The 57671-nt window shown below is 67.4% G+C and carries 48 protein-coding genes and 1 tRNA gene (2 of these 49 running past the window's edge); 34 read left to right on the forward strand and 15 right to left on the reverse strand.

From position 1 onward, the window contains the following. Both QSJ18_RS03845 and QSJ18_RS03850 read right to left on the reverse strand, forming a co-directional pair. Nucleotides 1–3474: the start of a non-ribosomal peptide synthetase gene (locus QSJ18_RS03845; protein WP_286324928.1), read on the reverse strand. It extends 4155 nt beyond the left edge of the window; the window shows 3474 of its 7629 coding nt (coding positions 1–3474); its start codon is at nt 3472–3474; its stop codon lies off the left edge, out of view. Further along, nucleotides 3471–6644 (reverse strand): amino acid adenylation domain-containing protein, encoded by a 3174-nt coding sequence (locus QSJ18_RS03850; protein ID WP_286324929.1) that lies wholly within the window; start codon nt 6642–6644, stop codon nt 3471–3473. Before QSJ18_RS03850 ends, QSJ18_RS03845 begins: the two co-directional genes overlap by 4 nt. Nucleotides 6645–6903: 259 nt before the next feature. Between QSJ18_RS03850 and QSJ18_RS03855 the strand changes: the two genes are divergently transcribed. Further along, complete coding sequence (locus QSJ18_RS03855; protein ID WP_286324930.1) at nt 6904–8205, forward strand: lysine N(6)-hydroxylase/L-ornithine N(5)-oxygenase family protein; 1302 nt, start codon at nt 6904–6906, stop codon at nt 8203–8205. Here the strand turns inward: QSJ18_RS03855 and QSJ18_RS03860 are convergent. Next, the gene (locus tag QSJ18_RS03860; protein ID WP_286324931.1) at nt 8202–9239 is read right to left on the reverse strand and encodes a nucleoside hydrolase; all 1038 of its coding nucleotides are present in this window, start codon (nt 9237–9239) and stop codon (nt 8202–8204) included. The two genes, QSJ18_RS03855 and QSJ18_RS03860, sit on opposite strands and share 4 nt — an antisense overlap. Before the next feature lie 105 nt (nt 9240–9344). Here QSJ18_RS03860 and QSJ18_RS03865 point away from each other — a divergent pair, with 105 nt between their 5' ends. Beyond that, nucleotides 9345–10301, forward strand: a complete 957-nt coding sequence (locus tag QSJ18_RS03865; protein WP_286324932.1) for a mechanosensitive ion channel family protein — start codon at nt 9345–9347, stop codon at nt 10299–10301. 84 nt (nt 10302–10385) lie between these two features. Here QSJ18_RS03865 and QSJ18_RS03870 read toward each other — a convergent pair. Continuing rightward, a tRNA-Leu gene (locus QSJ18_RS03870) sits at nt 10386–10471 on the reverse strand. Between the two features lie 108 nt (nt 10472–10579). Here QSJ18_RS03870 and QSJ18_RS03875 point away from each other — a divergent pair. Together QSJ18_RS03875 and QSJ18_RS03880 are read left to right on the forward strand one after the other, a co-directional pair. Continuing rightward, nucleotides 10580–11926 carry a M20/M25/M40 family metallo-hydrolase gene (locus tag QSJ18_RS03875; protein ID WP_286324933.1) on the forward strand — a complete coding sequence of 449 codons (1347 nt, stop codon included), beginning with the start codon at nt 10580–10582 and terminating at the stop codon, nt 11924–11926. A gap of 91 nt (nt 11927–12017) precedes the next feature. Further along, entirely contained in the window at nt 12018–12563 is a 546-nt protein-coding gene (locus QSJ18_RS03880) for a YbhB/YbcL family Raf kinase inhibitor-like protein (protein ID WP_286324934.1), read from the forward strand. Between the two features lie 53 nt (nt 12564–12616). Here QSJ18_RS03880 and QSJ18_RS03885 read toward each other — a convergent pair whose 3' ends face one another. The 3 genes from QSJ18_RS03885 to QSJ18_RS03895 all read right to left on the reverse strand — a co-directional run bounded on the left by QSJ18_RS03885 (nt 12617) and on the right by QSJ18_RS03895 (nt 15215). After that, nucleotides 12617–13729: a quinone-dependent dihydroorotate dehydrogenase gene (locus QSJ18_RS03885; RefSeq protein WP_286324936.1), complete on the reverse strand. Its 1113-nt coding sequence runs from the start codon at nt 13727–13729 to the stop codon at nt 12617–12619. A gap of 70 nt (nt 13730–13799) precedes the next feature. Next, nucleotides 13800–14108, reverse strand: coding sequence for a DUF5703 family protein (locus tag QSJ18_RS03890; protein ID WP_286324937.1), 309 nt, complete (start codon nt 14106–14108; stop codon nt 13800–13802). A 3-nt stretch (nt 14109–14111) separates the two neighbouring features. After that, nucleotides 14112–15215, reverse strand: a complete 1104-nt coding sequence (locus tag QSJ18_RS03895; RefSeq protein WP_286324938.1) for a YncE family protein — start codon at nt 15213–15215, stop codon at nt 14112–14114. 123 nt (nt 15216–15338) lie between these two features. Here QSJ18_RS03895 and QSJ18_RS03900 point away from each other — a divergent pair, with 123 nt between their 5' ends. The 6 genes from QSJ18_RS03900 to QSJ18_RS03925 all read left to right on the forward strand — a co-directional run bounded on the left by QSJ18_RS03900 (nt 15339) and on the right by QSJ18_RS03925 (nt 20406). Further along, nucleotides 15339–16181: an undecaprenyl-diphosphate phosphatase gene (locus QSJ18_RS03900; protein WP_286324939.1), complete on the forward strand. Its 843-nt coding sequence runs from the start codon at nt 15339–15341 to the stop codon at nt 16179–16181. 46 nt (nt 16182–16227) lie between these two features. Then, complete coding sequence (locus QSJ18_RS03905; protein ID WP_286324940.1) at nt 16228–17013, forward strand: MSMEG_4193 family putative phosphomutase; 786 nt, start codon at nt 16228–16230, stop codon at nt 17011–17013. A 9-nt stretch (nt 17014–17022) separates the two neighbouring features. After that, nucleotides 17023–17790, forward strand: coding sequence for a DUF3090 domain-containing protein (locus tag QSJ18_RS03910; RefSeq protein ID WP_286324941.1), 768 nt, complete (start codon nt 17023–17025; stop codon nt 17788–17790). Nucleotide 17791: 1 nt separating this feature from the next. Next, nucleotides 17792–18694, forward strand: coding sequence for an SCO1664 family protein (locus QSJ18_RS03915; RefSeq protein ID WP_286324942.1), 903 nt, complete (start codon nt 17792–17794; stop codon nt 18692–18694). Between the two features lie 95 nt (nt 18695–18789). After that, the gene (gene mshC / locus QSJ18_RS03920; protein WP_286324943.1) at nt 18790–20031 is read left to right on the forward strand and encodes a cysteine--1-D-myo-inosityl 2-amino-2-deoxy-alpha-D-glucopyranoside ligase; all 1242 of its coding nucleotides are present in this window, start codon (nt 18790–18792) and stop codon (nt 20029–20031) included. Between the two features lie 66 nt (nt 20032–20097). Continuing rightward, a complete protein-coding gene (locus QSJ18_RS03925; protein WP_286324944.1) occupies nt 20098–20406 on the forward strand; it encodes a hypothetical protein in 309 nt (102 codons plus the stop codon). A gap of 82 nt (nt 20407–20488) precedes the next feature. On the opposite strand, the gene QSJ18_RS03930 is transcribed toward QSJ18_RS03925, so the two are convergent. Then, nucleotides 20489–21373 carry a PAC2 family protein gene (locus QSJ18_RS03930; protein WP_286324945.1) on the reverse strand — a complete coding sequence of 295 codons (885 nt, stop codon included), beginning with the start codon at nt 21371–21373 and terminating at the stop codon, nt 20489–20491. 52 nt (nt 21374–21425) lie between these two features. Here QSJ18_RS03930 and metH point away from each other — a divergent pair, with 52 nt between their 5' ends. Beyond that, nucleotides 21426–25025 carry a methionine synthase gene (metH, locus tag QSJ18_RS03935; RefSeq protein WP_286324946.1) on the forward strand — a complete coding sequence of 1200 codons (3600 nt, stop codon included), beginning with the start codon at nt 21426–21428 and terminating at the stop codon, nt 25023–25025. A gap of 63 nt (nt 25026–25088) precedes the next feature. On the opposite strand, the gene QSJ18_RS03940 is transcribed toward metH, so the two are convergent. After that, nucleotides 25089–25340 (reverse strand): hypothetical protein, encoded by a 252-nt coding sequence (locus tag QSJ18_RS03940; protein ID WP_286324947.1) that lies wholly within the window; start codon nt 25338–25340, stop codon nt 25089–25091. A gap of 262 nt (nt 25341–25602) precedes the next feature. Next, nucleotides 25603–26475, reverse strand: coding sequence for a hypothetical protein (locus QSJ18_RS03945; protein WP_286324948.1), 873 nt, complete (start codon nt 26473–26475; stop codon nt 25603–25605). A gap of 77 nt (nt 26476–26552) precedes the next feature. Here QSJ18_RS03945 and QSJ18_RS03950 point away from each other — a divergent pair, with 77 nt between their 5' ends. The 4 genes from QSJ18_RS03950 (at nt 26553) to hisG (ending at nt 29274) form a co-directional block, all read left to right on the forward strand. After that, a complete protein-coding gene (locus QSJ18_RS03950) occupies nt 26553–27359 on the forward strand; it encodes a helix-turn-helix transcriptional regulator (protein WP_286324949.1) in 807 nt (268 codons plus the stop codon). A 62-nt stretch (nt 27360–27421) separates the two neighbouring features. Beyond that, nucleotides 27422–28084 (forward strand): HAD family hydrolase, encoded by a 663-nt coding sequence (locus QSJ18_RS03955; protein ID WP_462475985.1) that lies wholly within the window; start codon nt 27422–27424, stop codon nt 28082–28084. Between the two features lie 6 nt (nt 28085–28090). Next, complete coding sequence (locus QSJ18_RS03960; protein WP_286324951.1) at nt 28091–28354, forward strand: phosphoribosyl-ATP diphosphatase; 264 nt, start codon at nt 28091–28093, stop codon at nt 28352–28354. Between the two features lie 74 nt (nt 28355–28428). Further along, complete coding sequence (gene hisG, locus QSJ18_RS03965) at nt 28429–29274, forward strand: ATP phosphoribosyltransferase (RefSeq protein WP_286324952.1); 846 nt, start codon at nt 28429–28431, stop codon at nt 29272–29274. A gap of 121 nt (nt 29275–29395) precedes the next feature. On the opposite strand, the gene QSJ18_RS03970 is transcribed toward hisG, so the two are convergent. Together QSJ18_RS03970 and QSJ18_RS03975 are read right to left on the reverse strand one after the other, a co-directional pair. Then, entirely contained in the window at nt 29396–30238 is an 843-nt protein-coding gene (locus QSJ18_RS03970) for a thioesterase family protein (RefSeq protein WP_462475978.1), read from the reverse strand. 46 nt (nt 30239–30284) lie between these two features. Beyond that, nucleotides 30285–31175: a RecB family exonuclease gene (locus tag QSJ18_RS03975; protein ID WP_286325060.1), complete on the reverse strand. Its 891-nt coding sequence runs from the start codon at nt 31173–31175 to the stop codon at nt 30285–30287. 137 nt (nt 31176–31312) lie between these two features. On the opposite strand from QSJ18_RS03975, the gene QSJ18_RS03980 reads away from it, so the two are divergent. The 3 genes from QSJ18_RS03980 to QSJ18_RS03990 all read left to right on the forward strand — a co-directional run bounded on the left by QSJ18_RS03980 (nt 31313) and on the right by QSJ18_RS03990 (nt 36773). Beyond that, the gene (locus tag QSJ18_RS03980) at nt 31313–32143 is read left to right on the forward strand and encodes a tRNA (adenine-N1)-methyltransferase (protein ID WP_286324953.1); all 831 of its coding nucleotides are present in this window, start codon (nt 31313–31315) and stop codon (nt 32141–32143) included. Nucleotides 32144–32323: 180 nt separating this feature from the next. Further along, entirely contained in the window at nt 32324–34117 is a 1794-nt protein-coding gene (gene arc, locus QSJ18_RS03985) for a proteasome ATPase (RefSeq protein WP_286324954.1), read from the forward strand. Nucleotides 34118–34214: 97 nt separating this feature from the next. Then, nucleotides 34215–36773 carry an FHA domain-containing protein gene (locus QSJ18_RS03990; RefSeq protein WP_462475979.1) on the forward strand — a complete coding sequence of 853 codons (2559 nt, stop codon included), beginning with the start codon at nt 34215–34217 and terminating at the stop codon, nt 36771–36773. A 116-nt stretch (nt 36774–36889) separates the two neighbouring features. Here the strand turns inward: QSJ18_RS03990 and glgP are convergent, their stop codons facing one another. Continuing rightward, nucleotides 36890–39442, reverse strand: coding sequence for an alpha-glucan family phosphorylase (glgP, locus tag QSJ18_RS03995; RefSeq protein ID WP_286324955.1), 2553 nt, complete (start codon nt 39440–39442; stop codon nt 36890–36892). Nucleotides 39443–39521: 79 nt separating this feature from the next. On the opposite strand from glgP, the gene dop reads away from it, so the two are divergent. From dop to QSJ18_RS04050, 11 genes are all read left to right on the forward strand, one after another. Next, nucleotides 39522–41021, forward strand: coding sequence for a depupylase/deamidase Dop (gene dop / locus QSJ18_RS04000; RefSeq protein ID WP_286324956.1), 1500 nt, complete (start codon nt 39522–39524; stop codon nt 41019–41021). 192 nt (nt 41022–41213) lie between these two features. Further along, nucleotides 41214–41408, forward strand: coding sequence for a ubiquitin-like protein Pup (locus tag QSJ18_RS04005; protein ID WP_286324958.1), 195 nt, complete (start codon nt 41214–41216; stop codon nt 41406–41408). Beyond that, on the forward strand, nt 41405–42271 hold the full coding sequence (gene prcB / locus QSJ18_RS04010) for a proteasome subunit beta (RefSeq protein ID WP_286324959.1): 867 nt from the start codon (nt 41405–41407) through the stop codon (nt 42269–42271). Before QSJ18_RS04005 ends, prcB begins: the two co-directional genes overlap by 4 nt. Beyond that, a complete protein-coding gene (gene prcA / locus QSJ18_RS04015) occupies nt 42272–43081 on the forward strand; it encodes a proteasome subunit alpha (RefSeq protein ID WP_286324961.1) in 810 nt (269 codons plus the stop codon). Between the two features lie 48 nt (nt 43082–43129). After that, nucleotides 43130–44488: a Pup--protein ligase gene (gene pafA / locus QSJ18_RS04020; protein WP_286324962.1), complete on the forward strand. Its 1359-nt coding sequence runs from the start codon at nt 43130–43132 to the stop codon at nt 44486–44488. A 16-nt stretch (nt 44489–44504) separates the two neighbouring features. Next, nucleotides 44505–45497: a helix-turn-helix transcriptional regulator gene (locus QSJ18_RS04025; protein WP_286324963.1), complete on the forward strand. Its 993-nt coding sequence runs from the start codon at nt 44505–44507 to the stop codon at nt 45495–45497. After that, a complete protein-coding gene (locus tag QSJ18_RS04030) occupies nt 45497–46459 on the forward strand; it encodes a WYL domain-containing transcriptional regulator (RefSeq protein WP_286324964.1) in 963 nt (320 codons plus the stop codon). Before QSJ18_RS04025 ends, QSJ18_RS04030 begins: the two co-directional genes overlap by 1 nt. Nucleotides 46460–46550: 91 nt before the next feature. Then, nucleotides 46551–46805, forward strand: coding sequence for a Sec-independent protein translocase subunit TatA (gene tatA / locus QSJ18_RS04035; protein WP_286324966.1), 255 nt, complete (start codon nt 46551–46553; stop codon nt 46803–46805). Nucleotides 46806–46857: 52 nt separating this feature from the next. Then, complete coding sequence (gene tatC, locus QSJ18_RS04040) at nt 46858–47823, forward strand: twin-arginine translocase subunit TatC (protein ID WP_286324967.1); 966 nt, start codon at nt 46858–46860, stop codon at nt 47821–47823. After that, nucleotides 47820–50606 carry a DEAD/DEAH box helicase gene (locus tag QSJ18_RS04045; protein ID WP_286324968.1) on the forward strand — a complete coding sequence of 929 codons (2787 nt, stop codon included), beginning with the start codon at nt 47820–47822 and terminating at the stop codon, nt 50604–50606. Before tatC ends, QSJ18_RS04045 begins: the two co-directional genes overlap by 4 nt. Before the next feature lie 208 nt (nt 50607–50814). Then, nucleotides 50815–51783, forward strand: a complete 969-nt coding sequence (locus QSJ18_RS04050) for a DUF4333 domain-containing protein (RefSeq protein WP_286324969.1) — start codon at nt 50815–50817, stop codon at nt 51781–51783. Nucleotides 51784–51897: 114 nt separating this feature from the next. On the opposite strand, the gene QSJ18_RS04055 is transcribed toward QSJ18_RS04050, so the two are convergent. After that, nucleotides 51898–52866 (reverse strand): 5'-3' exonuclease, encoded by a 969-nt coding sequence (locus tag QSJ18_RS04055; protein ID WP_286325062.1) that lies wholly within the window; start codon nt 52864–52866, stop codon nt 51898–51900. A gap of 104 nt (nt 52867–52970) precedes the next feature. On the opposite strand from QSJ18_RS04055, the gene QSJ18_RS04060 reads away from it, so the two are divergent. Beyond that, on the forward strand, nt 52971–54095 hold the full coding sequence (locus QSJ18_RS04060; RefSeq protein ID WP_286324970.1) for a M24 family metallopeptidase: 1125 nt from the start codon (nt 52971–52973) through the stop codon (nt 54093–54095). 27 nt (nt 54096–54122) lie between these two features. Here the strand turns inward: QSJ18_RS04060 and QSJ18_RS04065 are convergent, their stop codons facing one another. Further along, nucleotides 54123–54536 carry a pyridoxamine 5'-phosphate oxidase family protein gene (locus tag QSJ18_RS04065; RefSeq protein ID WP_286324971.1) on the reverse strand — a complete coding sequence of 138 codons (414 nt, stop codon included), beginning with the start codon at nt 54534–54536 and terminating at the stop codon, nt 54123–54125. Between the two features lie 89 nt (nt 54537–54625). Here QSJ18_RS04065 and QSJ18_RS04070 point away from each other — a divergent pair, with 89 nt between their 5' ends. The 4 genes in view from QSJ18_RS04070 to QSJ18_RS04085 are tightly spaced (at most 16 nt apart) and all read left to right on the forward strand, a layout consistent with a single transcriptional unit that may run on beyond the window. Beyond that, complete coding sequence (locus QSJ18_RS04070) at nt 54626–55393, forward strand: SDR family NAD(P)-dependent oxidoreductase (protein ID WP_286324972.1); 768 nt, start codon at nt 54626–54628, stop codon at nt 55391–55393. Then, the gene (gene cbiE, locus QSJ18_RS04075; protein WP_286324973.1) at nt 55390–56604 is read left to right on the forward strand and encodes a precorrin-6y C5,15-methyltransferase (decarboxylating) subunit CbiE; all 1215 of its coding nucleotides are present in this window, start codon (nt 55390–55392) and stop codon (nt 56602–56604) included. Before QSJ18_RS04070 ends, cbiE begins: the two co-directional genes overlap by 4 nt. Nucleotides 56605–56620: 16 nt before the next feature. Further along, nucleotides 56621–57394: a precorrin-4 C(11)-methyltransferase gene (gene cobM / locus QSJ18_RS04080; RefSeq protein WP_286324974.1), complete on the forward strand. Its 774-nt coding sequence runs from the start codon at nt 56621–56623 to the stop codon at nt 57392–57394. Continuing rightward, on the forward strand, nt 57387–57671 hold the start of the coding sequence (locus tag QSJ18_RS04085) for a cobalt-precorrin-6A reductase (RefSeq protein WP_286324975.1). Its footprint extends 462 nt past the window's final position; only the first 285 of its 747 coding nucleotides appear in the window; the start codon lies at nt 57387–57389; the stop codon falls past the right edge of the window. Before cobM ends, QSJ18_RS04085 begins: the two co-directional genes overlap by 8 nt.

Consider the following 57671-nt stretch of genomic DNA (forward strand, 5'->3'; position numbering starts at 1 on the left):
GTGATGCACCGTGAGCAGCAGTATCGCCTCTCTCGTGCCGACCCTCAGCAGGTCGGCGCGGATCGGCCACTCCGCGCCCAGATCGAAGGGGCGCAGCCGCAGGTCGGCGATGCGTTGGCCGTGATCGATCTGATCCCGGTGTTCGGTGACGGGAACCGTTCGGGAGCCAGGTGCGTCGATCACCTGGGCGGGTGCGTCGGCCTCCGCATCGTCGACGATCCGGGTCCGCAGAACCTCGTGCCGGTCGACAATCCGATTCAGTGCGTCGCCCAGGCGGACGACGTCGATCGGGCCGGGCGAGGATTCCAGTCGCATCGTGAACGCCACGGTGTATGCGCTGCCGTCGATTCCGCTCTCGAAGTAGACACCTCGCTGTGAGGCGGACAGCGGCAACGGGTTCGGGCGGTCGGCGAGTGCGACCGGTTCGTCGGCCGGCGCGGACGGTGACGACGGCGCATCGAGTGCGGCGGCGATATCGCCGATGCTCGGGTTGTCGAAGAAGAAGGTGACCGGAAGGGCGCACCCGGTGCGAAGACGCAGTTGCACACCGATTCTGGTCGCCGACAACGAGTGACCCCCGAGATCGAGGAACCGGTCGTCGAGGTGCGGTGACGAGAGGCCGAGCACGTCGCCGACGACGGCGATCACCAAGTGTTCGACGTCCGTCTCCGGCAACCGGTCCGGATCGCTCGCGACCCGCCGGTGGGGTGGGATGACCAGTGCCCCACGGTCGATCTTGCCGCCGGGTGTGCGCGGGATCGTGTCGACGACGCTGATCGTCGCCGGGACCATGAACCGCGGCACCGCCGTTGTCAGTGCGGCGCGGATCGCGTCCGGATCGAGGGCGGTGACCACGAAGGCATGCAGCCGGACATCATCGGGCGTGGCGTCGGCCCGATCGTCGACGACGACTGCGGCGTCCACCCCGGCGATCGTGCACAGCGCGGCCTCGACGTCGCCGATTTCGACGCGGTGCCCGCGGATCTTGACCTGACCGTCGACGCGGCCCAACAGGATGATCTCACCGTCGGCGGCGAGCTGGGCGCGGTCGCCGGTGCGGTACAGGCGACCGGCTTGGCCGAACGGATTGGCGATGAAGCGTGTTGATGTCCAACCTGCTCGGTTTCGGTAGCCGCGGGCGAGCTGAACCCCGGCGACGTAGAGTTCACCGGCACCGCCAGACGGCACCGGGCGCAGATAGCGGTCCAGGACATACAGGTCGGTACCCGGTACAGCTCGCCCGACGGTGATCTCGGCCGGGCGGGCGTCGACGACGGCGGCGCAGACGTCGCCCGCTACCTCGGAGGACCCGTAGGAGTTGACCAGTTCGGTGCACCCGGCGGTGAGCCGTGCTGCCGTGGGTGCGGAGAGCGGTTCCCCCGACACGATCCACCGGTGCAGGCGATCGCCTTCTCCGGAACCCGCGGCGGCGATCGCCTCGGCGAATCCGGGGATGGCGGTGATCTGGTCCACCCGATGTGTGTTCGCGAGGTCGGCCAGCGCCGCCGCGTCGCGTGCGGTCTCGTCGTCAGCGAGGACGACCCCCGCCCCGGCCGCGAGAGCACCGAGAATTTCGGTGGTTCCGTCGATGAAGGCGAAGGAACTCTTGGCCAAGACCGTGGTGCTGCTCCAGTGCCGGGCCGCCCACGAGATCCGATTCGCCAGAGCACCTGCCGTGCCCAGGACCGCCTTCGGAACGCCGGTCGACCCCGACGTGTAGATCACGTAGGCGGCGCCGGTGGGCGGAACCCAGACCGGTTCGAATGCGACGTCGGCGTGGGCGTCGGCCTCGATGCCCAGCCGATTCAGTTCGTCCGTATCGATCAGCAGGTCGGGGCGAGCGTCGGTGAGCATGTGACGGACATGGTCGTCGGGGTACGCGGGATCGATCGGCAGATAGGCGGCGCCGACGCGCAGCACCGCGAGCATGGCGACCACCGAGTCGGTCACCCGGGGTATGCACAGCGCGACAACCGATTCCGGTCCGATCCCGCGGCAACGAAGGGTCGCCGCGAAGGTCGCGACCCGGTCGTCGAGTTCGCCGAAGGTGAGTCGCCGCGTACCGCAGACCAGGGCGACCCGACTGCGGTTCTGCTGTGCGACGGCCGCGATCTGTTCGGCCACCGGCCGGTAGGGGACACCGACACCGCCGGATGCAGCCGGTTGTGCGGCCGTGGCGCCGAGCGTGACCAGTGGTGCGTGCGGTGTCGCCACCATCCACTCGAGTCGCAGGATCAGGTCGTCCAGCAACGTTGCGTCGACGCCCCGGTGTTCGAGGAGTAGCGAGATCTCCGGATCGTCCTCGACGATCAGAGTGATCGGATAGCTGGTGGAATCGGTGATCCGCGGCCGGATATGTGCGCGCGGAAAGCTTTCGAAGACCAGGAGGGTGTTGAACAGTTCGCCGCGGCCGACCGCCCGCTGGATGTCGCCGAGCGCGGTGTGATGATGATCGAGCAGACTGAGCTGTTCGCGCTGCACGCGGGTGATCAAGTCGTGTACCGCTTCTCGCGGGTCGAGTTGTACGCGCACCGGGATCGTGTTGACGAGCATGCCGACCATCTCGTCGACGCAGGCAACCTCGGGATGCCGCCCGGAGACGACTACCCCGAAGACGACGTCGCGGTCGTCGACCACATCGCCGAGCACCATTGCCCAGGCCGCCTGTATCAGGGCGTTGAGGGTCGCGCCCGCAGCCCTGGCCACCGACCGCAGCCGGGCCGAACGTCCGGCGTCGAAACGGTACGTCGCGACTCCCAGGTCGGCTGCGGCACCGCCGTGCGCGATCGGCACATGTGTGGGCGAGGACAGGTCGGTGAACGCCGCCAGCCAGCGGTCGACGCCCGAATCGCGTGCGGTGCACCAGTGTAGGAAGTCGGTGAGCGGTGCTACCGCGGCCAGCGCTTCTCCGCGATACGCGCGGAGTATCTCGCGCAGCACCCGGTGGATCGACCAGCCGTCGAGGGCGACATGGTGGGCGGTCAGTAGCAGGGTGTGCCACCCCGCCCCGGATACGAGTACGAATCGGACCGGGCCCGCCGTTGTCAGCGAAATGCCCTGGCTGCGTTCCTGTTCCCGGACGTCGGCCAGTGTCGTCGCCTGCTGTCGTGCGGTCTGGCCATGCTCCGCTTCACCCAGGTCCACGCGGTGCAGCGTGACGTCGACCGCGCGGTGCACGAGGGCAACCGGGGCACCGGTCCGGCGCCGGGTGAAGGAGGTACGAAGGATGACGTGCCGATCGACGACGGTGGCGATGGCGGCGCGCAACCGGGCGTCGTCGGGTGTACCGATCAGCGGGTCCAGGTCGAGTTCGGCGAAGAGGAGATACGGATCGCGGACGTCGCCCACGGTGTCGGTGCCCGCACGCGGCACGGTGGAGTGATAGATGATCGCTTCCTGCATCGGCGTCAGCGGCAGGATGTCGGAGATTGCGGCCGGTCCAGGTGCGGTGGGGTCGGCGGACGCGGCGCTCACAGCAGGTTCTCCTTGAGTAGTTCGTCGACTTCGTCGGCCGCGAGGTCGGCGGTGAACATGGTGGTCGTGCCCGTGGCGGCCGTCGGGCCCGGATTGCCGGAGCTGTTGATGGCCGGGCGGTCGATCGGCGTCGCGACCATTGCCAGTGCTGCCGGCGTGCGGTGGTCGAACAACTGGAGTGCGGTCACCTGCCAGCCGACACGAGCCAGTCGGGTGACCACGCGGACCGCGCTGATGGAGTCACCGCCACAAGCGAAGAAGTCGTCGTCGGCGCCGACCATCGGCAGCGCGAGCACGTCGGCGATGGCGTCGGCGACGGCGTGTTCGGCGGCGCCTGCGGGCGGTCGTGAGCGTCCGGCGCGAGCGGCGAAATCCGGTGTGGGTAAGGCGGCCCGATCGAGCTTGCCGTTGGGGGTCAGCGGCAGGGCGGGCAGCACCATGATGGCGGCCGGGAGCATGTAGTCGGGCAACTGTGTTGCCAGCCGAGCGTGCAGATCGATCGGTGTCGGCGGGCGCTCGCGGAGATCGGTCGCCGCCGTGACGTAAGCGACGATCCGTCCGTCGACGGCAGCTGCGGCGGCACTCGCCACTGCGGGATCCGCGGCGAGCGCCCGCTCGATCTCGTCGAGTTCGATGCGGAAGCCGCGGATCTTGACCTGATGATCGGATCGTCCGAGGCATCGCAGCGCTCCGTCGTCGCCGACGCGCACCAGGTCCCCGGTCCGATACATGCGGGTGCCGGGCGCGCCGAAGGGGTCGGGTAGGAAGCGCGACGAGGTGAGTCCAGACCTGTCCCAGTAGCCGCGTGCGAGTCCGGCGCCGCTCAGATACAGCTCACCCACCTGGCCTGGTTCCACCGGCGCGAGCGTCTGATCGAGCACGCGCACACCGGTATTGGCGATCGGCGCGCCGATGGTGACCGGGTCGTCGGACCGCATTGCTGCGGTGGTTGACCAGATGGTCGTCTCGGTCGGACCGTACATGTTGCGGACCGACCGGGTCGTCGACGTGAGTTCGGCGGCCAGTCCCGGCGGCCAGGCTTCCCCGCCGGCCAGGGCATCGACGCCGGCGAGAATGCGTGCGCGGCGGGCACCGTCGGCCGACGCGGTATCCGCGGTCGCGGAGAGGAACATCGTCCACAGCGACGGGGTGGCCTGCACGATGGCCACCCGGTGACGGTCGATCAGTTCGAGGAGGCGAGTGGGGTCGTGGACGTCGTCGTCGGCGGCGAGGACCACGGTCGCGCCCGCGGCAAGGGGGACGAGGGTTTCCAGCACCGCGATGTCGAAGGAGATCGTCGTCACCGCGAGTACCGGACGGCCGGGACCGTACTCGAGGATGTCGATCATCGCGCCGGCGAAGTTCTGCACCGCATGATGTTCGATGACCACCCCTTTGGGGCGACCTGTCGATCCGGAGGTGTAGATCACGTAGGCCGGGGTGCGGGCGACGCTGTCAGGGCGGTTCGGCGTCGGCGTGGACGGTCGGAGTCGGCGGACGACGGTCGACCCCGGTGCGTGACGGTCGGGCTCGATCACGACCACCGGACGGGCATCGTCGAGGATGTGCGCGATCCGGGCGGCGGGAAACTGCGGGTCGACGGGAACGAAGGCGGCACCCGACCGCCACACCGCAAGCAACGCCACGATCAGGTCGACGCCCCGGGGCAGAGCTACCGCCACCAGATCGTCGGCGCCGAGGGGACCGAGCCGGTCGGCCAGGTCGGTGACCTGCCCCAGCAGTGTCCGATAGTCGACCCGTTCGTCTCCGAACACGACCGCGCACGCATCCGGATCCTGCGCGGCGATGCGATCGATGAGAGCGACACTGTCGACCGGACATGCGACGTCGGTGTCGGCGGCAGACAGCCGTGCGCGTTCGTCGAAGTCGTGCTGCCGCCGCAAGCCGATGGCACCGATGGGTCGGGCGGTGTGCAGCGCCTCGCGGAGGAAGTCGGCCAACGCGTCCACCAGATACGTCAGCCGTCCTGTCGAATACAGGGAGGCATCGGCGTCGATGATCAGTTCGAGATCGCCACGACCGGCGCTCGAATCTGTGGTGTCCCCAGGTGTGGAAGCGGTGATCGGCGAAGCGGTGATGGACAGGTCGACCACCGGACCGCGGGCCAGCGACCGGGCCTGGACCTCGGTGTCGGCAAAGGCGATGGCGTCGCCCAGCGGTTTGATGTTGAGGGTTGGGCCGATCACCCCGTCGATGCCCCGCCTGCGCAGGTCGGCGAGCAGGTCCTCGCCGCGGTATCGGGCGTGCGGGGTCAGCTCCCGCAGTCGGGTCCGGGTCTGCTCGGCAATGTCGTCGAGGGTGTGATGGGTGGCCACCCCGATCCGCAGCGGGATGACGTTGACCGCCGTGCACGGCACCTTGGCGGTCGGCGAGCCGAGGCGATTCATCATCGGGAAGCCCAGCGCCACTTCGTCGGTATCGGCCCACCGACAGCAGAAGGCGGCCACCGCCGCCGCCAGCCGGGCCACGTCCCGTGGGGCATCGCCCAGCCCGGGCAGCACGATGCGGATAGTGCGGATCGAGGTGGCGATCCGGTGGTCGCGGGGCTGCTGCGCCAGCGTGACGGAGCCATCGAGGCCGGCGAGTTCCGTGAGCCAGAAATCACGCGATCGAGGAGCCGGGAGGTCGTCGTCGACCCGCAGCGACCGCACCGAGGCCAACTCTCGGGGATCGGTGGGATCTGCGTACCGCTGGGCGATTCGTCTGACGAGCAGGCGTAGCCCGTACGCGTCGGTGACCAGGTGGTGCGCGACGATCAGCAAGGCCACCCGGTGACCGGCGGTGAGGATGCCGATCCGCGCACATGGTCCGGTGGCAGGGTCGATGGTCACCGTGGTCGCGGCTGCTGCATACGTGTCGATCGCGCCGGGGTCGGCGCCGAGGTCGGTCAGCTCGACCGGTGGCGGTGCGTCGAGTACGACCTCGAGACTTCCGTGCTCGAGACCGCCGTCTGGGGCCTGCCGGAATCGTGACCAGAAGCCGTCCGCCTCGGTGATCGTCGCCGCGGTGGCGGCGTGCAGCCGGACCGGATCCGGAGTGTCGTCGGACCCGAAGTCGAACAACTCTCCGACGGTGAACACCGGCAGCGGCCCAAGGAGTGCCTGGGCGACCCAAAGGCCGTGCTGAGCGCGGGAGGCGCGGATGGTCATCGAGGGTCCTTCGTGCTGGGTACCACTGCTAACGGGAGTGGTGGCGAGCCTCATGGCGGGCGGATAGAAAGGTAAGCCTACCCAATGTTTATACTGGGGTCCGAATGTGGGGATGTCGGATATGTCCCGATCTGCACCGACACCGCACCTGCCGTTAGTTAGGCTAGCCAAGCCTTCTGCGTCGGCTGCGGATAGGTACCCACGGCCCTCGGCTCTGCCCCGCAGCACCGTCGAACATCAACGCGTAGAGGAGCGAAACGTGTCGCAGTCGGCACCCGTCGATGTGGTCGGGATCGGGTTCGGACCCGCGAACCTCGGTCTGGCCATCGCGATCGAGGAACACAACCGGACGCCGGGGGTGCAGGCGGCACTGAGCGCGCGCTTCGTCGAACGCAAAACCCGGTTCTCCTGGCATCCCGGGATGTTGCTACCCGGAGCAACCCTGCAGGTCTCGTTCCTCAAAGACTTGGTGACACAACGCAACTCTCGTTCGGAATACTCATTCCTGAACTACCTGTCGGTGCGCGGACGCCTGTCTCACTTCATCAACCGGCAGGACTTCTTCCCGCTGCGTGCGGAGTTCAACGACTACCTGTGCTGGGCCGCCGATCGGGTGTCGGTACCGATCAGTTACGGCACCGAGGTGACCTCGGTCGCCTGGCGGAACGGACATTTCGAGGTCGACGCCGGATACGGCGGTGTGATTGCCGCACGCAACGTGGTGCTGGGCGGTGGCCTGCGCGCGAAACTACCCGCCGGCGTGCAGCCCAGTGCCCGGGTATTCCACAACCACCAGTTCTTGCAACGCTTCGCCGAACTTCCGACCGCCCGGCACGGTCGCTATGTGGTCGTCGGCGCGGGGCAGAGCGCGGCCGAGGTAGCGCTCCATCTGCTTGACAACACGGACGCCGAAATCCACGCGGTCTTCGCAAAATACGGCTATACGCCGGCCGACGATAGCCCCTACGCCAACCGCATCTTCGACGCCGACGCGGTCGACGAACACTTCGGAGCCGAGCCGGTCTGGCGCGACCGGCTGATGAGCTATCACCGCAGCACCAACTACTCGGCCGTCGACGCCGACCTCATCGCACAGTTGTATCGGCGGGAGTACCGGGAACGGGTGGATGGGCGTCGGCGATTGTACGTACACGGAGCCTCCGAGATCGTCTCGCTCGACGACCGTGGCGACGAGGTGGAAGTCGGCGTCGCACATGGCCTTTCCGGCACGTCACGCACGCTGCAGGCCGACGCGGTGGTGATGGCCACCGGCTTCGAGCCCGCTCGAATCGACGAACTGCTCGGCGACGACCTCGCCGGGTCCGCTCACCTCGACGACCATGGCCGCCCCGTCCTGGACCGGCAGTACCGCCTGTCCACCGACGAGCACATCCGGGGCCAGATCTTCGTGCAGGGCAACTCCGAGCACACCCACGGACTGTCTTCGACCCTGTTGTCCAACATCGCGATCCGGTCCGGTGAGATCACCGCGACTCTCGCCGCCACGCGCATGACCGGGGACCCGCGGCCCGACTCGCTGGCGACCGCCTCCGCAGGCTAGCGGGCCGCCCAGGTTCTCGCGAAGGTGCCGATCCGGTCGAGTAGGTCATCGAACACCGCGTCGACGTCGGTCGCGACGGCGATCCGGGCATTGGCTGGACCGGTCATACCGCGTTCGTCGGCGACGGTCATGCCGCGCGTCAGCGTTCCGGTGAGTTCGACACCGATGCGGGCGGGCACCGTGGCGACGATGTCGGGGGATAGCGCGACCATCGCCGCGAACGGGTCGTGGAGATGAGCGATATATCCCTCGTCGTGGTCGGCGTGGAATTCGAAATAGAACCGCAGTGCGTCGACGAGATCCCGGATCAGATCGTTGTCCGACACCGACCGCAGGCCCCGCTCGTCGGCGGGATCCGGACATTCCACCGGGTGGCTCCCCGCGACACCGGCCAGGCGCACAACGTGGTCGGGGGTCAGTGCGATGGCCTCCGTGAGGTCGAGCGGGCAGACGATGGGATCGGGCGCGACGCCGGTGCCGAAGGCCTCGAAAACCTCGGCGGCGGCCTCCGGGTCGACGGCGACATTCCACTCCGCGACCGGTGTCGTGTTCCCGTGAGCGTGGAACGCGCCACCCATCACGACGAGGCGGCGCAGCCGCGTCGGTAGCGTGGCGTCGCGTCGGATTGCCTCGGCCAGCGAGGTCAGCGGTCCGGTGACCAATCCCACGAGTTCACCCTCGTAACGCCGTGATGCCTCGATCCACGCATCGGCAGCGTCGCCGGGGGCTGCGGCAAGTGTGACGGCCGGTAGTTCCGCGTAGCCGATGCCGAGCGGACCGTGGGTGTCCTCGGTGGTCATCAGGTCAGCGACCAAGGGAGTCGGTGAACCCTGATGCACCGGGATGTCGCCGCGGCCGCAGAGACCGAGCCACGCCAGGTTGTTGGCCGTGACGACGTCGACGGGCACATTGCCCGCGGTCGACGCGATCCCGACGATCTCGACGTCGGCCCGGGCCAGGAGGTAGATCAGCGCGACCGAGTCGTCGATACCGGTGTCGCAGTCGAAGAACAGGCGCTGGGTCACGGCGACCATCGTGACCGGAATCGTTCCCGGTACGCAATTCGCAGCCGTCCCCTCCGATGCGCGAAGGAGCGGCGCGGACTCGACAGATCAGCAGAGATCGCTACCGTCGGCACCATGACCTCCCAACAGATCGCATTCGAGTGGACGTCGTCAAACCGCGAGTGGCTGATCGAGAATCCGATCCGGATCGTGGCCTACATCCTGGTCGGTCTGGCCATCCGGTTCGTGGCGCATCGCGCCATCGATCGGGCTACCCGCCGACCTGCCGGATCGTCGAAGGCAACCACCGACTCACCGAGCACGGACCGAAAGCCGTTGCTGATCAGGCACTTACGGGAACGTGTTCCCTCCTCGGCGGGCGGACGTGGCGCGGCGCAGGCCGAACGCCGCGCACAGCGGGCCGCCACCATCGGCTCGGTGCTGAAGTCGACGACGTCGATCGTGCTGCTCATCTGGGTGGTGCTGTCGATGCTGTCCGTCGTCGGGGTGAATATCGCACCCTTCCTCGCGTCGGCCGGGATCGTCGGTCTGGCAATCGGTTTCGGCGCACAGAATCTGGTACGCGACTTCGTCACCGGCATCTTCATGCTGCTGGAAGACCAATACGGGGTCGGCGACGTCGTCGACCTGGGGGAGGCGGTCGGTGAGGTGGAATCGGTCGGTCTGCGCGTCACCACACTGCGTGACGTGGACGGCACGCTCTGGTACGTCCGCAACGGCGAGATCGCCAGGGTGGGCAACATGAGCCAGGAGTTCGCGGTGGCGCGCATCGACGTCCCGGTGTCGCCGTCCACCGATGTGGAGAAGGCCCAGCACGTGGCGGCCGGGGCCGCGCGTGCGGCCGTTCACGACGATCCGTCCGACATCATCGGGGAGGTCACGATGCTTGGCGTACAAGCGGTGGCCGCCGACCAGGTCATGTTGCGCCTGACGGTGACGACCAAACCCAACGCACAATGGGCGGTGGCGCGTCGTCTGCGTGCCCGGATCCTGCGCGCCTTCGTCGCCGAACAGATCTCCCTGCCCTATGTCGGGGCGTATGCCTTCGCGGCCGGTCCGAATCAGGGCTGATACGAGACCAACCCCACCTGACGGTCGCCGCGGGTACGCCAAACGATGCAGGGCCGGTTCGTGTGAACCGGCCCTGCATCGTTGTGTCCGAGGGGGGACTTGAACCCCCACGCCCGTTAATAGGGCACTAGCACCTCAAGCTAGCGCGTCTGCCATTCCGCCACTCGGACTTACTGCCTCAGCGTCGATCTTCTCTGTCTCGATCATCTCGCTCACCTGCGGCGCGCACAACCATAACCGAGGTTGCCCGTCTACCCCAAATCACGTAGGAAACAGGTGTGACTTCCTCAGCAAACGCCCCGCAAGCCGTCGACGAGGTCGTCGATCTGGTCAGCCGTCTGATCCAGTTCGACACGTCAAACACCGGAGAACCCGAGACCACGAAAGGCGAGGAGGACTGCGCCAAATGGGTGGCGCAGATGCTCGAGGAGGTCGGCTACACGACGCAGTACGTCGAATCCGGCCGGCCAGGGCGCGGCAACCTGTTCGCCCGGCTGCCCGGCCCGCCCGACTCCGATCGAGGTGCTCTCCTCATCCACGCCCATCTGGACGTGGTGCCCGCCGAACCCGACGACTGGAGCGTCCACCCGTTCTCCGGGTCGGTCGCCGACGGATACATCTGGGGTCGCGGCGCTGTCGACATGAAGGATATGGCCGGGATGGCACTCGCCCTCGCCAGACAGTTCAAACGCGACGGCACGGTACCGCCCCGCGAGATCGTCTTCGCCTTCCTCGCCGACGAGGAAGCCGGCGGGACCTGGGGATCGCACTGGCTGGTGGAGAATCGCCCCGACCTGTTCGAGGGCATCACCGAGGCGGTCGGCGAGGTCGGCGGCTTCTCGCTGACCGTCGATCGTCCGGATGGCACGCAACGGCGCCTGTACCTCGTGGAGACGGCCGAGAAGGGACTCTCGTGGATGCGACTGACCGCGGACGCCACCGCGGGCCACGGGTCCTTCCTGCACAGCGACAATGCGGTCACCGAGATCGCCGAGGCGGTCGCCCGCATCGGCAGGCACACGTTCCCGCTGGTGATCTCCGACTCGGTCGCCGAGTTCCTGCAGGTGGTCTCGGCGGAGACCGGTCTGGATTTCAATCCGGAGACCCCGGATCTGGAAACCGCTTTGTTCAAGCTGGGCAACCTCGCCCGGATCATCGGCGCCACCTTGCGTGACACCGCGAACCCGACGATGCTGCAGGCCGGCTACAAGGCCAATGTCATCCCGCAGAAGGCGCACGCGGTCATCGACTGCCGGGTCCTGCCCGGACGGCAGCAGGCCTTCGAAGCCGAGATCGACGAACTCATCGGACCCAACGTCACCCGGGAATGGATCACTCATCTCGATTCCTACGAGACCAGCTTCGACGGCGACCTCGTCGACGCGATGAACGAGGCGATCCTCGCCCATGATCCCGACGGCAAGACGGTGCCGTACATGCTGTCAGCTGGGACCGACGCCAAGGCCTTCGCCAAACTGGGTATCCGCTGCTTCGGGTTCGCGCCGCTGCAACTACCCCCCGACCTGGACTTCGCCGCACTCTTCCACGGCGTGGACGAACGTGTCCCGGTCGATGCAGTCCTGTTCGGCACCAAGGTGTTTGAGCACTTCCTTCTACACAGCTGAGACATCCGGAGTGTAGGTTCGCCCCGTGTCGGCCTGGCCACGCCTAAGGTGACAGGTGACCGACGACAAGCCACTACCGAAAGGTGACCCGATGGCGAAGTTCGATCCGTACGAACCGTTGCCCGCCCTGCCTGGATTCACGCTGACCTCGGAGTCCGTCACAGACGGGGCGCCGCTGCGCAGCCAGCAGGTGAGCGGGATCATGGGTGCCGGGGGTGACGACCTGTCGCCGCAACTGAGCTGGTCGGGTTTCCCGTCGGACACCAAGAGTTTCGCCGTCACCGTCTACGACCCGGACGCACCGACGGCCGCCGGATTCTGGCACTGGGCGGTCGCCGATATCCCGGTATCGGTCACGAGTCTGCCCGAGGGCGCGGGCGACGCGAGCGGCGGCGGACTTCCGGCCGGCGCGGTGCAGTTGCTCAACGACGCGTCGTCGAAACGGTTCGTCGGCGCGGCACCACCCCCCGGACACGGTCCGCACCGCTACTTCATCGTGGTGCACGCAGTCGACGTGGAGTCGCTGGAACTGCCGGACAACGCGACGCCGGCCTACCTCGGATTCAACCTGTTCTTCCACTCGATCGCGCGCGCGACGATCGTCGGGACCCACGAGCAGCCCGCCGAGAACGTCTGACCGCGGAGCGTCGGCGGCCACCCATCTAGAGATGGGTGGCCGCCGACGTGCGATCAGCGAGCGGCGCTGCCCACCGCGTCGGAGATCGACGCGAACCCGGCCTCGCGGACCCGCTGCGCCAGGCCCTCGTGGATCTCGGTGACCCACAGCGGGCCGCCGTAGATGAAGTTCGTGTAGCCCTGCAGCAGGTCGGCGCCCGCGCAGATGCGTTCCCACGCCTGATCGACGGTCTCGATCCCGCCCACGCTGACGAGCGCGATCCGGCCGCCGACCCGGTTGTACAGGCGGCGCAGAACCGCCAACGACCGGTCGGCCAGCGGGGCGCCCGACAATCCGCCCGCGCCGATCTCCTCGACCTCGTCGGCCGGCGTCGCCAGCCCCGCACGGCTGATGGTCGTATTGGTCGCGACGATTCCGGCCAACCCCAGTTCGACGGCCAGGTCGGCGACCGCGTCGATGTCGTCGTCGGCGAGATCGGGGGCGATCTTCACCAGCACCGGCACCGTCACCTCCTCCTGCACCGCGGCCAGGATCGGTCGGAGCGAATCGACCGCCTGCAGGTCCCGCAGTCCGGGGGTGTTGGGAGAACTGACGTTCACAACGACGAAATCGGCCAACGGACCGAGGAGCCGGGCGGAGATCCGATAGTCGTCGACGGCGTCGGCAACCGGGACCACCTTGGTCTTGCCGATGTTGGCACCGATGGGCACCGACACCGGGCCGGGACGGACCTGCGCCAGATGGGTCGCAGCGACGTGGGCGCCGGGATTGTTGAAGCCCATCCGGTTGATGAGGGCCCGGTCGGCCGGTAGCCGGAACAGCCGGGGCGTCGGGTTGCCGGGTTGGGCCTGCCCGGTGATCGTCCCGATCTCGGCGTAACCGAAACCGAGTTGGCCCCAGGCGTTGACCGCGGACGCCGACTTGTCGAAGCCCGCCGCCAAGCCCAGTGGCGCGGGGAAGTCGACACCGAACACCCGCTGGCGCAGTACCGGGTCGTGGGTCGCGAACACCTTCGCCGCGGCGAACCGCAGTGGCGCGACCCGACCGATCGCCCGGATCGCGGTCGAGGCGATGCCGTGGATGCGTTCCGGCGACAGCAGGAACATCACTTTGAGCAGCAGCGGGTAGAGGGCGCGATTGAGCGCACCCACGACAGTTCTCAGCACAGTGCCTTCCTTGGGGCGTGAGGTGCGATGGTTTCGGCGGGCCGCATCCATGCACCCATGTATCCGGGGTTCAGCCCGCGGCCGGATTCTCCGGATGGCCGGGGGCCGGGCGGCTGGCAGCCCGCGGCGGCCGTTTGCGTTTGAGCAGCACCTTGCGGGTGCCGTCCGAGTACAACCGGACCCGGGACAGTTCCCACCCGCCGAACTCGGCTTCGAGGGCCAGGCGCATGGATGCGGTCACCCGGGTGACATCTGGTGGCAGGCGCAGCAGCAGGCGTTCGTAGTCGGCGTCGGTGACTTCCCAGCCGACCGGGTGCCGGTTGCCGTGGCGTGCGGCCGCCCGGCCCGCCCGGGGCAGGTGTCGATGACCGGCGCTCAATGCTCACGCCCCGGGGCCGCCTGCGCCGGTACCCAGCGGGGCGCCGGTCGGGATGGTCTGCAGCTGACCGTCGCGGGAGGACAGCACATACAGCGCGCCCGACGTGTCGTCGACGACGAGATGATCGGGCTGCGCGACCGTGGCGAACTCCCGCACACGTCGTGGTTCACCGCTGGCGAGTGCATAGGCCACCACCTTGTTGTTGCCCGTCGTCGACACCCAGAGCAGCTCGTGGGTGTCGTCGTAGTCTACGGCGAACGGACCGCCGGCCACCGGATAGCGGAAGCGCATGATCATCGGGGAACCGAAGAAGCCGAGGATCTCACCGTCACGGGTGTTCGCCACGAGGACACGACCGAAGTGGTCGGCGGTGGCGTTGGTCGCACCGTTTCCGGCGCGGAGCGCGGGGCCCAGATCGCCGTTGTCGAGGTCGATCGGGGTCACCGAGGACTGCGCGCGGTCCAGGACGACGACCTGCTCACCGTCGGTACCGGGCAGCCCGACGGTCAGTTCATCGACGCCGACGAAGCCACCGAAATCGTGGAGTTGTCGGAAGTCCTTGTCGTAGACGACGACCCGACCGCCTGCGGTACCCACGACGACCCGACCGTCGGCGGTGCGGGCGAGTGCAGTCGGCTCGGTGATCGTGGTCGGCGCGCTACGCACCTGACCGTTCGCGTCGATGGCGACCAGAATCGACGGACCGACCCCGACGAACGAGCCGTCTCCGGCCGGGATCAGATCGAGGAGTGCGGGTGTTCTCACCGTGCTGTGGGCACCATCGCCGCGGGCGAGACTCGCGGTCGGCAACCGCAGCACCTCGGTGCCCGCCGTCCCGAGGACGGCGACCGTCGGTCCCGACTGGGCCAGTGCGCGCGCCCCACGGGGGACCGCGACGACCTGGCCGGCCGGGGCCGCCGCCGGACCGGCGGGTGCCGGACTCGCGGTCGCCGGGGTGACCGTCGGGACATCGGGGCGGGAGTCGTCGGAGGAGGAACAGCCCACCACCGCGACGGCCAGGGCCGTCGTCAGCGCCGCCACCCCGACCGTCCGCAGGCCACGCTTGTGGAATCGATGGACGGGTCGCAGGGGACTGAGCGCACGCATGTACTCCATCTTGCGTGAACGTGACCGGGCCTCCGGACCCGGGGCCACCCGATATGAGAAGTCTGTCCGCCGACGCCCCGAGGCGAATCGAGAGCACGGCGCCGCACCGCGTAGCATCGCGCCGTGACCGACACCATGACCTGGACTCAGTCGATCGTTCTCGGAGCCCTGCAGGGCATCACCGAATTCCTCCCCATCTCGTCCTCGGGCCACCTGCGTATCGCCTCGGAGCTCATGTTCGGCGACGATGCCGGCGCATCCTTCACCGCGGTTACCCAGCTGGGGACCGAGGCCGCGGTGCTGGTCTTCTTCGCCCGCGACATCGCGCGGATCGTCGTGGCGTGGTTCCGCGGGTTGTTCCACGCCGACGAGCGCGGGATCGACTACCGGGTGGGCTGGTATGTGATCTTCGCGACCATCCCGATCGGACTGATCGGGTTCATCTTCAAGGACGAGATCCGGACCAGTGGACGAAATCTCTGGCTGGTCGCCACGGTGCTCATCGTGTTCTCCGGTGTGTTCTGGCTCGCCGAGCGATATGGCACCAAACAGCGGTCGATGGAGCAGCTCACCTTGCGCGACGGCCTCGTGATGGGCCTCTCGCAGTGCCTGGCCCTGGTGCCCGGCGTGTCCCGGTCGGGTGCGACGGCCAGCGCCGGTCTGTTCCTTGGCCTCGAACGTGAGGCCGCCTTCCGATTCTCGTTCCTCCTCGCCATCCCGGCGGTGACGGCCTCCGGCCTGTTCAGCCTGCCCGATGCGTTCTCGCCCAGCGGGGACGGGATGGAGGCGACCGGACCGCAGCTGCTGGTGGCGACCGTCATCGCGTTCTTCGTCGGCTATGCGGCGATCGCCTGGCTGCTCAAATTCGTCAGCGGTCACTCGATGAACTGGTTCGGCGCCTACCGCGTGGTGCTCGGGTTGGCGCTGATCGCCTTGCTGGCGACCGGGACCATCAGTGCGACGTAGGCGCGGGTCGGATGCCGCATCGGTGCGCAATGCCTAAGGTTGACCCATGACCGTGATTCTGGTTCGACACGGGCGTTCGGTGGCGAACACGTCGGGGGTGTTGGCCGGCCGCTCACCCGGGGTCGCCCTCGACGACCATGGGCAGACGCAGGCACGAGACCTGGTCGGTCGCCTCGGCGTGTGTCTCGACGACATCACCGCGATCGCCCGCTCGCCGCTGCAGCGCTGTGCCGAGACGATGGCGCCCCTGGTGGGAACGCTCGACGCGCGGGTCCGCGCGGGGGAGTCGAAGTTCACCGGCGAAGTGGTCGTCGACGATCTCGCGGAGGTCGACTACGGCACCTGGACCAGCCGGCCCATCCGCGAGCTCCTCAACGAGCCGCTGTGGAAGGTGGTCCAACAGCAACCGTCCGCGGCGGTGTTTCCGGAGGGTGAGGGACTGGCCGATGTGCAGGCCCGGGCGGTGCGCGCGATCCGCGAACTCGATCGCATCCACGGCGGGCCGGACGGGTCGGGTGTGTGGGTCGCCTGTTCGCACGGTGATGTCATCAAGTCGGTGATCGCGGACGCGATGGGCGTACACCTGGACGGATTCCAGCGGATCGTGGTCGATCCGGCGTCGATCAGCGTGATCCGCTACGGACAGACCCGGCCCTACGTCCACACCGTCAACAGCACCGAGGTGCTCTCGGTACCGGTGTCGCGGCCCGCGCACGACGATGCGGTGGTCGGGGGTGGTGCCGGTACCGACGGTCGGCGACCCGATGGCCCGGTATCCGATGGCCCGGTATCCGACGCCGCACGCGCGGCGATAATGGCAGAGACGAACTGAGGAGGTGTGATGGCTCGCGCGATACATGTGTTCCGGAGTCCGGACCGCTTCGTCGCCGGAACGGTCGGGCAGCCCGGTGATCGGACGTTCTACCTCCAGGCGGTGCACGAGACCCGCATCATCAGCGTGATGCTGGAGAAACAGCAGGTGGAGATCCTGGCCGATCGCATCGGCGCGTTGTTGGAGGAGATTCATCGACGTTTCGGGACGCCGATCCCGCCGCAGACCGATCGGGTCGGGGACATCAGCCCGCTGGTGATGCCGGTCGACGCCGAGTTCCGGGTCGGCACGATGGGGCTGGGCTGGGACGCCGAAGCCGAGGCCGTGGTCGTCGAACTACTGGCGCTGACCGACGGCGAATTCGACGAGAGTGTCGTCCTCGATGACACCGATGAGGGTCCGGACGCGGTCCGGGTGTTCCTCAGTACCCAGGCTGCCCGGGAGTTCGCGGCCCGATCCTCGAAGGTGCTGTCGGCAGGCCGCAGGCCCTGCCCGCTGTGTGCGGAACCGCTGGATCCGACCGGGCATCTGTGTGTGCGGACCAACGGCTACAAACGTGACGCACAGCTGAGCAAGTCGCTCGACTTCATCGATCCAGAGGTCCTCAACAGCCTTGCCGCGCAGGGTGATCCACGATTCCTGGAAGCTGACGACGAATTCGGTGAGCAAGGGACCGATCCGGCCGATCCGGATGTGGACGACCCCGACAGCGACAACCCCGACAGCGACGACCCGGGCTCCGCGTCCGGCGGCACCCGGCCCGACACCTCGTTCTGAGATGCCCTCAGCCGATCCCCTCGAGGTCCCGGACGACGGCCCGTCGCCGTCGGAGATCCTGCGCACCGGTGAACTAGTGGTCGTCGGGCGGATACCGTCGGCCAGCAACGTGACCCTGGTCTGTGACGCCGTTCTCGGTGACCGCGAATTGCGCTGCGTCTATAAGCCGGTGCGCGGAGAGGTGCCGCTGTGGGACTTCCCCGACGGCACCCTCGCCGGGCGTGAGGTCGCCTCGTATCTGATCTCGCAGGCACTCGGTTGGGACGTCATCCCGGAGACGGTGTTGCGTGACGGCCCGGTCGGCCCGGGGATGCTACAGCGCTGGATCTCGACCCCCGACAACACCGAGCGGTCTCATTCGTCGACGACGGTCTCCGCGACCGATCCGTTCATCGGTGCGAGCGAACTACCCGCAACCCGGGTGGACCTGGTCGATCTGTGCCCGCCGGATGCCATGCCGACCGGCTTCCGGGCGGTACTCGAGGCACTCGACGGACTCGGTGAACCGGTCCTGCTGGTCCATGCCGACGATCCGCGGCTACAGCGGATCGCCGTACTCGACGTCATCCTCAACAACGCGGACCGCAAGGGCGGACACGTCCTGGAGGCGTTGGACGGCGGCGTCTACGGCATCGACCACGGCATCTGTCTGCACACCGACGACAAGCTGCGAACCGTGCTGTGGGGTTGGGCCGGTGAACCGGTGCCTGCGCATCTGGTCTCCGATCTCCGAGCACTCGAACAGCAGTTGGCGGATGGGTCCACCGACCTGCGGACCGCACTCGCCGAACACATCACCGCCGACGAGCTGGATGCGCTCAGCCTGCGTATAACCATCCTCGCCGCGTCCGCGGCCATGCCCGAACCCCCGCCGCACCGACCGATTCCCTGGCCGCCGTTCTGATCGGCGCCGTCCCGCTGGGCGCCTGGTGCGGATCGGCCGGGCGTGCTCGCATCCCGGGCACGCGTCGGTGAACACGAGCCAATACAGTGGGGATCATGCAGTCGTGGCCTGATCCAGCAGTGCCGGTCGTCCCCGGGAGCGGGCCGGCCCTCCGTCTCTTCGACACCGCCGATCGCGCGGTCCGGCCGGTCACCCCGGGCCCGACGGCGACCATGTACGTCTGCGGCATCACGCCCTATGACGCCACGCACCTCGGGCATGCCGCCACCTACGTCACCTTCGACCAGGTCAATCGCGTGCTCCGCGATCTCGGACACGAGGTCAACTACGTCCAGAACGTGACCGACGTCGACGACCCGTTGTTCGAGCGGGCCGACCGCGACGGCGTGGACTGGCGTGACCTCGGCCGGCGCGAGACACAGCTGTTCCGCGACGATATGACCGCACTGCGGGTGCTGCCGCCGCGTGACTACATCGGGGCGATCGAGTCGATCGGCGAGGTCATCGAGGTAGTGGAGAAGCTACTGGCCTCGGGTGCCGCCTATGTCGTCGACGATGCCGAATACCCCGACGTGTACTTCCGCGCCGATGCGACCGAACAGTTCGGCTACGAGTCGGGCTACGACGCGCAGACGATGGCCACATTTTTCGCCGAGCGCGGCGGCGACCCCGATCGGCCGGGTAAACGCGATCCCCTCGACGCCCTGCTGTGGCGCGCGGTGCGCCCCGGCGAACCGTCCTGGGAGTCGCCCTTCGGGCCGGGGCGTCCGGGATGGCACATCGAATGTTCGGCGATCGCACTCAACCGGCTGGGAGTCGAATTCGACATCCAGGGCGGCGGCAACGATCTGATCTTCCCGCATCACGAGTTCTCCGCCGCCCATGGTGAGGCGCTGACCAACACCCGTCGGTTCGCACGCCACTATGTGCACACCGGCATGGTCGGGCTCGACGGCGAGAAGATGTCCAAGAGCCGCGGCAATCTGGTGTTCGTCTCGGTGCTGCGCCGCGACAAGGTGGACCCGGCTGCGATTCGCCTGGCATTGCTCGCCGAGCACTACCGTGCCGATCGGATGTGGACGGACGAGACCCTGCAGACCGCGTTGACCCGACTCGGCCGCTGGCGTTCGGCGGCTGCATCGTCGAACGGACCCGACGCCGCGCCGGTGATCGCACGTATCCGCCAGCATCTGGCCGACGACCTCGATACCCCGAAAGCCCTTGCCGCGGTCGATGCCTGGGCCGACGACGTCCGGCAGGGGATCGGCACCGACCCCGACGCCCCGGCCCAACTGTCCGCCGCCGTCGACGCGCTGCTGGGGATCGAACTGCACTGACCCGGCACGCCGACGCGGCTCGACCTCCGTCGGGCTCACCGCGCCGCGACTGGGTACAGTGCTCGGGTGGCACGCGCGCAGGAGATCTCACCGAATACCGAGTCGGGTGTATGGACGGTCGTCACCCGCACGTCGACCTATCTGCTCGATCTCGAGGAGATGACGCTGCTGCGGGCGCCCGGGGTGGGCGGAACCGACGACGAATCCTGGACGGTCAGCGCGCTGCGTCGGGACTCCGAGGACATCCCGCTGCTCGGTGTGAAGTCGTGCCGCGTCGGTGAGTCGGCCCAGTTCTGGGTACGGGCCGCCGATGATCCGGACGTGCGCACCTGGCGAATCACCACACCGGTGGTGTCGATCGAACGGATCGGCTGAGCGGCTCGCCGCGCATCCTCCGTCGAACTGGTGGCGAGGTCGTCACCACAAACCGATCGGGGTACCGGAGGCCACCGGAAGATCAGCCACCGAACTGACCCGTGCCGGGTCCCCGTCGCTTCAGATAGCGCTCGAACTCCGCCGCGAGGGCGTCGCCGTCGATCTTGGACAGCATCTCGTCGGCGTCCACCTCGGCGTCTCCGCGTTCTTCGAGAGTGCGGACGTACTCGGCGATCTCCTCGTCGTCCTCGGTCATCTCGGTGACCGCGGCCTCCCAGTCCTCGGCCTGTTCGGGCAGGTTGCCCAGCGGGACCTCGATGTCGAGCACCTCTTCGACGCGGGTCAGGAGCGCGACCGTGGCCTTCGGGTTCGGCGGCGCGGACACGTAGTGGGGGACGGCGGCCCAGAACGACACCGACGGCATGCCGACCTGCACCAGCCGATCCTGCAAGACACCGGTGATCCCGGTGGGACCCTCGTAGCGGCTCTCGGTGAGGTTGTAGCTCGCCGCGGTCTCGCTGCTGAACGCACTGCCGGTCACCGGCACCGGTCGGGTGTGCGGGGTGTCGGCGAGCAATGCGCCGAGCATCACCGTGGTCTCCACATCCAGGGCTTCGGCGATCGCGACGATCTCGTCGCAGAACGACCGCCACCGCATATTCGGCTCAATCCCGTGGACCAAGACGATGTCGCGGTCGGCCGCGTCGAGCCGGCAATAGGAGATCGACGTGGTGGGCCAGTCGATGCGCCTCGTGACACCGTCGATCTGCTTGATAGTGGGTCGGTTGACCTGGAAGTCGTAGTATTCATCTGAGTCGATGTCGGCCAAGGGCTGGGCATCCCACACCAAGGCCAGATGTTCGATGGCTCCACTGGCGGCATCAGCCGCGTCGTTCCATCCCTCGAAGGCAGCCAACATGATGGGCCTGCGCAGGTGGGGAAGATTCGACAACTGCTCTGCGTTCACTCATACCAGCCTACGGCCGAACCCCGAGAGAGGGCGAACTACGCTGACTAGCATGTCCACCAACCGCGCCAGTGATCTCCAGCCGCACCAGCCCGCCTTCGACACGACCTTCATGTCGGCGATGGCGCGTCGGGTCCTGATCGGCGATGGCGCGATGGGCACGATGTTGCAGGCCGCGGACCTGACCCTTGACGACTTCAACGGCCTCGAGGGCTGCAACGAGATCCTCAACGACACACGTCCCGACGTTCTCGCGCAGATTCACCGCGCCTACTTCGAGGCAGGCGCCGACGCCGTCGAGACGAATACTTTCGGTTGCAACCTGTCCAACCTCGGCGACTACGACATCGCCGACCGAATCCGCGAGCTGGCCTACAAGGGCACCTCGATTGCACGCGGTGTCGCCGACGAGGTCGGCCCGTCGGCCGACGGCACCGACCGGTTCGTCCTCGGGTCGATCGGTCCCGGCACCAAACTGCCCAGCCTGGGCCACACCACCTTCGCCACCATTCGCGACGCCTACTACGAGTGTGTGGCCGGCATGCTCGATGGCGGCGCCGACGCGATACTCATCGAGACCTCGCAGGATCTGCTCCAGGTGAAGGCTGCGGTGATCGCCGCGCGTCGTGCGATGGCCGATCTCGGGCGCCGTATCCCGATCATCTCCCACGTCACCGTCGAGACCACCGGCACGATGCTGCTCGGATCGGAGATCGGGGCAGCGCTGGCCGCGATCGAACCGCTCGGCGTCGACATGATCGGCCTCAACTGTGCGACCGGTCCCGCCGAGATGAGTGAGCATCTGCGATATCTGTCGAAGCATTCGCGGATCCCGGTGTCGGTGATGCCGAATGCCGGTCTGCCCGTCCTGGGCCCCAACGGGGCCGAGTACCCGCTGGCCCCCGACGAACTCGCCGCCGCCCTGGCCGGGTTCGTGTCCGAGTTCGGACTCGACTTCGTCGGCGGCTGCTGCGGTACCACGCCCGAACACATCCGCCAGGTCGCGGCTGCGGTCGCGGCCACGACCAAAGCGGCCCGCGACCCGCAACATGAGCCGGAGACCTCCTCGCTGTACTCGGCGGTCCCATTCGACCAGGACGCCAGCTTCCTGGTCATCGGTGAGCGGACGAACACCAACGGCTCCAAGGCATTCCGCGAGGCGATGATCGCCGGTGACTTCCAGAAGTGCCTGGACACCGCCAAGGATCAAACCCGTGACGGCGCGCACATGCTCGACCTGAACGTCGACTACGTCGGCCGCGACGGCGCCGTGGACATGACCGCGCTCGCCACCCGCTTCGCCACCGCGTCGACGCTGCCCATCATGCTCGACTCGACCGAACCGGACGTCATCCGCGCCGGGCTGGAGGCGCTCGGCGGCCGGTGCGCGGTCAACTCGGTGAACTACGAGGACGGCGACGGCCCGAACTCGCGCTACACCCGGATCATGCAGCTCGTCGTCGAGCACGGCGCCGCCGTCGTGGCGCTGACCATCGACGAGGAAGGGCAGGCCCGGACCGCCGACCACAAGGTGGCCATCGCCGAACGCCTGATCGCCGACATCACCGGGAATTGGGGTCTGGCCGAAGAGGACATCATTATCGATGCCCTGACCTTCCCCATCTCAACCGGTCAGGAGGAGGTGCGGCGCGATGGCATCGAAACCATCGAGGCGATCCGCCGGATCGCGCAGGCCCATCCCGACGTGCATTTCACGTTGGGCATATCCAACATCTCGTTCGGCCTGAATCCTGCGGCACGTCAGGTCCTCAACTCGGTGTTCCTGCACGAATGTGTGCAGGCCGGGCTCGACACCGCGATCGTGCACGCCTCGAAGATCCTGCCGATGGCGCGGATCCCCGACGAGCATCGCGAGGTCGCGCTCGATCTCGTCTACGACCGCAGGCGTGCGGGTTACGACCCGCTGCAGCGGCTGATGGAGCTGTTCGAAGGTGTTTCCGCGGCATCCGCACGTGAGTCGCGCGCCCAGGAGCTGGCGAAGCTGCCGTTGTTCGAACGCCTGGAACGGCGGATCGTCGACGGCGAGCGGGACGGACTGGAGTCCGACCTCGACGAGGCGATGACCCAGGTGCCGCCGCTGTCGATCATCAACGACACCCTGCTGTCGGGGATGAAGACGGTCGGTGAGCTGTTCGGCTCCGGCCAGATGCAGCTGCCGTTCGTGCTGCAGTCCGCCGAGGTGATGAAAACGGCTGTCGCCCATCTCGAACCGCATATGGAGTCGACCGGCGAGGACGGCAAGGGCCGCATCGTGCTGGCTACCGTCAAGGGCGACGTCCACGACATCGGCAAGAACCTCGTCGACATCATCCTCAGCAACAACGGCTACGAGGTCGTCAACATCGGTATCAAGCAGCCGATCAACACCATCCTCGAGGTCGCCGCCGACAAGCGTGCCGACGTGATCGGCATGTCGGGGCTACTGGTGAAGTCGACCGTGGTGATGAAGGAGAACCTGGAGGAGATCAACTCCCGCGGGCTGGCCGACGCCTATCCGGTGTTGCTGGGTGGGGCGGCGCTGACCCGCGCCTACGTCGAGAACGACCTCTCCGAGACGTATGAGGGCGACGTGCACTATGCGCGCGACGCGTTCGAGGGTCTTCGCCTGATGGACGACATCATGGCCGTCAAACGCGGCGAGGCGCCCGATCCCGACAGCCCGGAGGCCAAGGCCGCCGCGGAGAAGGCGGCCGAACGCAAGGCGCGTCACGAACGCTCCAAGCGGATCGCCGAGAAGCGCAAGGCCGCCGAGGTGCCGGTCGAGGTGCCCGCCCGGTCGGATGTGGCCGCCGACAACGAGATCCCCGATCCACCGTTCTGGGGTACCCGGATCGTCAAGGGGGTGCCGATCGCCGACTACATGCAGATGCTCGACGAACGTGCGCTGTTCCTCGGCCAGTGGGGTCTGCGGGGCGCCCGCGGTGGCGAGGGTCCGTCGTATGAGGACCTCGTCGAGACCGAGGGACGCCCACGTCTGCGCGAGTGGATCGACCGGCTTTCGGTCGAGGGCATCCTGCAGCACGCCGCCGTCGTCTACGGCTATTTCCCGGCCGTCAGCCACGGCGACACGGTGCATGTGCTTACCGAACCGCGCCCGGACGCCGACATCCGGTTCAGCTTCGAGTTCCCGCGCCAGCAGCGGTCACGATTCCTGTGTATCGCCGACTTCATCGCCTCCCGCGAAGCCGCGACGGCTGCCGGTAAGGTCGATGTGCTGCCGTTCCAGCTGGTGACGATGGGGCAGCCGATCGCCGACTTCGCGAACACTCTGTTCGCCGCCGACGCCTACCGCGACTACCTCGAGGTGCACGGCATCGGCGTGCAGCTGACCGAGGCCCTCGCGGAGTACTGGCATCAGCGGGTGCGTGGCGAACTCAAGTTCGGCGACCGCACCATGGCCAGCGAGGACCCCGCGAATGCGCAGGGCTTCTTCGACCTCGAATACCGCGGTGCGCGTTACTCCTTCGGCTATGGTGCCTGCCCGGACCTCGAGGATCGTGCGAAGATGATCGAATTGCTGGAACCCGAGCGCATCGGCGTTGTGCTGTCGGAGGAACTGCAGCTTCATCCCGAGCAGTCCACCGACGCCTTCGTGCTCCATCATCCGGAGGCCAAGTACTTCAACACCTGAGTACTTCAACACCTGAGTACTTCAACACCTGAGTACTTCAACACCTGAGTGCCGGCACCGAACTCAGGTGGCGGCGAACAGTGCCGGCACCAACACGATCGAGGCCAGCGACCCCAGGATCGCGATCGTGGCGAGGGTCAGCATCGTCGGCACCCGCCGTGTACCGGCGGTCCCGAAAGAGGTCACCAGCAGTGCGCCCCACACGACGAGGCCGAGGAGCCAGACCATCTCGTAGTTCGGACAGTCCGAGTCGTCGAAGTCGTCGGTACACATCGCGCTCAAGCCGGTCATGACGAGGGTTGCCCAGACGCTCACGGCGCAGAACAACAGCGTCAGCAGCGGTGTGAAGACTCGGACCAGGATGACCCATAGCGGCGTCTTCGATGAAAGTGGGGCGGGGACCGGCGGATTCGAGTACGGAGACGGGCCCGGCGGAACTGCGAACGCCGGGTACGAGATGTACGGCGACGTCACAGGCGGCAGTGGTGGGGATTTCACGGACGGGTCGGGAGGACCACCCCGTGCGGTCCAGTCTGGCTCATCCTGCCTACTCATCGTCCCCCGATCGGCGCTGGTGTCAGGGCCGAGTGTAAGCGGGTTCCGGCATATCGCCATCCCGTTCTCCACACGGTCCCACCGTGTGAATATCCGCTGATCGCAGGGCGTGCTCGGACCACCAGCCTGCTATGCGATCGACGATCGAGTCGGGGGTCCTGACCCAGCCGAGGTGGTCGAGAGAGTCCTCGGGCGCCGCGGCGTCGGGCCCATGGGTGATCACGGTGCGGTCATCGGCGCGGAAGTGGCGTTCGAGGTGGGCGGCTGCGGCCGGCGGTACCAGACGGTCGTGGTGGAGGCGGACAGCGAAGGTGGGCAGGGATATCGGCCCCGGTGCGTCCGATCCGGGCAGGCGACCGGTGGCCACCATCCGCGCCCACTCACGCATCAGGGTCCGTGGCGTCGGGCCGCCGAATCCCCGACGCGGCCAATAGCCCAGCACCGAGGTGATCAGCGGGACGCCGACCCGCGCCGCGATCCCCATCCGTCTCTGCTGTGCGTAATACCGTGCCCAGGGCACCGAACCTGCGACCAGCACAATACCGTCGGGGATTCCGGCCGACGTTGTTCCCGGAGGTGTACCAGCCGGGTCGAGCAGTGCGCAGAGCTGCGCTCCCAAACTGTGTCCGAGGATGAGTACCGGCCGCCCAGGGCAGGCGATACGCGCCTCGGACACCGCCACCGCGAGTGCGGCGGCCTCGTCGGCATAAGACCAGTTCGATCGCCACGACGGACCGCGGTCGCCACTTTCCAGACCGCGTCGCGCCACCACCGTCGCCGACCACCCGTGACGTTCGAACGAGGTGCACAGCGGGCGGTAGAAACTCGCCCGAACGCCCATGGCGGGGGAGATGAGGATCTGCGGCGAGGGTGAACTGGGCTGCATACCGATCATCGTGACCCACCGCTGGACGCACATCCACTACCTGTCAGGTAGTCGATTCCACTACCTCGGCGTCCTACGATGATCCGATGGCAGCACAGGTGGGTTCGTTGTTGCGTCAGTGGCGGGCCACCCGGTCGATCAGCCAGCTCGACCTCGCGTACGCAGTAGGTGTGTCGCCGCGGCACCTGAGTTTCGTCGAGACCGGCAAGTCGCGCCCGAGCGCGACCCTCATCGACGCGTTGTCGCGTCGGCTGGACATCCCGCTGCGTGAACGCAATGTCCTGCTGCTCGCCGCCGGTCACGCGCCTCGCTACAGCGAACAGTCGCTCGATGACGCGGCGATGACTCGGGTGCGAAAGTCCGTGCAACGAATCCTGGACGCGCACAATCCCAACCCCGGAGTCGCACTCGATCGCGTCTGGAATGTGGTGCTGGCCAACGATACCGCCGCCGCTCTCACCGCCCTGCTGCCGCCATCGCTGACCGACGGCGGTATCAACATGTTCCGGGCGTCCCTACACCCCGATGGTTTCGCCTCCTACACAGTCGACTTCGAGGTATGGGCAGGCTATCTGCTGGACACCCTGCGTCGGCTCGCACGGATCACCGGCGACCGTCGACTCGCCGACCTCGACCGCGAGGTCAGCGCGTACCCCAATGTCGCCGAGTTGGATTCCCGCAAGACGGACTTCGGGACGGGTGCGGGCAGGCCGGGGGAGCCGACGCTACTGGTGCCCTTCGGATTGCGTCTCGGTGAGGACGTGCTGCGTTTCTTCACCACTCACACCACCTTCGGCACCCCACGCGACATCACCCTCGAAGAGCTGACCATCGAGCTGTTCTACCCCGCGGACGATGCGAGTGAGGCTCGGCTTGCGATGATGCTGGGGTGAACCAAGCAGGGGTGAACCAAGCAGGGGTGAACCAAGCCGGTCCCGCCGCCGTCTTCTGGGATATGGACGGCACCCTGCTGGACTCCGAACCCATCTGGGATATCGCGATGTCCGATTTCGCGGTGCGCCACGGCATCGTGATGAGTCCAGCGCTACGCGAACAGACCCTGGGCAGTGCACTGCTCGACGCGATGGACGTCGTCTATCACGCCGCCGAGATCGCCCTACCCGATCGAGATGTGTCCGGCGATGCACGTTGGCTCCTCGACCATGTCGGCGAGCTGTTCGACGTTGGCCTGCCCTGGCGCCCGGGTGCGCCCGAGGCGCTGGATCTCCTCGCGACGGCGTCGATCCCATTGGTGCTCGTCACCAACACGGTGCGCGAACTCACCGAGGTCGCCCTGCAGACGATCGGCGCCGACCGCTTCGTCGCCACGGTGTGCGGTGACGAGGTCAGCGCGGGTAAACCGGCGCCCGATCCGTATCTGCGAGCGGCGGCCATCGTCGGGCAGCACCCGGCGGCCTGTCTGGCCGTCGAGGATTCGCCGACGGGTGCGGCGGCGGCCACCGCGGCGGGCTGTCCGACGCTGGTCGTGCCCTCCGCGGCGCCGGTCGCGCCCGGTGCGTTGCGGCGGTTCCGGCCGACCCTGGCCGGACTCGGGCTCGCCGACTTCGCCGATGCGTGGACCGGGCAGACGACCGGCCACCCCGACGTGCAAAGATGAGAGACCGTGAAGACATTCGAGGAACTGTTCGCGGAGCTCAGCGAGAAGGCGCAGACCCGGCCGGCCGGTAGCGGTACGGTGGCCGCCCTGGATTCCGGTGTGCACACCCTCGGCAAGAAGATCATCGAGGAAGCCGGCGAGGTCTGGCTGGCCGCCGAACATGAATCCGACGAGTCGCTGGGTGAGGAGATCTCCCAACTCCTGTACTGGCTGCAGGTGATGATGGTCAAGCGTGGTCTGTCGTTGGCGGACGTCTACCGCCATCTGTAGGGCCGGAGGTCCGCGGCCCCGGTCCCGTTCTCGCAACGATTCTCTTCAGGCAACCAGTTAGGACATCACAGATCATGTTGCGTGTAGCCGTTCCCAACAAGGGTGCGCTCTCCGAATCGGCGGCCACCGTGCTCGCCGAGGCCGGATATCGCAAACGCTCCGACAGCAAGGACCTCACGGTCCTGGACAACAACAACGACGTCGAGTTCTTCTTCTTGCGGCCCAAGGACATCGCGATCTACGTCGGTGCAGGCACGCTGGATCTCGGCATCACCGGCCGCGACCTGGCCCGCGACTCGGGCGCGGCCGTCGACGAGGAACTCTCGATGGGGTTCGGCTCATCGACCTTCCGCTACGCGGCCCCGGCCGGGCAGGACTGGACGGTCGCCGACCTGGCCGGTAAACGCATCGCCACCTCGTACCCGAATCTCGTCCGCACAGACCTGGCCGGCCGCGGCGTCGAAGCCGAGATCATCCGCCTCGACGGCGCCGTGGAGATCTCCATCCAGCTCGGTGTGGCCGACGCCATCGCTGACGTCGTCGGCTCTGGCCGTACCTTGCGTCAGCACGGCCTGGTCGCCTTCGGCGAGTCGCTCTGCGACTCCGAGGGCGTGCTCATCTCCCGCACCGGCGTCGAGAACGACAAGCGGGCCCGCCAGTTCATCGCACGTGTACAGGGCGTCGTGTTCGGCCAGCAGTACGTGATGATCGACTACGACTGCCCGCGCAGTCTGCTGGATCAGGCCAGCGCCATCACCCCCGGCCTCGAGTCGCCGACGGTCGCACCGATGGCCGACCCCGACTGGGTCGCGGTCCGCGCGATGGTGCCGCGCAAGAACCACCAGAACCTGATGGACGAGCTGTCCGAACTCGGGGCCAAGGCCATCCTCGCGACCGATATCCGGTCCTGCCGTTTCTGATCGGGCTATCTACGACGAGAGCCGGGTGCCGCATCGAGGTCGATGCCGCACCCGGCTCTGTCGTCGTGCGACGTGACTCGGCGGGGACAGGAGTTCGGGACTGGACGGTCGCGACCCGAACTCAGCCGCGCCGGTCGAGCAGTACGGTCTGTGCCGAACGCCCGATGAATCCGTCGGCATCGTAGAGATCGGCGAAAGTAGCCCCGAAACCGTGTGCACCGGTGGCCATGTCGGCGTCGACGCCGAGCCAAGGTCCACGCGGCACCGCGGTGAGGTGCACGGTCGTGTCGGTGTTCATCCAGCTCCACTCGTCCGGACGCATGCGCGTGCCGAGACCATTGGCGACGTCGAGAACGGTGAAGATCGACTCGAGATCACTGATCTGCTCACCCTCGACCAGCGGGATGTTCGGACGCAACCACGCGGCCGGGGTGTCACCGGTGCGGCCCTCGGCACGTGCAGAAGTCACGGTACCGATGAAACCGTGGTCGCCCCAGGAGAATTCGGATTCCTCGGCGACCAGACCGGCCTGGACCTTGGCGTCGTGCGGGCCGGTGGGCAGCGCGGGCACCGGATTGCGCACGATGTCGGCGGAATCGGCGGTACGCATTCGCCAGCCGACCGACTGGGCGGCGATCCGGAAGGTGCCGTCCGGCTGTTCGACTTCGAGGTCGGCACCGATCAGGGCGATCTGACGTCCGGGCCGCAACACCTGAGTACGCACCCGATTGCGGCCCAGACCGATCGGCCCCCAGATCTCCGTCGTGACCCGGGTGAAGTGCTGAGCCGGATTGGGGGCACAGCGCAACAGCGCACGCATCAGAAGACCAGCCGGCGGACCGCCGTGCTGGATGTCGTGGGACCACACGCTGACCGTGGCCTCGGTCGGCTGGAAATACTCGAGTCCGGCGGTGTCGTCGGCGGCCGTCGGAGTCAGAGGCAGGTAATACGCGGAATGCTGCACGTCGCCGAGTCTATGGGGGTCGACATAGTCCGGCCGGGTCGGGGTATCAGGCAGCGCCCGGGTCGGTCGCCGGAGACGGGGCGGGCGGCGAGCCGGCAGGCGGACCGGGATAGGGCGGGATGACACCGCCGAACTCGGGGCACCGTGCCTTGTGTTCACACATCGAGCACAGCCGCGAGCGCTGTGGCCGGAAATCGCCGGTGGCGACCGCGGCCTGAATCGCCGACCAGATAGCGGTCAGCGTCCGCTCGAATCGTTCGAGTTCGTCACGGTCGGGGGTGTACACCAGTTGCTGGCCGTCCGACAGGTACATCAATTGCAGCCGGTGGGGGACCACACCCCGGGTGCGCAGGATCGCCAGCGCATAGAACTTCATCTGGAACAGGGCCTTGGCCTCGAAGGCCGCACCGGGGGCGCGACCGGTCTTGTAGTCGACGACCCGCACCTCGCCGGTCGGTGCGACGTCCACCCGATCGATGAAGCCGCGCATCCGGATGCCGCCCGAGGTGATCTCGATGTGTTCCTCGACGGCGTCGGCCTCGAAGGCCGTCGGATTCTCCATCGTGTAGTAGGTGGCGATCAGCTTGTGCGCGTCGGCGATGAATTTCGTGTCATCGGCGGCGCCGATGATCTCGGCGAGTTCGGGACGCTCCTCGCACATCGCCGCCCAGGCACCCTCGACGAGCAGTTCCGCCGATTCGCGCGTACGCAGACTCGCAGGCATACCGAACAGATGCTCGAGTGCCGCGTGCACGACCGTACCCCGGGTCTGCGCGGTGGTCGGGGTCTCGGCGAAGCGGTCGATCGCCCGGTAGCGGTAGAGCAGCGGACACTGTTTGAAGTCGGCGGCCCGCGATGGCGAGAGCGCCAACGGCCGCCCGGCCAGTCCACGCCCGTCCGATGCCGGCGTGGCACCCGACACATCGACCGTCGTCATCGGTGACCCGGCGTTCGCGGAGGTACTCACATTTGGCAGGGTAGGGCGCGGTACAGACAGTTTCGGCGGAGTGACACCCGCCGCCCGGTATCCGGGACATATCCGTACCCCCATGATCCCGCCCGAAAGGACCTCAGTTGCCCACCACCGGCCCGTTCGTCATCGGCGACCGCGTTCAGTTGACCGATGCGAAAGGCCGGAAGTTCACGGTCGTCCTGGAAGAGGGAAAGAACTTCCACACCCACCGCGGCGCGATCGCCCACGACGACCTGATCGGGGCGCCGGAGGGTAGCGTCGTCTCGGCCACCAGCGGGACCGAATACCTCGCGTTGCGGCCGCTGCTCGTCGACTACGTGCTGTCGATGCCCCGCGGCGCGCAGGTGATCTATCCCAAGGACTCCGCGCAGATCGTCATGGAGGGCGACATCTTCCCCGGTGCCCGCGTGCTGGAGGCCGGGGCCGGGTCGGGTGCGCTGACCTGCTCGTTGCTGCGTGCGGTCGGCACCGCCGGACAGGTGGTGTCCTACGAGGTCCGCGACGACCACGCCGAATACGCCGTCCGCAACGTGGAGACCTTCTTCGGCGGACGCCCCGACAACTGGTCCCTGACCGTCGACGACCTCGTCAACATCGACCAGGACGAACGCTTCGACCGCATCGTGCTGGACATGCTGGCGCCGTGGGAATGCCTGGACACAGTCCGTACCGTGTTGAAACCAGGTGGAGTGCTAACGGTGTACGTGGCGACCGTCACCCAGCTCTCCCGCGTCATCGAGGCCCTGCGCGAGCAGACCTGCTGGAACGAGCCCCGCGCCTGGGAGTCCCTGGTGCGCGATTGGAGCGCCGTGGGTCTTGCCGTCCGGCCCGAACACAAAATGCAAGGCCACACCGCGTTTCTGATCACCGCTCGGCGGCTGGCCGACGGCACCACGACGCTTCGGCCGCAGCGTCGCCCCACCCGCGGCTGACAAAATCCGTTTACCGCGTGAAACATCGCGAATACGTTGAGAAGTCGCATATTTAACACACCGTCAACACCGGCATCAGCGAGGTGGAGCGCGATCGGGCGACTCTCCCGGTAGCGTGGTGTTACGGCGCAACCATGCCGGTCGAAGAACCGGGTGTTTGCCTGGGGAGAGGAGTCAGCAATGACCGAATCTGACCGTCACGACGCAATTACCGGCGATGCCGGGGATACCACGTCCGGACGCACGGCGAGCCCCCCTGATCAGGGCTCGATCCCGGGATTTCCCCCGGCCGCCGGTGCCACGGAGCGTTCGGGAATCTCCCGCCCGACCGACGTCAAGGATCTCCAGGATCGCGTGGACAGCCTGACCACGCGCAACGCCAAGCTTCTCGACACCCTCAAGGACGCGCGTCAGCAGCTCGTCGCCCTGCGTGAAGAGGTCGACCGGCTCGGCCAGCCGCCCAGTGGCTACGGCGTCCTGCTGGAGATCTATCCGGATGCGACCGTCGACGTGTTCACCTCCGGTCGCAAGATGCGGTTGACCTGCTCACCCAATATTGACACCGATACCCTGCACAAGGGGCAGACGCTTCGCCTGAACGAGGCCCTGACCATTGTCGAGGCCTGCGATTTCGACACCGTCGGCGAGATCTCCACACTGCGTGAGATCCTCGGGGACGGGCAGCGCGCCCTGGTCGTCGGGCATGCCGACGAAGAGCGCGTCGTCTGGCTGGCCGAACCACTGCTCGGCGAACTCGAAGCCGAGGACGGTAAACGCCGAAAGCTGCGTCCCGGCGACTCCCTGCTCATCGACACCAAAGCCGGGTTCGCCTTCGAGCGTGTGCCCAAGGCCGAGGTCGAGGACCTCGTGCTGGAGGAGGTGCCCGACGTCGGATACGAGGACATCGGCGGTCTGGGGCGCCAGATCGAGCAGATCCGCGACGCCGTCGAGCTGCCGTTCCTGCACAAGGACCTGTTCCGCGACTACGCGTTGCGCCCGCCGAAGGGCGTCCTGCTCTACGGTCCGCCCGGATGCGGCAAGACGCTCATCGCCAAGGCCGTCGCCAACTCCCTGGCCAAGAAGATCGCCCAGGTCCGCGGCGACGATGCCAACGAGGCCAAGTCCTACTTCCTCAACATCAAGGGCCCCGAACTCCTCAACAAGTTCGTCGGCGAGACCGAGCGGCACATCCGGCTGATCTTCCAGCGGGCCCGGGAGAAGGCGTCCGAAGGCACCCCGGTGATCGTGTTCTTCGATGAGATGGACTCGATCTTCCGCACCCGCGGTTCAGGCGTGTCCTCCGACGTCGAGACGACCGTCGTCCCGCAGTTGCTCAGCGAGATCGACGGTGTCGAAGGGCTGGAGAACGTCATCGTCATCGGTGCCTCCAACCGCGAGGACATGATCGACCCGGCCATCCTGCGTCCAGGCCGACTCGACGTGAAGATCAAGATCGAACGGCCCGATGCCGAGTCGGCGATGGACATCTTCTCCAAGTACCTCGTCGAGGGCCTGCCGGTCCACGTCGATGATCTCAACGAGTTCGGCGGCGACCGCACCGCATGCCTCAATGCGATGATCGAGCGGGTCGTGGAACGGATGTACGCCGAGAGCGACGACAACCGCTTCCTGGAGGTCACCTACGCCAACGGCGACAAAGAAGTCATGTACTTCAAGGACTTCAACTCCGGTGCGATGATTCAGAACGTCGTCGACCGGGCCAAGAAGTACGCGATCAAGTCGCAGTTGGACACCGGCGCACCAGGTCTGCGGGTCCAGCATCTGTTCGACTCGATCCTCGACGAATTCGCCGAGAACGAGGATCTGCCCAACACCACCAATCCCGATGACTGGGCCCGGATCTCGGGTAAGAAGGGCGAGCGGATCGTCTACATCCGCACCCTCGTCACCGGCAAGAGTGCGGGCGCCAGCCGAGCTATCGACACCGAGACGAACACCGGCCAGTACCTCTGACCGAAAGTCCGTCCCACCTCCGACACGTCGACCGCGTCCACCGACCGGTCGACGTGTCGGATGTGCGAGCGGTCGTCACCGATTAAAGTCAGCGGTGATGAACAGTATCTCGATGACGCGGGGGAGCGTCACGGTCGACGGAACGACGCACCCACTGGGTGAGCGTCCACGTATCACGCTGGGCCGGACGCCCGACAACGACATCGTGGTGAACCACCCCACCGTGTCGCGTCACCATCTCGCCATCGAGTGGCGTGCCAACCGCTGGTGGGTGGTCGACACCGGCAGCACCAACGGCTTCTTCGTCAACGGCCGCCGCGTTCCCGAGTTCGCGCTGCCGGGATCCGTACAGATCCGGGTCGGCGACGTCGCGACCGGACCGTGGCTGAACTTCGCCCTGGCCCCCGGAACCGATTCGAACGGTGGCGGCCGGCCCGCCCCGTCGTCGCGCGGTTTCGGCGCCACTCCGGCGACGCCACCGTCTTCCGGACCGACACCACCGCAGGCCACGCCCGGTTCGGCCCGGATGCCGCTGCGCGTACCCGCGCCGGGCAGCTATTCCCGCGAGCACGGGCTGGAACCGATGCCGCGTGAACTGCGCAACGCCCCGCATCTACAGGCGTTGCAGCAGAACGTTTCTGCCGTCTATCAGATTCCGGGCGGTACCGGCCGTGCCGCTGGAGTAAGCCCAGGCCGCGAGACCATCTCGCTGACCGGGGTGCAGTCGATCGGCCGGACCCCGGACAACGACATCGTCGTCAACGACGTGCTGGCATCGCGCCATCATGCACGGGTCAGCACCGTGTCCGGCGCCTTGACCATCGAGGATCTGAACAGCGTCAACGGCACCTTCGTCAACGGTCGTCGCGTCGGCCGGACCACGCTGACCGACGGTGACGTCGTCACCATCGGTAACAGCGACTTCGTGGTGTCGGCGGGCAAGCTCATCCGCGGGCAGGGCCGCGAAGCCGTGGCCGGCGGTCTGCACGTGCATGGGATCAGCTTGGTCGTCGATGGCGGTAAGCGACTGCTCGCCGACATCGAGTTCTCCGCCAGCCCGGGCACCTTGACCGCGGTGATCGGTCCCTCGGGTGCCGGTAAGTCGACGGTGTCGAAGATCGCCGCCGGACTGAACGCGCCGACCAGTGGTGTCGTCACCTTCGAGAACCGCAGTGTGCACGCCGAATACGATGCGCTGCGCACCCGCATCGGCATGGTCCCGCAGAAGGATGTGCTGCACCACAAACTGACACTGCGGCAGGCGCTGCGCTACGCCGCCGAACTTCGTCTGCCCCCGGATCTGTCGAAAGCCGACCGGGACAACGTGATCAACGGCGTGCTGAGCGAACTCCAGCTGACCGAACATGTCGACACCCGCGTCGACAAACTCTCCGGTGGTCAGCAGAAGCGCGCGTCGGTGGCCATGGAACTGCTCACCGGTCCGTCGCTGCTGATCCTCGACGAACCGACCTCCGGCCTCGACCCCGCCCTGGACCGTCAGGTCATGGCGACGCTGCGCCGCCTGGCCGATGCCGGCCGCGTGGTGCTGGTGGTCACCCACTCGCTGACCTACCTGTCGATGTGCGATCAGGTGCTGCTGCTCGCCCCGGGCGGCAAGACCGCCTTCTGCGGGCCGCCCGATCAGGTCAAGGCCGCGATGGGTACCGACGACTGGGCCGAGATCTTCGCCTATGTCGCCGATCAGCCCGACACGGCACATATGCGCTTCCTCGACCGCAATCGGCGCCGGCCACAGCCGCCACCGCCCAGGCCTGCACCCGGACCGCCGATCCCGGTGCCGCACACCAGCTTCGCGCGACAGTCCAGCACCATCGGCCGACGTCAGATCCGGCTGATCTTCGCAGATGTCGGCTACCTGGCATTCCTGGTGTTGCTGCCCGTGGTACTCGGTCTGCTGACCTTGGTCATCCCGGGCAAGAACGGTTTCGGCATCGCCGGTCCGGATCCGGCCAATCCGAATCAACCACCGAAGGATGCCGGGGAGGCGGTCCAGATCCTGGTCGTCCTGGTCGTCGGCGCCGCATTCATGGGCGCCGCGCTCACCGTCCGGGATCTCGTCGGCGAACGCGACATCTTCGAGCGGGAACGCGCGGTGGGACTCCGCCCGGGTGCCTACCTCTGGGCCAAGATCGTCGTCTTCTTCATCGCTGCCGTGCTACAGAGCGTCGTGATGGTCTCCATCACCTTTGCCCTCCGGAAGAACGGTGTCCCCGACTTCGGCGGACCGCTGACGAGCCCACCGATCGATCTGATGGTCGCGGTTGCCGCGTTGGCATGTGTGTCGACGCTGGTCGGCCTGGCCATCTCGTCGATGGTGAAGTCCAACGAGCAGGTCATGCCGCCCTTGGTGATCGTCATCATGGTGCAACTGGTGTTCTGTGGTGGCCTGTTCAAACTCGATGCCCCCGGGTTGGAACAGTTCAGCTGGATCTTCCCGTCGTTCTGGGGTTATGCGGCGGCCGCCGGTGCGGTCGACCTGCCGAAGATCAACGCCTTCGCACCGCAGGCAAAGGACAACACCCTGTGGGAACCGACGGTGGCTCATTCACTGCTCGCGCTGACGGTGCTGGCTGTGATCGGTGGTCTGCTGGCCCTGCTCACCTATTCGCGCCTACGCCTCAAGAAGACGGCCTGATCCGGGCTTGAACCATCGCCGATGCTCGCCTGCGATCGGCGAGCATCGGCGTCGGGTGGTCGGCCCGGGCGGGGGCGAGCGGAGTTGGGGCTAACCGGAATTTGGGCTAACGGCGGTCAGGCGGACTGTTCGGGGTAGCGCACCAGGCCGGCCTCGGCGACGTCGCTGAGACCGGGGTGGGTGGGCAGTACCCGCACCGTGTAGCCCAGCAGCCCCGACGAGCGCGGGCCGAGCACCGCGCTGAACACCGTGCGCCCCGCGGCGTCCGGCTCGGTGGCCGCGGTCATTGACGCGAACGTGGGGTCGATGAGGTCGCCTTCGTCGCCGACTCGACCGAGCACGGTCTGCACCAGCACATCCGCCGGTGTCAGCTCACCGAGCGCGACGTGGGCGGTGACGCGCAGTCCGTCGGCGGTCTTCTCGTCCTCGACCCCGGCGATCAGCACCGCCGACCAGCCCGTATCGAGCTTGTTCCGGTAGTCGGCCAAATCGGCGGCCAGGGCGTAGTCGTCCGCGCACGCCGCGGCATAGGACTGTGCGGCCGGAGCGTACAGCGAGGTCGTGTAGTCGCGGACCATTCGTGACGCCAGCACCTTAGGGCCGAGTTCGGCCAGCGTGTGCCGCACCATCTCCACCCATCGGGCCGGGATGCCGTCGGCGCCACGGTCGTAGAACAGCGGGATCACCGACTCCTCGAGGAGCGAATACAGCGCCTGCGCCTCCAGGTCGTCGCGGCGGTTCTCGTCGGGGACGCCTTCGGCCGACGGGATGGCCCAGCCGTTCTCACCGTCGGCCATCTCGTCCCACCAGCCGTCGAGGATCGACAGATTCAGGCCACCGTTGAGGGCGGACTTCATCCCCGACGTGCCGCACGCCTCCATCGGACGCACCGGATTGTTCAGCCACACATCGCATCCGGCGTAGATGTCGCGCGCCATCGAGATGTCGTAGTCGGGCAGGAACACGATCGAATTGCGCAGCTCGTGGTCCTCGGTGAACCGGACCATCTCCTGGATCAGTGCCTTGCCGCCGTTGTCCGCGGGGTGGGCCTTACCGGCGATCACCAGCTGCACCGGCCGATCCGGATCGGTCAGCAGTCGACGCAGCCGCTCCGGATCACGCAGCATCAGCGTCAGCCGCTTGTAGGTCGCGGCCCGGCGGGCGAACCCGATCGTCAGTGTCCCCGGGTCGAAGATGTCTGCGGTCCAGCCCAACTCGGCGTCAATGTACCCGCGTTCCAGGGCACTGGCGTGAGCTCGCCTGCGCACCTCGTCGACCAGCTGGGCGCGCAGATCGTTGCGGATGCCCCACAGCTGCGGCGCCGCCAGCTTCGCGTACACATCGCCCGCCGAGTCCTCGTCGGGCGCCAGTTCGCGCCACGGCCGCGCGACCCACGTGAAGCCGTGTACACCGTTGGTCACCGAACCGATCGGCACCTCCGCGGCGTCGAAACCCGGCCACATGTCGGCGAACATCTGGCGGCTGACCGCCCCGTGCAGCATCGATACCCCGTTGCTGCGCTGACCGAGGCGGAATCCCATATGCGCCATGTTGAACACGTCGGGGTCGGCCTCATCGCCCAACTCGAGCACGGTGGTGGCGTCGAGTCCGCCCAGCAGCCGGGAGCGACCCTGGTCGTCGGGGTCGAGGTAGTAGCGGACGAGATCGGTGGGGAAGCGGTCGATACCCGCGGGTACCGGGGTGTGGGTGGTGAACACATTCGAGGCGCGCACGACGTTCTCGGCGCTGTCGAAGTCCAGGCGGGCCGAACCGCTGACCAGTTCGCGGATCCGTTCGACACCCAGGAATCCCGCGTGCCCCTCGTTCATGTGGAACACGGTCGGCTCCGGGCGTGCGGTGATGCGCACGAATTCACGTAGCGCGCGGACACCGCCGATGCCGAGCAGGATCTCCTGTTTGATCCGATGGTCCTGGTCGCCGCCGTACAGGCGATCGGTGACCGTGCGCAGTTCCTCGTGATTGAGTGCGATGTCGGAGTCGAGGAGCAACAGCGGTATCCGCCCGACCGTGGCCACCCACACCTGGGCGTGCAGCATGCGCTGCCCCGGCATGGCGACCGAGATGATGACCGGGGAGTCGTCGGCGTCGGTCAGCAGCGTCAGCGGCAGCGCGCCGGGGTCGTTGACCGGATAGCGCTCGATCTGCCAACCGTCCCGCGACAGGCTCTGCCGGAAGTATCCGGAGCGGTAGAACAGACCGACACCGGTCAGCGGAAGTCCCAGGTCCGACGCCGCTTTCAGATGATCGCCGGCCAGGATGCCGAGGCCGCCGGAATAGATCGGCAGCACCTCGGTGATGCCGAACTCCATCGAGAAGTAGGCGATACCCGCAGGTAACGCGTGACCGTCGTCGCGGAAGGTGCCGAACCACTGCGGCGCATCGAGGTATTCGTCGAGTTCGGTCCGCAGCGCACCCAGTCGCGCGCAGAACCCGGCGTCGGTGGCCAGCTGTGTCATCCGCGCCGGGTCGACTTCGGCGAGCAACCGCAGCGGATCACCGCCGACGGCCCAGCGTTCGGGATCGATCTGCGCGAACAGGTCCTGCGTGGGCGTATGCCACACCCAGCGGAGGTTGTTCGCGAGGATGGAGAGGTCGGTCAGTTGCGGTGGCAGAGGGACGCGAACGTTGAACCGCCGGAATGCTTTCACAGGTCCAGACGGTACCCAGTCGGACGCCGCTCGGCGACCGCTGCGCGCCGTCGGACGGTCCGCCCTCTAGGCTCGTGGCATGCAGCGAATCATCGGGACCGAAGTCGAGTACGGCATCTCCGCACCGGGCGACCCGACCGCGAATCCGATCATGACCTCCACCCAGGCCGTGCTGGCGTATGCGGCGGCTGCTGGTGTTCCCCGCGCCAAGCGCACACGCTGGGACTATGAGGTCGAATCACCGCTGCGTGACGCCCGCGGGTTCGATCTCGGCCGCGGATCGGGGCCGGCCCCGATCATCGATGCCGACGAGATCGGCGCCGCCAACATGATCCTGACCAACGGTGCGCGCCTCTACGTCGACCATGCGCACCCGGAGTATTCCGCGCCGGAGGTGACCGATCCGCTGGATGCGGTCATCTGGGACAAGGCAGGCGAACGGGTCATGGAGGCCGCGGCCCGGCACGTCGCCAGCGTGCCCGGCGCACCCCGCCTGCAGCTCTACAAGAACAACATCGACGGTAAGGGCGCCTCCTACGGCACCCACGAGAACTACCTGATGAACCGGGACACGCCGTTCACCGCGGTGATCAGCGGACTCACCACCTTCTTCGCCTCCCGCCAGGTTATCTGCGGGTCCGGACGTGTCGGTATCGGCCAGTCCGGCGACGAGGCGGGCTATCAGCTGTCGCAGCGCGCCGACTACATCGAGGTCGAGGTCGGCTTGGAGACCACGCTCAAGCGCGGAATCATCAACACCCGCGACGAACCGCACGCCGATCCGGAGCGGTATCGCCGCCTGCACGTCATCATCGGCGACGCCAACCTCGCCGAGACCGCCACCTATCTGAAGGTCGGCACGACCGCCCTGGTCCTGGACCTGATCGAGGCGGGTGAGGACTTCTCCGACATCGAACTGGCCCGGCCGGTGCAGGCCGTACACGCCATCTCCCACGACCCGACACTCACCGCGACGGTCGCACTCACCGACGGCCGCGAGCTGACCGGTCTGGCCTTGCAGCGCGAATACCTCGACCGGTGCAGGCGGTTCCACGATCGAGAACATTCCGACGACCTGCGCGCCGCGCATGTCCTGGACACCTGGGCCGACGTCCTCGACCGCCTGGAACGCGATCCGATGGAATGCGCCGACATCCTCGACTGGCCGGCCAAGCTGCGCATTCTGGAGGGTTTCCGCCAACGCGAGGGTCTGGGGTGGTCGGCGCCGCGTCTGCAGCTGATCGACCTGCAGTACTCCGACGTCCGCCTGGACAAGGGTCTGTACAACCGGCTCGTCGCCCGCGGGTCGATGAAACGCCTGGTCGATGAGAATCAGGTGCTCGCCGCGATCTCGGAGCCCCCGTTGAACACACGTGCGTACTTCCGCGGGGAATGTCTGCGCCGATTCGGGGCCGACGTCGCCGCCGCGAGCTGGGATTCGGTGATCTTCGATCTCGGTGGGGACTCCCTGGTACGCATCCCCACCCTGGAGCCGCTGCGCGGCACTCAGGCCCACGTCGGCAGACTGCTCGACTCGGTCGATTCGGCAGCCGAACTCGTCGCACAGCTCACCAACTAGCGTGGCGGTCGGCGGACGCCGTTTCGTCCGCTTCGTTTCGTTCCCCACCGGCGGGCGCCTCCACCGGTAGTGTGGGATTACACGATTCCCTGGGGATTCGTCCGAAGCGTCACCGGCCCGAGTTGTCGTCGGCGACAGGCGAAGAACCCGCGGGTGGCCCGCGAGGGGCCGATCGGTCAAAGGAGGCAGCAGATGGCGCAGGAACAGACCAAGCGCGGCGGCGGCAGCGGCGACGACGAGGGCCTCGGCCCCGACGGTTCGGCCGGACAGGAACGCCGCGAGAAGCTTGCCGACGACACCGACGACCTGCTCGACGAGATCGATGACGTGCTCGAGGAGAATGCCGAGGACTTCGTCCGCGCCTACGTGCAGAAGGGTGGCCAGTGAGCGACGGTTTCGCCTCGTCCTCGAACTCGTCCCGACGATCCGGATTGTCACTCGGAGCTGACATCTCGTCGTTCACCGATTACCTACGGCAGCATGCGCCGGAGCAGTTGCCGCAGGCGCGTGCCGAAGCGCTCGGCGGCTTCGCCGGCACGACGCCGGACATCCCGCACGGCACCACCATCGTCGCGGTGTCCTATCCGGGCGGCGTGGTGTTGGCCGGTGACCGGCGGGCGACCATGGGCAATCTGATCGCGACCCGCGACGTCAAGAAGGTCTACGTCACCGACGACTACTCCGCGGCGGGTATCGCCGGAACCGCGGGTATCGCGATCGAGATGGTGCGCCTGTTCGCGGTCGAACTCGAGCATTACGAGAAGATCGAGGGTGTCCCGCTGACCCTGGACGGCAAGGTGTCGCGCCTGGCGTCGATGGTCCGCGGCAACCTGGGTGCCGCGATGCAGGGTCTGGCGGCCGTCCCGCTGCTCGTCGGCTACGACATCGACCACGACGACCCCACCGAACGCGGTCGGATCTTCTCCTTCGACATCGCCGGGGACCGGCATGAGGAGTTCGGCGGCTACCAGGCGATCGGATCCGGGTCGGTGTTCGCGAAATCCTCGCTGAAGAAGCTCTACCGCGATGACCTCGATGCCGAGCAGGCACTCGCGATCGCGGTGGAGGCGCTCTACGACGCGGCCGACGACGATTCGGCGACCGGCGGTCCCGACATCGTGCGCAAGATCTTCCCGCTCGCGGTGACCGTCGACGCCACAGGTGCCCAGGAGGTGGAACGCGACGCCATCGAACGTGCGGCAGTTGCCGTCATCGAACGTCGCGGAGCCGAGCACGGGGGAGATGAATAGATGACGTTCCCGTATTACGCCAGCGCCGAACAGATCATGCGCGATCGTTCGGAACTGGCCCGCAAGGGCATCGCGCGCGGACGCAGCGTGGTCATCCTGACTTACGCCGATGGTGTGCTGTTCGTGGCCGAGAACCCGTCGAACACGCTGCGTAAGACCAGTGAGATCTATGACCGCATCGGTTTCGCCGCGGTCGGCAAATACAACGAGTTCGAGAGTCTGCGCAAGGCCGGGATCCAGCTGGCCGACATGCGTGGGTACAGCTACGACCGCGCGGATGTGTCCGGGCTGTCGCTGGCCAACACCTACGCCAATGCGCTCGGCAGCGTGTTCACCGAACAGGCAAAGCCCTTCGAGGTCGAACTGTGCGTGGCCGAGGTCGCCCGGCCGGGAAAGCCGCGGCCGTCACAGCTGTACCGGATCAGCTATGACGGGTCGATCACCGACGAGACCCGTTTTCTGGTTATGGGTGGCACCACCGAGCCGATCGTCGCGGCCCTGCGTGAGAGCTATGAGCCGGATCTGGATCTGGCCCGGGCGGTCGGCATCGCGGTCGACGCGCTGACGACACCGGCCGAGGGCGCCAACGGGGCCACCGCCGAACGTCGGGCGCTGGCCGCGAGTGATCTCGAGGTGGCGACCCTCGACCGCACCCGGCCGCGGCGGGCGTTCAAACGGCTCGCCACCGCGGCCGTGGAGGCGCTGCTACCCGCTCCGCCCGCCGAAGATGCCCCCGAAGATGCCGCCGCAGACGCGGATTCGGACGAGAACGCCTCGGCGGGTGGCGGTCCCGACGCGAGCGACTCGTAATGTCTCGGCACCGTCCCCACGGACACACTCGCGGGTAGGGTTGGACGGATGCAGCGTCGAATCATGGGCATCGAGACCGAGTTCGGTGTCACGTGCACCTTCCACGGTCATCGTCGGCTGAGTCCGGACGAGGTCGCACGCTACCTGTTCCGGCGGGTGGTCTCGTGGGGCCGGTCGTCGAACGTGTTCCTGCAGAACGGCGCTCGCCTCTATCTCGACGTGGGTTCGCATCCGGAGTACGCCACCGCCGAATGCGACAGTCTCATCCAGCTGATCAACCACGATCGGGCCGGTGAACTCGTTCTGGAGGATCTGCTCGTCGACGCCGAACAGCGGCTCGCCGACGAGGGGATCGGCGGCGACATCTATCTGTTCAAGAACAACACCGACTCGGCGGGCAACTCCTACGGCTGCCATGAGAACTATCTGGTGGTGCGTGCGGGTGAGTTCTCCCGGATCTCCGATGTTCTGCTGCCCTTCCTGGTCACCCGCCAGCTGATCTGCGGCGCGGGCAAGGTCCTCGCCACCCCGAAGGCGGCGACGTTCTGTCTGTCCCAGCGCGCCGAACACATCTGGGAGGGGGTGTCCTCGGCGACCACACGGTCTCGGCCGATCATCAACACCCGCGACGAACCGCACGCCGACGCCGAGAAGTACCGGCGCCTGCACGTCATCGTCGGCGACTCGAACATGTCCGAGATGACCACACTGCTCAAGGTCGGCTCGGCGACGCTCGTCCTGGAGATGATCGAGTCCGGGGTGGCCTTCCGGGATTTCGCTCTGGACAACCCGATTCGGGCGATCCGTGAGGTGAGCCACGACCCGACCGGCAGCCGTCCGGTCCGGTTGGCCGGGGGACGCCAGGCCAGCGCCCTCGACATTCAGCGCGAATATCACGCCCGGGCCGTCGAACATCTGGTCAACCGCCGACCAGACCCGGAGATGGATATGGTCGTCGACCTGTGGGGCCGGATGCTCGACGCCGTCGAACGCGACGACTTCAGCAAGGTCGACACCGAGATCGACTGGGTGATCAAGCGCAAGCTGTTCCAGCGCTATCAGGACCGGTACTCGATGGAGCTGTCGGACCCGAAGATCGCCCAGCTCGACCTCGCCTACCACGACATCAAGCGTGGCCGCGGCGTCTTCGATCTGCTGACCCGCAAAGGTCTGGTCACCCGAGCGACCACCGACGAGGCGATCGCCACCGCGGTGGACGAGCCGCCCCAGACGACGCGCGCCAAACTGCGCGGTGACTTCATCTCGGCGGCGCAGAAGGCCGGACGGGACTTCACCGTCGACTGGGTGCATCTCAAACTCAACGATCAGGCCCAGCGGACCGTGCTGTGCAAGGACCCGTTCCGCAGCGTCGATGAGCGCGTCGATCGCCTGATCGCATCCATGTGACAACTAGGCTGGCCGGGTGGCTACCGCGAAAGTCGAGCGACTCCTCAACCTGGTGATCTGCCTGCTGTCCACCCGCCAGTTCGTGACCGCCGACTACATCCGGCGCAATGTCGCCGGATACGCCGACGACGGGCAGTCGGACGAGGCGTTCAACCGGATGTTCGAGCGCGACAAAACCGAGCTGCGCGAGCTGGGCATCCCGCTGGTGACCGGGCGATCATCGATGGCGGCCGGTGCCGACGGTTACCGGATCAACCGCGACACCTACGAGTTGCCCGACATCAGCCTCGACCGCGAGGAGGCCGCCGCGATCGCGATGGCGGCAGCGCTGTGGGACACGCCGGAGGTGTCGACGATCTCCAAGACCGCCGTACTGAAGCTGCGCGCGGCAGGGGTGGACGTGCGCGCCGACGACGAACTCGAGATCACCGCGGCGTCGGCGGCGCGATCGATGGGTTCCGAAGTGGTCATCGGTGGCCTGCTCAACGCGATCGACGCCGGGCAGGCGGTCGAATTCACGCATCGCCCGGGATCGGCGGTGGCCTCGTCGACGCGCACCCTCGAACCCTGGGGCGTGGTCACCCACCGCGGACGCTGGTATGTCGTCGGACATGATCGCGACCGGGCAGCCACGCGGACCTTCCGGCTGTCCCGCATCTCCGATATCCGGCCGATCGGGGAGCCCGGTTCGGTCGTCGTGCCGGCCGGCACGGACCTGCAGTCGGTCGTCTCCGCCGCCGTCGACACCGCGGCGGGTGCCGACGGGCGGATCGCCCGGGTCTGGGTCGCGGCGGGGCGGGCCGCCGGTCTGCGCAGGCTGGCCACCGACAGCGAACCCGGTGACGCCGACGGCGATCCCGGCGACGTACTCACCATCGAGATCCGGTCGCTGTCGACGCTGGCCCGGATGGTGCTCGGTGCCGGGCGCGATGCGGTCGTCCTGGATCCGCCGGAACTGAGGTCAACGGTGATCGACGCGCTCGACACTCTCGTCGGGGTGGATATCTGATGGCCGGCGCGCAGCCCACCAGACTCAGCCGCCTCCTCGCGATGGTGCCGTATTTCCAGGCACATCGGGGGATCTCGATATCCCAGGCCGCGCAAGACCTGGGGGTCACCCCCAAACAGCTCACCAAGGACCTCGAGCAGCTGTTCGTCTGCGGATTGCCCGGTTATTACCCGGACGACCTGATCGAGTTGGAGTTCAGCGAGGGGCATGTCGACGTCGGGTTCACCGCGGGGATGGACCGGCCGCTGCGTCTGACGACCACCGAGGCCAGCACACTACTGGTCGCTTTGCGCGCACTGGTGGACACCGCCGGTCTGATCGATCGCGATCCGGCGCAACGAGCGATTGCGAAGATCGAGGCCGCCGTCGGGTCGGCGCTACCCGCGCTGGCCTCCGCCGACGGTCCGTCGGCGGCCGCCGAGGTGCCCACCTATACGACGATCCGCGACGCGGTGCGGCGTCGGCGGGCGATCCGGCTGCGGTACTACTCGGCCGGGCGGGACAGCGTGGCCGAACGTGTGGTCGATCCGATCCGGCTGCAGGTGATGGACCAGCACACCTACCTCGAGGCGTGGTGCCGGTTGTCCGACGGGGTCCGGCTGTTCCGATTCGACCGCGTGGACGAGGCCGTCGAACTCGACGAGCCCAGCGCGCCGCCCGCCGACGCCGTCGACCGGGTGGCGCCGACACTGCCTGCCGACAATCCGGATCTGCCGACCGTGGAGATCGAGGTCGACGCCGATCACCTGTGGGTGCTCGATTACTACCCGGCCGATCCGATCGCCGACCCGACACTTCGAGCGACCGGCGACCCGGTGCGTGCACGGCTTGCGTACGGGTCCCCGGAGTGGCTGCACCGCTTCCTCCTCGGGTTCGGTGGCGGTGTGCGGGTCGTCGGGCAGCCGACGACGACCGCTACGGTTCGTGATGCGGCGATGGCCGCCCGGACCCGATATCGGTGACAGCTGATCCGGGTCCGATGGCCCGCATCCGGTCCCCGCGCGCGACCGCGAGCGGGGTACGATCGACTACAAGACCTATCGGGAGGTAGACATGGGCGCGTTGTCCTGGTGGCACTGGCTGATCGTGGCGCTGGTCGTGGTGGTGATCTTCGGTTCCAAGCGGTTGCCGGACGCCGCTCGCGGGCTGGGTCAGTCACTGCGCATCCTCAAGAGCGAGGTCAAGGAGATGCAGAAGGACGACTCCCCCCAGCCGGAGTCTCCTCAACCGACCTCCCGCGAACTTCCGCCGTCGGCGCCGAACGGCACGACCGGCACCACCGAAGAGAACGTCAAGAAATCTGCCTAGCAGTTTCGACGTTCCGATCCCTCACCGACAACCGTCAGCGCAGGGCAGCTGAGTGCGCATCCCGTTTGATCCCCGATACCGCAAACGCAAGCTGAACCCCGACGGCACTATGCCGCTCGTGGAGCATCTGCAGGAATTGCGGACGCGCATCCTCATCTCCACGGCCGCGATCGTGGTCACCACGATCATCGGATTCGTCTGGTATTCCCACGGGTTCCTCGGCATCCCGTCGCTCGGCGATCTGTTGCGCGAACCGTATTGCGATCTACCAGCTTCGTCGCGGGCGACGCTCACCGCCGACGATTCGTGTCGCCTGCTGGCCACCGGGCCGTTCGACCAGTTCATGCTGCGCCTGAAGGTGGCGCTGACCGCCGGTGTGGTGTTGGCCTGTCCGGTCTGGCTGTATCAGCTCTGGCAGTTCATCACTCCAGGTCTACACAAGAACGAGCGACGCTATGCGAGCAGTTTCGTCACCAGCGCCGCCGTGCTCTTCGTCGGCGGCGCGGTCCTCGCATATCTGATTGTCTCCAAGGCCTTCCACTTCCTGCTGACCGTCGGCAACGACGTCCAGGTGACCGCGCTGGCCGGTGACCAGTACTTCAACTTCATGCTGCACCTCCTGATCATCTTCGGGGTCAGCTTCGAGTTGCCGCTGATCATCGTGGCGCTCAACCTCATCGGTGTCCTCAGTTATGCGAAGCTCAAGGCGTGGCGGCGTGGCCTGATCGTGGCGGTGTTCGTCTTCGCCGCCATCGCCACGCCGGGTCAGGATCCGTTCACGATGATCGCCCTTGCCGGAGCACTCACGGTGCTCATGGAGGTAGCGATGCAGTTCGCCCGGTTCACCGACAAGCGCCGGGCACGCAGGCAGAGCGAGTGGGCTTCGGTCCCCGACGATCAGGCGAGTCCGCTGCCCCCGGTCTCCCCACGACCGACCGCGTCACCCATCGACGGCGTCGGCGCGAGCACTGCGCGGTCATCGACCCGTGCACCCGAGACCTTCGACGACGTCCTGTGAGCGAACTCGATCGATTCGCCGAGCGGCTGGATTTTCGGCTCGACGACTTCCAGTCCCGCGCCTGTCTCGCGTTGCAGGCGGGCCACGGCGTGCTGGTCTGCGCACCGACTGGCGCAGGGAAGACGATCGTCGGCGAGTTCGCCGTCCACCTCGCGCTCGCCTCGGGCGGCAAGTGTTTCTATACGACGCCGATCAAGGCGCTCAGCAATCAGAAGTACGCCGATCTCGTCGCGGTGCACGGCCGCGAATCGGTCGGGCTACTCACCGGCGACAGCTCCATCAACGCCGACGCACCGATCGTGGTGATGACCACGGAGGTCGTGCGCAACATGATCTACGCCGAGTCACCCACGCTCGCCGGGTTGTCCTATGTGGTGATGGACGAGGTGCATTTCCTGGCCGACCGGTTCCGCGGTGCGGTGTGGGAGGAGGTGATCCTCCATCTCGAGCCGACGGTGCGGGTGGTGAGTCTGTCGGCGACGGTGAGCAACGCCGAGGAGTTCGGCGACTGGATTCAGACCGTTCGCGGGGATACCGCGGTGATCGTCGACGAACACCGGCCGGTGCCGCTCAGTCAGCACATGCTCGTGGGCTCGCGAATGTTCGACCTGTTCGAGAGTGGTCCGACTCCCGAACCCGGGCGCACGCGACCCCAGGTGAACGACGAGCTGAAGCGTTTCATCCGGCATCGGATCCTACTCACCGAGGACAGCGGCGGGGGACGTCGATCCGGTCGCGGCCGCGCCGCCCCGCGCCGCCGGGGTCCCGCGTTGTCCCGCCCGAATCTGGTTGCCCGGCTCGACAGCGAGGGACTGCTACCCGCGATCGGGTTCATCTTCTCCCGCGCCGGATGCGACGGGGCGTTGGCCCAGTGCCTGCGTTCGGGCCTGAGCCTCCTGACTCCACCCGAGGTGGTGGCCGTCGACGAGATAGTCGATCGTCATTTCGCCGAACTCGCGCCGGGCGATGCCGAGGTGCTGGGTGTCGACGAATGGCGTGAGGGTCTGCGACGTGGGTTCGCCGCCCACCATGCCGGGCTGCTGCCCACTTTCCGCCACACCGTCGAGGAACTCTTCGTAGCCGGACTCGTCCGCATGGTCTTCGCCACCGAGACGCTCGCCCTGGGCATCAACATGCCGGCCAGGTCGGTCGTTCTCGAACGCCTCGTGAAGTACAACGGTGAATCCCATGTCGAACTCACGCCTGGCGAGTACACGCAGCTGACCGGACGTGCCGGCCGACGCGGTATCGACGTCGAAGGTCATGCGGTGGTCGTATGGACCCCCGAGGTCAACCCCGATGTCGTGGCCGGGCTGGCCGGCGCTCGAACTTTCCCGCTGCGCAGTTCCTTCGCACCGGAATACAACATGGCCGTCAACCTCATCGGTCGTCTCGGGATGACCGGTTCCCGGGAGTTGCTGCATCGCTCGTTCGCACAGTTCCAGGCGGACCGATCGGTCGTCGGCCAGGCCCGCAAGGTCGATGACGCGTACCGGGCGCTGCGCAAACTCGACGTCGAACTGGCCGGGGCGGCACAGCGGCGCGGTCTGGAACCCGGCGAACCCATCCCGGTCGACCAGGCGCGGGAGGCGGATGACTTCGCCGGCTTCCTCGGCTACGTCTCCCTGCGGGAGGCGATCCGCCGGCGGGAACGCGACTTGAAATTCGCCCGCCGGATCAACACGCATGACGCGATCGTCGCGGACCTGGCCGCACTCAAACGCGGACATGTCATCGGCATACCGAGCGGCAGGCATCGGGGCATCGCGGTGGTGCTCGAACCCGCCTCGCAGGCGCTCGATCCCAAACCGCTGGTACTCGCCGAGGATGCGTGGTGCGGCCGGATCGGGGTGCGCGACTTCGTGAATCCGCCAGAGATGCTCGGCAACATGCGGGTGCCGAAACATGCCGACCGCCGCACCGGCCGGGGTCGGCGTGACCTGGCGTCGGCGCTGAGGTCGACGGGCCTGGAGATATCGCGCGGACGCACCAAGAAGCGCGCCGATGCCGCCGATGATGCCGAGCTCAACGGCATGCGTGCGCAGTTGCGCGCCCACCCGGCCCATCAGTTGCCCCCGGCCGACGAGCTGTTCCGGCTGTCTGAACGTCGTAACCGGCTGGTGCGCGACATCGTCAACGCCGAGCGGGTCATCGGTGACCGCACCTCGACCCTCGGCAACACCTTTGACCGGGTCGTCGGTGTGTTGGCCGAACTGAACTACCTCGAGCCGGATCCGGCTCGGTCCGGCGATATGCGGGTGACCGAGGCGGGAGCGCTGTTGGGCCGCATCTACAGCGAGAGCGACCTGGTCGTCACCGAATGTATGCGGGCGGGTGTCTGGGAAGGCCTCGCACCACACGAATTGGCCGCGGTGGTCGCCGCCCTCGTCTTCGAGAGCCGACGCGACAGCTATGCCGGGGCCGACACCCTGCCGGGCAGCGCAGCGCTGCGTACCGCGATGACGAAGACGATCTCGGTGGCGGCGGCCGTCGCCGCGCTCGAACGCCGGCACCAGGTGGATCCGACCCGGGATCCGGACACGGGGTTCAGCGTGGCCGTCTCCCTGTGGGCCGCGGGCCGATCGCTGACCGAGGCGCTGGCCGCGGCCGGTGAGCGAGGTCAGCTGCTGTCGCCGGGCGACTTCGTCCGCTGGAACCGTCAAGTGATCGACCTGCTCGAACAGATCCGGCAGGTGGTCGGTGCCGATACCGGGCTGGGTGCTACCGCCCGTGCAGCGGTGAACTCGATCCGGCGTGGCGTGGTGGCGGTCGAACTCGGCTGATCCGCTCAGTCATCCGAGTGCCCGAAACCGGCGATCGGCTACGGGTCCTCGTCGGGTCACTGAGGTAACCTTCAGCAGAAGAACGGTGCGCCGAGCCGGTGAGCCTCGCCGTGCCGAGCAGCGGTACTTTCAGACGACAGACGCAGCACAGGTCAACGACCATCCGCGAACGGCTTCACAGCGGATGCAGAGGGCAGGGGAGACGCTCATGAGCGAGCCGCAACAACCATCGTCGCCGGGTGGGGCGGAGCATGGTTCCGACGCATCGGCTCCAGCCGGTGCGGACGGCAAGACCGAGATCGTGAACGTCAGCGGTCAACCAACGGCCGCCCCCCAAACCGAGATCGGACCGGTGAGCGGCCAGCCGGTGAACCCGGAAGGCGTCGCCTATCCCGGTGCACCCCCGGCCGACGCAACGCAGTACGGTCAGCCGCCGGTAAACCCCGGCCAGTACGGCCAGCCGCCGGTCGGCCCCGGTTACGGGCAGCCCGCCGGTTATGGTCAGCAACCCGCCTACGGCGATCCACAGTACGGGCAGCCCGCACCGGGCAGCGGTCCTGGCCAGTTCAACGCAACCCAGCTCTCGCCGACCGGAAGTACGCCCGGCGCCCAGCCGGGCGACGCCGGTCCCACCCAGCAGTTGTCCGGTGGCTTCGGTGCCCAGAACCCCTATGGTCAGCCCGATCCTTACGGTCAGCCCGCCGGTTATGGCCAACACCCCGGCCCGGAGCAGTTCGGGCAGCCTGGCTACGGACCGCAGGGCGCATTCGGTCAGCCCGACCAGTACGGACAGCAGTACGGCGGTGACCAGTTTTCCGCGATGGCAGCCGGTTCCGGCTCGGGCAACGGACTGTCCAAGGTGCTCTACGGGGTCGGTGCGGCGTTGCTGATCGCCGCGGTGGTCGTCGTCGTCACCGCCTTCTGGCTGCCCGGTTGGGCACCGAAGAAGCTCGACCAGTCGGCCGCCGAGAGCGGCGTACAGACGGTGCTGACCGAGAACTACGGCATCGCCAAGGATCAGGTGTCTGACGTCAGCTGCCCGTCGGGCCAGAAGATCAAGTCAGGTGACAGCTTCACCTGCACGGTCACCGTCGGCGGACAGAAGCAGCAGGTCAAGCTCACCTTCCTCGACGACGACGGCAAGTACGAGGTCGCCCGCCCGACGACGGCCGGCTGAGTCCGACTCGCGCACAACGCAGATCGGTCGGCGTACCCACTACGGGTACGCCGGCCGATCTGCGTTGCCGACGGCTCGGCGCGGTCTGCCGATGCCGACCTCCGGTCGGTGAATCTACCCGGCGATCTCCCAGGAAAGTGCCTTGGCGAGACGACCGACCGACGCACCGATGCCGAGTTCCTCAATGAGAGCGGCCAATGCGACCGGGTCCGCGGGCTGTGTCGGCAGCACGTCCTGGCCGCTGTCGATGGTTTCGGCATCGGTGCGGACGAACACCACCGTCCGGGCTGCCGAGAGGTAGTCGACGGACGCGGCCAACGATTTGCGGGCACGGGTGGGAACACCGGATGCGGGATCGGCCGCGGCGGACTGCAACGCATCAAGGCTGCCGTATTCGGAGATCAGCGTGGCTGCCGTCTTCTCGCCGATACCGGGCACACCCGGTAGTCCGTCGGAGGGATCACCGCGCAGCATCGACATCTCGGCGTAGGCCAGGCCGGCCCGTTCGACGGGTACCGCGTACTTGGCGGCGACCTCGGCCGGACCCATCATCTCGGCCTTGGCCAGCCCGCGTCCGACGTAGAGGACACGCACCGCAACCGGGTCGTCGGCGACCACCTGAAGTAGGTCCCGGTCGCCGGAGACCACCACGACCGGGTCGTCGGCCTCGGCGAAGGCCAGCGTGCCGATGACGTCATCGGCCTCGCAGCCGAGGGCACCTGAGGTCGCGATGCCCGCTGCTGCCAGCACCGCCAGGATCATGTCGACCTGCGGTGTCAACGTGTCGGGCACCTCCTCGACATCGACGGCCGGACCGCCGATCCCGGTGGTATCCGCCCCGAGTTCGGCCGCCTCAGCCACGCGGTGAGCCTTGTAGGACGGGATCAGATCGGTGCGGAAGGCTGGACGCCAGTCGAGATCGAGACAGACAACCAGCCGGCTCGGGTTCTCCCGGGTGACGAGATTGGCGATGGTATCGATGAATCCGCGCAGTGCGTTGACGGGGCGGCCATCCGGGGCGGTCATCTTCTCCGGCAACGCATAGAAGGATCGGAACCACAGGCTCGCGCCGTCGAGCAGCATCAGTGAATCGGCCATCCCCACACTGTGGCATCCGGGCCGCCGCCGCGTCACGCCGGTAGGCGGATCCGCGTCTGGGTGCGGTTGCTCGCGTAGGGTTGTCGACCATGAGCGCAACCGGGCAGGAACGCTTTCCCACCGAGGTCTACCGCCACCGGATCGGCCGTGCGGCCGAGCTCGCCGGCGAGGCGGGTCTCGACGCACTCATCGTGAGTCCGGGTCCGGATCTGCGGTATCTCGTCGGGTCCCGCGCCGATACCTTCGAACGTCTGACGGCTCTGGTGATTCCGGCGGCCGGGACGCCGAGTCTCACCGTCGCACGCCTGGAACTCGCCTCGCTCACGACGTCGGCGGTCGGCGATCTGGACATCGAGGTGCGTGACTGGGTCGACGGTGAAGACGCCCACGCGCTGGCGCTGGCCGGGCTGGGTTCCCGTCCGCGCGTGGCGGTCTCCGATGCGATGCCCGCACTGCATCTGGTACCGATCGCCGAGCGGGTCGGTACGACGCCGGATTTGGCGACGCCGGTGCTGCGGGAGCTGCGAATGGTCAAGGACGATGCGGAGATCGAGGTCCTGCGGGCCGCGGGCGCAGCGATCGACCGGGTGCACGCGCGAATGGGGGACTGGCTCCGGCCCGGTCGCACCGAGGCCGCGGTCGCCGATGACATCGCCGCCGCCATTGTCGCCGAGGGGCATTCGGCGGCGGCCTTCGTCATCGTCGGATCGGGACCCAACGGTGCCGACCCACATCACGAGCACTCCGACCGTGTCATCACCGACTCCGACATCGTGGTGATCGACATCGGTGGCCCGGTCGAACCCGGCTACAACTCCGACTCCACCCGCACCTACTGTTTCGGCACCCCGGCCACCGACGTCGTCGATGCCTACGCGGCGCTGCAGGCGGCCCAGCGTACGGCGGTCGACGCGGTTCGCCCCGGGGTGACTGCGGAGTCCATCGACGCCGCCGCCCGCGAGGTGCTGGTCGCCGCAGGTCTGGGGGAGCAGTTCATCCATCGCACCGGCCACGGCATCGGGCTGTCCGTACATGAGGAGCCCTATATCGTCGCAGGCAACGAGATCGTGCTCCGCTCCAGAATGGCGTTCAGCGTCGAGCCTGGTGTCTACTTCCGCGGGCAGTGGGGAGCACGGATCGAGGACATCGTGGTGGTCACCGACGACGGCGGCGAATCACTCAACAACCGCCCGCACGATCTGGTCGCACTCTGACCGGTCGGCCCCCGATCGATCCGGAGGTCAGGACGCCCGATCGCCGAGCAGAGATGCCGAGCCCATCACCCGGGCGACGCTGATCTCGATGACCACCCGTCGCGGGTTGGGTTTGGGTTCGCGGTAGCGCGCCGCATACCGTCGTTCGGCCTCGGCGACCCGGTCCGGCTCCCGACGAACCGTAGCCGGGCCCTCGAGGGTCAGCCACCGTGGCCCGTCGACGTTGGTCACCACCGCATAGCCGCCACGTTCGGCATTGCGCACCTTCTGGCTGCCGTCGAAGGTGATCACCCTCGCCAGCGCGGCGTCGGGATCCCAGGTGAACCCGACCGCGACGACGTGCGGGGTGCCGTCGGCGCGCAGCGTGGTCAGCGTCGCCAGATGTCGTTCGGTGAGGAACTCGGCGGCGGTGGCGGACAGGTCGGCGGCGGTGCGGGACATGTCACTCACCGTAATACGGTCGCCGCAGCGCGGTCGGCCCGGCCGCATGGGGTCGCATCGGTCTCGGGTCTCGATGCGATACTGGCCAGATGCCCCATCACCCGCCCCCCGGCACGATCGTCCTGTTCGGTGGACGTAGCGAAATCGGCGTCGAGGTCGTCCGTCGTATCGCCGTGGGACGTGACGTGGTCCTGGCTGCCCGACGACCTGAAGATCTGCAGGCGCAGACCGATGCACTGCTGGCGGCCGGGGCCGACAACGTGCACGCGATCGCCTTCGACGCCGAGGACACCGCCGCTCATCCCGCTCTTATCGACGCGATCACCTCCACCTATGGCCCGATCGCGGTCGCCGTGGTCGCCTTCGGCATCCTCGGTGACGGCACGCGCGCCGAGACCGACACCGCACATGCCCTGCAGATCGCGCATGTCGACTATGTGGCACAGATCAGTGTTCTGACCCCACTGGCGACGGCGATGCGGGCGCAGGGGTCGGGAACGATCATCGTCTTCTCCTCGGTGGCCGGGGTCCGGGTGCGCCGTGCCAACTACGTCTATGGATCGACCAAGGCCGGCCTGGACGGATTCGCCTCCGGTCTGGCCGATGCCCTGCACGGCAGCGGCGTCCGGTTGCTGCTTGCCAGACCCGGTTTCGTGGTCGGCAACATGACCCGCGAACTGATGGCGGCGGGTACCAAACCGGCTCCCTTCTCCCGGGATGCCGAACAGGTCGCCGATGCGGTCGTCCGCGCATATCGCCGCGACCGGGGCGAGGTGTGGATTCCGGGAATCCTGCGGCCGATGTTCTTCGGAATGCGGTTGTTGCCGCGTGCCATCTGGCGGCGACTGCCCCGATGACCAATTCACGATTCGTGGTCGTCGGCATCGGCGCCGATGGCTGGCCGGGGCTGTCGCAGCGGGCGCGCGACGAATTGCGTTCCGCGCGCGTGATATACGGAGCCCGCCGACAACTGGATCTCCTCGAGGATGTCGACGCCGAGCTCCGGCCCTGGCAGTCACCGATGTCGGTCCACCTGGCGCAGGTCCTCGAACAGGCAGCCGCACCCGCACCGGTCGTGCACATCCTGGCCAGTGGCGATCCGATGTTCCACGGTGTGGGTACCACCATCGCGCGGTCCGTCGGCGCCCAGCGGACCACGGTGATCCCGGCCGTCTCCAGTGCCAGCCTGGCGTGCGCACGGCTTGGTTGGGACCTGACGTCGACGCGGATCGTCAGTCTCGTCACCCGGGACGAATCGGCGATCCGTGCCGAGATCACCGGCGGTGCACAGCTTCTCGTCCTGAGCCGTGACGAGAACAGCGCCCGGGTCGTCGCCGGCCTGCTGACCGCCGAGGGCTTCGGGGCATCGACCATGACCGTTCTCGCCCAGCTCGGTGGTCCCGCCGAAGCGGTGACGTCGGGTCGTGCGGAGACCTGGGATGCCCCGGCCGGTGACCGACTCAATATCGTCGCGATCGACTGTGTCGGCCCGTCCCGCAGCGCATTACCCGGGCGACCCGATGCCGACTACGCCCATGACGGCCAGATCACCAAGTCGGCCTATCGATCGATTACCGTGTGTGCGTTGGAACCAGCTGGGCCACAACTTCTCTGGGATATCGGCGCCGGTTCGGGCAGTATCGCGATCGAATGGCTACGGGCGGATGAGCGGGGCACCGCGATCACGTTCGAAAGAGATGCGGCCCGCGCCGAACGCGCCCTCGGCAACGCCGGCCGGTACGGAGTCGCCGATCGTCTGATCCAGCGCGGCGGGGCACCGGGCGCGCTGCCCGACGCGCCCGCACCCGACGCGATCTTCATCGGCGGCGGCCTGTCCCCGGCGGTGCTGACCCACTGTGTGGCCGCCTTGCGGCCGGGCGGCCGGCTGGTCGCGAACGCGGTGGCCACCGAGAGTCAGCAGTTGCTGGGTCAATGGCATCGCGACCACGGCGGAGTGTTGCGCCGCATCATGATCGAAACCGTCGAGCCACTCGGCACGTTGACCACTTGGCGACCCGCTCTGCCCATCGTGCAGTGGGTATGGCGTCGAGAGCTGGAGGTTTCCTAGTTATGGGAGGACTGCGTTGACCGTCTATTTCATCGGCGCCGGGCCGGGTGCACCGGACCTGATCACGTTGCGGGGCAGCCGGATTATCGGTGAATGTCAGACCTGCCTGTATGCCGGTTCGCTGGTGCCGCACGAGATTCTGGCGATGTGCCCACCCGACGCCACGTTGATCGACACCGCACGGATGCCGTTGACGGAGATCGTCGGGCATATCGAGGCCGCACATGCGGCCGGACACCACGTGGCTCGCCTACATTCCGGGGATCTGTCGCTGTATTCGGCCTTGAGTGAACAGCAGCGCGAGTTGCACAGCCGCGGAATCGATTCCGAAATCGTGCCGGGTGTACCGGCCTTCGCCGCGGCAGCCGCCGCGCTCGACACCGAACTGACTGTTCCCGGAGTGGGACAGAGTGTCCTCGTCACCCGGGTGTCCACCTTGTCCACCGACATGCCGACCGGGGAGGACCTCGCCACTCTCGCACGGTCGGGTGTCACCCTCGCCCTACATCTCGCCGCACACCGCGCCGAGGAGATCGTGGCGGCGCTGACGCCGCACTACGGCGCCGCGTGCCCCACCGCCACCGTCGCCTTCGCCAGTCGCCCGGAACAACAGATCGTGCGGTGCGCACTGGATCAGCTACCCGCCGCGCTGGCCCAGGCCGAGATCACCAAGACAGCGGTCATCTTCGTGGGCCGCATCCTCGACGCGGGCACCCAGCCCGGCGTCACCGACAGCTACCTGTATTCGCAGGCCCGAATGAACAAGCTGCGTTCGGACCGGCATGCCTGAAGGCGATGCACCCGTCCTGATCCTCGGCGGCACTGGCGAGGCCCGGGACCTGGCCGCGACCCTGGTCGAGGTCGGGGTGCCGGTGATCAGCTCGCTCGCGGGCCGGGTCCGCGATCCGCGCCTGCCGCAGGGTGAGGTGCGGATCGGCGGATTCGGCGGGATCGCCGGACTGGCGCAATGGCTCGCCACGCATCAGGTGCGAGCGGTTGTCGACGCCACCCATCCGTTCGCCGCGGTCATCACCGCCAATGCGGTCGAGGCGTGTGCGCTCGCCGGT

This window comes from Gordonia heveisoli (genome assembly GCF_030315745.1).
Lineage (GTDB): Bacteria > Actinomycetota > Actinomycetes > Mycobacteriales > Mycobacteriaceae > Gordonia.

Bases quoted from the DNA above. Each gene is read 5' to 3' on its own strand.
- QSJ18_RS03905 (WP_286324940.1), top strand. From the start codon at position 16,228: ATGACCGTGATTCTGGTTCGACACGGGCGTTCGGTGGCGAACACGTCG.
- QSJ18_RS04005 (WP_286324958.1), top strand. From the start codon at position 41,214: ATGGCGCAGGAACAGACCAAGCGCGGCGGCGGCAGCGGCGACGACGAG.
- QSJ18_RS04065 (WP_286324971.1), bottom strand. From the start codon at position 54,536: ATGTCCCGCACCGCCGCCGACCTGTCCGCCACCGCCGCCGAGTTCCTC.
- pafA (WP_286324962.1), top strand. From the start codon at position 43,130: ATGCAGCGTCGAATCATGGGCATCGAGACCGAGTTCGGTGTCACGTGC.
- tatA (WP_286324966.1), top strand. From the start codon at position 46,551: ATGGGCGCGTTGTCCTGGTGGCACTGGCTGATCGTGGCGCTGGTCGTG.
- mshC (WP_286324943.1), top strand. From the start codon at position 18,790: ATGCAGTCGTGGCCTGATCCAGCAGTGCCGGTCGTCCCCGGGAGCGGG.
- QSJ18_RS03865 (WP_286324932.1), top strand. From the start codon at position 9,345: ATGACCTCCCAACAGATCGCATTCGAGTGGACGTCGTCAAACCGCGAG.
- QSJ18_RS03975 (WP_286325060.1), bottom strand. From the start codon at position 31,175: ATGACGACGGTCGATGTGTCGGGTGCCACGCCGGCATCGGACGGGCGT.
- QSJ18_RS04070 (WP_286324972.1), top strand. From the start codon at position 54,626: ATGCCCCATCACCCGCCCCCCGGCACGATCGTCCTGTTCGGTGGACGT.
- QSJ18_RS03895 (WP_286324938.1), bottom strand. From the start codon at position 15,215: ATGCGTGCGCTCAGTCCCCTGCGACCCGTCCATCGATTCCACAAGCGT.
- QSJ18_RS04030 (WP_286324964.1), top strand. From the start codon at position 45,497: ATGGCCGGCGCGCAGCCCACCAGACTCAGCCGCCTCCTCGCGATGGTG.
- QSJ18_RS03990 (WP_462475979.1), top strand. From the start codon at position 34,215: ATGAACAGTATCTCGATGACGCGGGGGAGCGTCACGGTCGACGGAACG.
- QSJ18_RS03955 (WP_462475985.1), top strand. From the start codon at position 27,422: ATGGACGGCACCCTGCTGGACTCCGAACCCATCTGGGATATCGCGATG.
- QSJ18_RS03850 (WP_286324929.1), bottom strand. From the start codon at position 6,644: ATGACCATCCGCGCCTCCCGCGCTCAGCACGGCCTTTGGGTCGCCCAG.
- metH (WP_286324946.1), top strand. From the start codon at position 21,426: ATGTCCACCAACCGCGCCAGTGATCTCCAGCCGCACCAGCCCGCCTTC.
- QSJ18_RS03880 (WP_286324934.1), top strand. From the start codon at position 12,018: ATGGCGAAGTTCGATCCGTACGAACCGTTGCCCGCCCTGCCTGGATTC.
- arc (WP_286324954.1), top strand. From the start codon at position 32,324: ATGACCGAATCTGACCGTCACGACGCAATTACCGGCGATGCCGGGGAT.
- cbiE (WP_286324973.1), top strand. From the start codon at position 55,390: ATGACCAATTCACGATTCGTGGTCGTCGGCATCGGCGCCGATGGCTGG.
- QSJ18_RS03860 (WP_286324931.1), bottom strand. From the start codon at position 9,239: ATGGTCGCCGTGACCCAGCGCCTGTTCTTCGACTGCGACACCGGTATC.
- QSJ18_RS04050 (WP_286324969.1), top strand. From the start codon at position 50,815: ATGAGCGAGCCGCAACAACCATCGTCGCCGGGTGGGGCGGAGCATGGT.
- QSJ18_RS03915 (WP_286324942.1), top strand. From the start codon at position 17,792: ATGCCCTCAGCCGATCCCCTCGAGGTCCCGGACGACGGCCCGTCGCCG.
- QSJ18_RS04055 (WP_286325062.1), bottom strand. From the start codon at position 52,866: ATGCTGCTCGACGGCGCGAGCCTGTGGTTCCGATCCTTCTATGCGTTG.
- dop (WP_286324956.1), top strand. From the start codon at position 39,522: ATGCAGCGAATCATCGGGACCGAAGTCGAGTACGGCATCTCCGCACCG.
- prcA (WP_286324961.1), top strand. From the start codon at position 42,272: ATGACGTTCCCGTATTACGCCAGCGCCGAACAGATCATGCGCGATCGT.
- QSJ18_RS03945 (WP_286324948.1), bottom strand. From the start codon at position 26,475: ATGATCGGTATGCAGCCCAGTTCACCCTCGCCGCAGATCCTCATCTCC.
- hisG (WP_286324952.1), top strand. From the start codon at position 28,429: ATGTTGCGTGTAGCCGTTCCCAACAAGGGTGCGCTCTCCGAATCGGCG.
- QSJ18_RS03950 (WP_286324949.1), top strand. From the start codon at position 26,553: ATGGCAGCACAGGTGGGTTCGTTGTTGCGTCAGTGGCGGGCCACCCGG.
- QSJ18_RS04060 (WP_286324970.1), top strand. From the start codon at position 52,971: ATGAGCGCAACCGGGCAGGAACGCTTTCCCACCGAGGTCTACCGCCAC.
- QSJ18_RS03910 (WP_286324941.1), top strand. From the start codon at position 17,023: ATGGCTCGCGCGATACATGTGTTCCGGAGTCCGGACCGCTTCGTCGCC.